The sequence below is a fragment of the Pseudoalteromonas sp. SR44-8 genome, from assembly GCF_014163635.1.
GTDB classification, from domain to species: Bacteria; Pseudomonadota; Gammaproteobacteria; order Enterobacterales; family Alteromonadaceae; genus Pseudoalteromonas; species Pseudoalteromonas rhizosphaerae.
On sequence record NZ_JACJDS010000026.1, the window covers coordinates 1 to 57,671 of the forward strand.

At 40.2% G+C, this 57,671-nt stretch carries 46 protein-coding genes and 1 pseudogene (1 of these 47 running past the window's edge); 26 read left to right on the plus strand and 21 right to left on the minus strand.

Going from position 1 to position 57,671, the window contains the following annotated elements; genetic code table 11:
- Positions 1-296 precede the first annotated feature (296 nt).
- The 3 genes from H5183_RS13855 to adk all read left to right on the plus strand — a co-directional run bounded on the left by H5183_RS13855 (position 297) and on the right by adk (position 3,884).
- The gene (locus H5183_RS13855; RefSeq protein WP_182731942.1) at positions 297-1,010 is read left to right on the plus strand and encodes an RluA family pseudouridine synthase; all 714 of its coding nucleotides are present in this window, start codon (positions 297-299) and stop codon (positions 1,008-1,010) included.
- A gap of 135 nt (positions 1,011-1,145) precedes the next feature.
- Positions 1,146-3,059: a molecular chaperone HtpG gene (gene htpG, locus H5183_RS13860; RefSeq protein ID WP_182731943.1), complete on the plus strand. Its 1,914-nt coding sequence runs from the start codon at positions 1,146-1,148 to the stop codon at positions 3,057-3,059.
- Positions 3,060-3,239: 180 nt separating this feature from the next.
- Entirely contained in the window at positions 3,240-3,884 is a 645-nt protein-coding gene (gene adk, locus H5183_RS13865) for an adenylate kinase (protein ID WP_064665952.1), read from the plus strand.
- 69 nt (positions 3,885-3,953) lie between these two features.
- Here adk and tpx read toward each other — a convergent pair whose 3' ends face one another.
- Positions 3,954-4,535, minus strand: coding sequence for a thiol peroxidase (tpx, locus tag H5183_RS13870; protein WP_145242161.1), 582 nt, complete (start codon positions 4,533-4,535; stop codon positions 3,954-3,956).
- 173 nt (positions 4,536-4,708) lie between these two features.
- Between tpx and H5183_RS13875 the strand changes: the two genes are divergently transcribed.
- Complete coding sequence (locus tag H5183_RS13875) at positions 4,709-5,713, plus strand: response regulator (protein ID WP_145242159.1); 1,005 nt, start codon at positions 4,709-4,711, stop codon at positions 5,711-5,713.
- 4 nt (positions 5,714-5,717) lie between these two features.
- The gene (locus H5183_RS13880) at positions 5,718-6,683 is read left to right on the plus strand and encodes a diguanylate cyclase (protein ID WP_182731944.1); all 966 of its coding nucleotides are present in this window, start codon (positions 5,718-5,720) and stop codon (positions 6,681-6,683) included.
- 118 nt (positions 6,684-6,801) lie between these two features.
- Here H5183_RS13880 and H5183_RS13885 read toward each other — a convergent pair whose 3' ends face one another.
- The 5 genes from H5183_RS13885 to H5183_RS13905 form a co-directional block, all read right to left on the minus strand.
- The gene (locus H5183_RS13885; protein ID WP_145242155.1) at positions 6,802-7,683 is read right to left on the minus strand and encodes a universal stress protein; all 882 of its coding nucleotides are present in this window, start codon (positions 7,681-7,683) and stop codon (positions 6,802-6,804) included.
- A 5-nt stretch (positions 7,684-7,688) separates the two neighbouring features.
- Positions 7,689-9,203 (minus strand): SpoVR family protein, encoded by a 1,515-nt coding sequence (locus H5183_RS13890; RefSeq protein ID WP_145242153.1) that lies wholly within the window; start codon positions 9,201-9,203, stop codon positions 7,689-7,691.
- A 21-nt stretch (positions 9,204-9,224) separates the two neighbouring features.
- Positions 9,225-10,508 carry a YeaH/YhbH family protein gene (locus H5183_RS13895; RefSeq protein WP_145242150.1) on the minus strand — a complete coding sequence of 428 codons (1,284 nt, stop codon included), beginning with the start codon at positions 10,506-10,508 and terminating at the stop codon, positions 9,225-9,227.
- 30 nt (positions 10,509-10,538) lie between these two features.
- Positions 10,539-12,461, minus strand: a complete 1,923-nt coding sequence (locus H5183_RS13900) for a PrkA family serine protein kinase (RefSeq protein WP_149982777.1) — start codon at positions 12,459-12,461, stop codon at positions 10,539-10,541.
- A gap of 179 nt (positions 12,462-12,640) precedes the next feature.
- Positions 12,641-13,222: a superoxide dismutase gene (locus H5183_RS13905; RefSeq protein ID WP_145242146.1), complete on the minus strand. Its 582-nt coding sequence runs from the start codon at positions 13,220-13,222 to the stop codon at positions 12,641-12,643.
- Between the two features lie 276 nt (positions 13,223-13,498).
- On the opposite strand from H5183_RS13905, the gene H5183_RS13910 reads away from it, so the two are divergent.
- Positions 13,499-13,837, plus strand: a complete 339-nt coding sequence (locus H5183_RS13910) for a Grx4 family monothiol glutaredoxin (protein WP_064665960.1) — start codon at positions 13,499-13,501, stop codon at positions 13,835-13,837.
- A 29-nt stretch (positions 13,838-13,866) separates the two neighbouring features.
- On the opposite strand, the gene H5183_RS13915 is transcribed toward H5183_RS13910, so the two are convergent.
- From H5183_RS13915 to H5183_RS13940, 6 genes are all read right to left on the minus strand, one after another.
- The gene (locus H5183_RS13915) at positions 13,867-15,207 is read right to left on the minus strand and encodes a PAS domain-containing sensor histidine kinase (RefSeq protein ID WP_149982776.1); all 1,341 of its coding nucleotides are present in this window, start codon (positions 15,205-15,207) and stop codon (positions 13,867-13,869) included.
- Positions 15,207-16,535, minus strand: a complete 1,329-nt coding sequence (locus tag H5183_RS13920; RefSeq protein ID WP_145242142.1) for a sigma-54 dependent transcriptional regulator — start codon at positions 16,533-16,535, stop codon at positions 15,207-15,209. The genes H5183_RS13915 and H5183_RS13920 overlap by 1 nt, the downstream gene beginning before the upstream one ends.
- Positions 16,536-16,618: 83 nt before the next feature.
- Positions 16,619-17,827 (minus strand): ABC transporter permease, encoded by a 1,209-nt coding sequence (locus H5183_RS13925; RefSeq protein ID WP_182731945.1) that lies wholly within the window; start codon positions 17,825-17,827, stop codon positions 16,619-16,621.
- Between the two features lie 11 nt (positions 17,828-17,838).
- Positions 17,839-19,152 (minus strand): ABC transporter permease, encoded by a 1,314-nt coding sequence (locus tag H5183_RS13930; protein ID WP_182731946.1) that lies wholly within the window; start codon positions 19,150-19,152, stop codon positions 17,839-17,841.
- A 3-nt stretch (positions 19,153-19,155) separates the two neighbouring features.
- Complete coding sequence (locus tag H5183_RS13935; RefSeq protein WP_182731947.1) at positions 19,156-19,866, minus strand: ABC transporter ATP-binding protein; 711 nt, start codon at positions 19,864-19,866, stop codon at positions 19,156-19,158.
- A gap of 27 nt (positions 19,867-19,893) precedes the next feature.
- The gene (locus H5183_RS13940) at positions 19,894-21,147 is read right to left on the minus strand and encodes an efflux RND transporter periplasmic adaptor subunit (protein ID WP_182731948.1); all 1,254 of its coding nucleotides are present in this window, start codon (positions 21,145-21,147) and stop codon (positions 19,894-19,896) included.
- 791 nt (positions 21,148-21,938) lie between these two features.
- Here H5183_RS13940 and gltB point away from each other — a divergent pair.
- The 7 genes and pseudogenes from gltB to H5183_RS13975 all read left to right on the plus strand — a co-directional run bounded on the left by gltB (position 21,939) and on the right by H5183_RS13975 (position 33,818).
- Positions 21,939-26,396 (plus strand): glutamate synthase large subunit, encoded by a 4,458-nt coding sequence (gene gltB / locus H5183_RS13945; RefSeq protein WP_145242134.1) that lies wholly within the window; start codon positions 21,939-21,941, stop codon positions 26,394-26,396.
- 9 nt (positions 26,397-26,405) lie between these two features.
- Positions 26,406-27,821, plus strand: coding sequence for an FAD-dependent oxidoreductase (locus H5183_RS13950; RefSeq protein WP_182731949.1), 1,416 nt, complete (start codon positions 26,406-26,408; stop codon positions 27,819-27,821).
- A 784-nt stretch (positions 27,822-28,605) separates the two neighbouring features.
- On the plus strand, positions 28,606-29,682 hold the full coding sequence (locus H5183_RS13955) for a GTP pyrophosphokinase family protein (protein ID WP_182731950.1): 1,077 nt from the start codon (positions 28,606-28,608) through the stop codon (positions 29,680-29,682).
- 103 nt (positions 29,683-29,785) lie between these two features.
- Positions 29,786-30,262 (plus strand): GNAT family N-acetyltransferase, encoded by a 477-nt coding sequence (locus H5183_RS13960; RefSeq protein WP_182731951.1) that lies wholly within the window; start codon positions 29,786-29,788, stop codon positions 30,260-30,262.
- A gap of 123 nt (positions 30,263-30,385) precedes the next feature.
- Positions 30,386-32,410 carry a phosphotransferase gene (locus tag H5183_RS13965; RefSeq protein WP_182731952.1) on the plus strand — a complete coding sequence of 675 codons (2,025 nt, stop codon included), beginning with the start codon at positions 30,386-30,388 and terminating at the stop codon, positions 32,408-32,410.
- Entirely contained in the window at positions 32,391-32,687 is a 297-nt protein-coding gene (locus H5183_RS13970) for a hypothetical protein (RefSeq protein ID WP_182731953.1), read from the plus strand. Before H5183_RS13965 ends, H5183_RS13970 begins: the two co-directional genes overlap by 20 nt.
- A 102-nt stretch (positions 32,688-32,789) precedes the next feature.
- Positions 32,790-33,818 (plus strand): annotated as a pseudogene (locus H5183_RS13975) (IS110 family transposase).
- Positions 33,819-34,270: 452 nt separating this feature from the next.
- Here H5183_RS13975 and H5183_RS13980 read toward each other — a convergent pair.
- From H5183_RS13980 to nadK, 5 genes are all read right to left on the minus strand, one after another.
- Complete coding sequence (locus H5183_RS13980) at positions 34,271-34,591, minus strand: hypothetical protein (RefSeq protein WP_145242196.1); 321 nt, start codon at positions 34,589-34,591, stop codon at positions 34,271-34,273.
- A gap of 103 nt (positions 34,592-34,694) precedes the next feature.
- A complete protein-coding gene (locus H5183_RS13985; protein ID WP_145242198.1) occupies positions 34,695-35,120 on the minus strand; it encodes a hypothetical protein in 426 nt (141 codons plus the stop codon).
- 109 nt (positions 35,121-35,229) lie between these two features.
- Entirely contained in the window at positions 35,230-36,903 is a 1,674-nt protein-coding gene (gene recN / locus H5183_RS13990; protein ID WP_182731954.1) for a DNA repair protein RecN, read from the minus strand.
- A 92-nt stretch (positions 36,904-36,995) separates the two neighbouring features.
- Positions 36,996-37,535, minus strand: a complete 540-nt coding sequence (locus tag H5183_RS13995; RefSeq protein ID WP_145242202.1) for a hypothetical protein — start codon at positions 37,533-37,535, stop codon at positions 36,996-36,998.
- A 78-nt stretch (positions 37,536-37,613) separates the two neighbouring features.
- Entirely contained in the window at positions 37,614-38,498 is an 885-nt protein-coding gene (gene nadK / locus H5183_RS14000) for an NAD(+) kinase (protein ID WP_145242288.1), read from the minus strand.
- A 100-nt stretch (positions 38,499-38,598) separates the two neighbouring features.
- Between nadK and H5183_RS14005 the strand changes: the two genes are divergently transcribed.
- Both H5183_RS14005 and grpE read left to right on the plus strand, forming a co-directional pair.
- Entirely contained in the window at positions 38,599-39,564 is a 966-nt protein-coding gene (locus H5183_RS14005) for an HrcA family transcriptional regulator (RefSeq protein ID WP_145242204.1), read from the plus strand.
- Positions 39,565-39,622: 58 nt separating this feature from the next.
- Positions 39,623-40,231 carry a nucleotide exchange factor GrpE gene (gene grpE, locus H5183_RS14010; protein WP_182731955.1) on the plus strand — a complete coding sequence of 203 codons (609 nt, stop codon included), beginning with the start codon at positions 39,623-39,625 and terminating at the stop codon, positions 40,229-40,231.
- A gap of 27 nt (positions 40,232-40,258) precedes the next feature.
- On the opposite strand, the gene H5183_RS14015 is transcribed toward grpE, so the two are convergent.
- Complete coding sequence (locus H5183_RS14015) at positions 40,259-41,458, minus strand: Bcr/CflA family efflux MFS transporter (protein WP_145242208.1); 1,200 nt, start codon at positions 41,456-41,458, stop codon at positions 40,259-40,261.
- Positions 41,459-41,650: 192 nt separating this feature from the next.
- Here H5183_RS14015 and H5183_RS14020 point away from each other — a divergent pair, with 192 nt between their 5' ends.
- The gene (locus H5183_RS14020; RefSeq protein ID WP_145242210.1) at positions 41,651-42,448 is read left to right on the plus strand and encodes a M48 family metallopeptidase; all 798 of its coding nucleotides are present in this window, start codon (positions 41,651-41,653) and stop codon (positions 42,446-42,448) included.
- A gap of 71 nt (positions 42,449-42,519) precedes the next feature.
- Here the strand turns inward: H5183_RS14020 and ald are convergent, their stop codons facing one another.
- Entirely contained in the window at positions 42,520-43,641 is a 1,122-nt protein-coding gene (gene ald / locus H5183_RS14025; RefSeq protein WP_149982720.1) for an alanine dehydrogenase, read from the minus strand.
- Positions 43,642-43,781: 140 nt separating this feature from the next.
- Between ald and lrp the strand changes: the two genes are divergently transcribed.
- From lrp to H5183_RS14060, 7 genes are all read left to right on the plus strand, one after another.
- On the plus strand, positions 43,782-44,261 hold the full coding sequence (lrp, locus tag H5183_RS14030; protein WP_145242214.1) for a leucine-responsive transcriptional regulator Lrp: 480 nt from the start codon (positions 43,782-43,784) through the stop codon (positions 44,259-44,261).
- Positions 44,262-44,447: 186 nt separating this feature from the next.
- On the plus strand, positions 44,448-46,916 hold the full coding sequence (locus H5183_RS14035) for a DNA translocase FtsK (protein WP_182731956.1): 2,469 nt from the start codon (positions 44,448-44,450) through the stop codon (positions 46,914-46,916).
- Positions 46,917-47,558, plus strand: a complete 642-nt coding sequence (lolA, locus tag H5183_RS14040; RefSeq protein WP_182731957.1) for an outer membrane lipoprotein chaperone LolA — start codon at positions 46,917-46,919, stop codon at positions 47,556-47,558.
- Positions 47,551-48,894 (plus strand): replication-associated recombination protein A, encoded by a 1,344-nt coding sequence (locus H5183_RS14045; protein WP_145242220.1) that lies wholly within the window; start codon positions 47,551-47,553, stop codon positions 48,892-48,894. Before lolA ends, H5183_RS14045 begins: the two co-directional genes overlap by 8 nt.
- Positions 48,895-48,904: 10 nt before the next feature.
- Positions 48,905-49,267 (plus strand): fluoride efflux transporter CrcB, encoded by a 363-nt coding sequence (gene crcB, locus H5183_RS14050; protein WP_392352509.1) that lies wholly within the window; start codon positions 48,905-48,907, stop codon positions 49,265-49,267.
- An 8-nt stretch (positions 49,268-49,275) separates the two neighbouring features.
- Positions 49,276-50,574, plus strand: a complete 1,299-nt coding sequence (serS, locus tag H5183_RS14055; protein WP_149982716.1) for a serine--tRNA ligase — start codon at positions 49,276-49,278, stop codon at positions 50,572-50,574.
- Between the two features lie 920 nt (positions 50,575-51,494).
- The gene (locus H5183_RS14060; protein WP_145242235.1) at positions 51,495-52,250 is read left to right on the plus strand and encodes a hypothetical protein; all 756 of its coding nucleotides are present in this window, start codon (positions 51,495-51,497) and stop codon (positions 52,248-52,250) included.
- Positions 52,251-52,415: 165 nt separating this feature from the next.
- On the opposite strand, the gene H5183_RS14065 is transcribed toward H5183_RS14060, so the two are convergent.
- Positions 52,416-53,597, minus strand: coding sequence for a PQQ-dependent sugar dehydrogenase (locus H5183_RS14065; protein WP_182731958.1), 1,182 nt, complete (start codon positions 53,595-53,597; stop codon positions 52,416-52,418).
- Here H5183_RS14065 and H5183_RS14070 point away from each other — a divergent pair.
- The gene (locus H5183_RS14070) at positions 53,582-54,037 is read left to right on the plus strand and encodes a hypothetical protein (RefSeq protein WP_182731959.1); all 456 of its coding nucleotides are present in this window, start codon (positions 53,582-53,584) and stop codon (positions 54,035-54,037) included. The two genes, H5183_RS14065 and H5183_RS14070, sit on opposite strands and share 16 nt — an antisense overlap.
- Positions 54,038-54,146: 109 nt before the next feature.
- On the opposite strand, the gene H5183_RS14075 is transcribed toward H5183_RS14070, so the two are convergent.
- Entirely contained in the window at positions 54,147-54,674 is a 528-nt protein-coding gene (locus H5183_RS14075; protein ID WP_182731960.1) for a LuxR C-terminal-related transcriptional regulator, read from the minus strand.
- A 183-nt stretch (positions 54,675-54,857) separates the two neighbouring features.
- On the opposite strand from H5183_RS14075, the gene H5183_RS14080 reads away from it, so the two are divergent.
- Both H5183_RS14080 and H5183_RS14085 read left to right on the plus strand, forming a co-directional pair.
- Entirely contained in the window at positions 54,858-55,910 is a 1,053-nt protein-coding gene (locus H5183_RS14080) for a hypothetical protein (protein WP_259397307.1), read from the plus strand.
- Positions 55,911-57,671, plus strand: partial view of an efflux RND transporter permease subunit gene (locus tag H5183_RS14085; RefSeq protein WP_182731962.1) — the 5' portion only. 1,314 nt of this gene lie beyond the right edge of the window; the window shows 1,761 of its 3,075 coding nt (coding positions 1-1,761); the start codon lies at positions 55,911-55,913; its stop codon lies off the right edge, out of view.

Below are 57,671 nucleotides of genomic sequence, written 5' to 3' on the forward strand. Positions count from 1 at the left end.
AAATAAAGCGCTAACTGCGTTATAATTTTTTCAAGTAGAACAACTACATGTCAAAATTTACGCCTTGTTATCACTGTATTTATCTGTCGCTATAAATGGTCAGTAACTTAACACGATTGGTATTAACCTTCGACATGCGTTCACTGCCATTTTCTAATCTTGAAAACTAGCGCCCTTTATAGTTAAAAGCCAAACTACAGCGCAGCATACCGACTTTTTTGTGTATGATAGAAATTTAACTAGTTTCAAGATACTAATGTCGCAACGTTTTTATAAAATCAATAATGAGAGAAATAATGTCTAATACAAATTTGCCACAGCATTCTATTGTCGATGACTTTATTGCATCGGTTTGTCATGAGCATGTGGAAATTTTATATAAAGACGATGATATTTTATTGATCAATAAACCCAGTGGCTTACTGAGTTTATCTGGTAAAAATCCGGCCAATTGGGATTCTGTGCATTATCGTTTAGTGAATGGGCAGCCAGGTCTGACTGCCGCATTTCCGACAGCTAAATTGCCGCATCGATTAGACTATGGTACTTCAGGTATTATGATTGTAGGCCTTAACCCTGAATCAACTAAGCTCCTTAATAAGCAGTTTCAATCAGGGACAATAAAAAAACACTATATAGCCATGTTGGATGGCTGGTTATTAAATGACGTAGGTCAAATAAACGCTGCAATAGTCAAAGATAAGTTACTCTTTCCATTAGTTAAAATTTGTAATGTGACGGGTAAGTCTGCCGTCAGTGACTATTTAGTATTACAGCGCTTAACATCACCGCCGCGTACTTTAGTGCAATTTACCCCTGTGACGGGGCGTACACATCAATTACGTATACACAGTCACAGCATTGGGCACCCAATTATTGGCTGTGATCTGTATAAAAACCAACATAGCCAACAACTGGCTGAGCGCTTACAATTACATGCCAGCGATCTGTTTTTTGTACACCCTCGAAGCTCCAAGCAAACGCACCTACATTGCCCACAGCCATTTTGATTGTAAGAAAAAACAACTTAACTTCCGTGTTTATCTTGCTATGGCTTACTTTTTTGCTCTTTTGACTTGAAGTTAACAAACCGCGCCCCATATTAAGTGCATAACGCAGACACTTTGCAAATTGGAGATATATAAATGACTGCAGCACAAAAAGAAACATTAGGCTTTCAAACAGAAGTTAAACAACTATTAAACTTAATGATTCACTCACTTTATTCTAATAAAGAAATTTTCTTACGTGAGCTTGTGTCAAATGCCTCAGACGCAGCTGATAAATTACGCTTTTTAGCACTTTCAAATGGTGAACTATACCAAGGTGACGCAGACTTACGTGTACGTATCAGTGCCGATAAAGAAAAAAATACCGTAACTATTTCTGATAACGGTATTGGTATGACTCGTGATGAAGTGATCAGCTCGTTAGGGACTATTGCTAAATCAGGCACTGCTGAGTTTTTCAAAAACTTAACTGGCGACCAAAGCAAAGATTCGCAACTAATTGGTCAGTTCGGTGTTGGTTTTTACTCTGCATTTATAGTTGCAGACTTAGTGACTGTTCGTACTCGCAAAGCCGGTGAAGAAAAAGGCGTTGAATGGCAATCACAAGGTGAGGGCGAATACACGCTAGAAGAAATTGAAAAAGCAGGCCGTGGTACTGAAATTACTTTACATCTTCGTGAAGATGAAAAAGAGTTTGCTGATGAATGGCGCCTACGTAGTATTGTAACTAAGTACTCGGATCATATTTCAACACCAGTACAAATGTACAAAGCCGAAGTACCTGAGTCAGAAGGTGAAGATGGCGAGAAAATTCCAGCCGTACCTGGTGAGTGGGAAAGCATTAACCGCGCCACAGCAATGTGGACGCGTGATAAATCAGAGCTATCTGATGAAGAATATAAAGAATTTTATAAGCATGTAAGCCATGATTGGGAAGATCCACTGAGCTGGGCTCACAACAAAGTTGAAGGTAAAACTGAATACACAAGCTTACTGTATATTCCTAAAAAAGCACCATTTGATTTATGGAATCGTGACCGTCAAAGTGGCTTAAAGCTATATGTACAACGTGTATTTGTAATGGATGATGCTGAGCAATTTATGCCTAGCTACTTACGCTTTGTAAAAGGTTTACTTGATTCAAACGATTTACCGTTAAACGTATCACGTGAAATTTTACAAGATAACAAAGTAACGCAAGCAATCCGCAAAGGTTGTACGTCACGTACCTTAAAACTGCTTGAGCGTATGGCGAAAAATAAAGCCGACGATTACCAAGTATTTTGGAATGAATTTGGTCAAGTGATCAAAGAAGGTCCAGCAGAAGATGCAGCGAATAAAGAAGCGATTGCTAAGTTACTGCGTTTCTCATCAACACATACTGATGAAGAAGCACAAAACGTTTCATTAGAGCAATACGTTGAGCGTATGAATGAAGGCCAAGACGCGATTTACTACGTTGTTGCGGATTCATTCACTGCGGCGAAAAGCTCTCCACATCTAGAGATCTTCCGTAAGAAAGGTATCGAAGTACTGTTGATGAGTGACCGTGTTGATGAGTGGATGATGAGCCACTTAACCGAGTTTGCTGAAAAACCATTTAAGTCAATTACCCGTGGTGACCTAGACTTAGGTAGCTTAGATGATGAAGAGACCAAAAAAGCGCAAGAAGAGTCTGAAAAAGAAGTTGCAGGCTTAGTTGAGCGCATCAAAACAGCACTTGGCGATAATGTTAAAGATGTACGCTTTACGCATCGTTTAACTGACTCACCAGCCTGTGTGGTCGCTGATGACAACGACATGAGCTCACAAATGCAAAAGCTAATGGAATCAGTAGGTCAAGCTGCTCCAGAAGCAAAACCAATTTTTGAGCTTAACCCTGAGCATCAACTTGTTAAGCATTTAAATGTTGAACAAGACGAAGACAAATTTGCACAGTGGTCACATGTACTGCTTGATCAAGCCTTGCTTGCAGAGCGCGGTACATTAAAAGATCCAGCAGGTTTTGTGACTCGCTTAAATAAATTAATGTTAGATTTGAGTAAGTAATTGCTCAAAAACTAACATTTTAATAAAAAGGGAACTTCGGTTCCCTTTTTTTATGATCTCAACGTAGTCAATTGGCATAAGTTGCTTGAGTATCTGCGGCGCTTATGGAAGAATTCAAGCTTTATAATAAATCATACTGATATGCTTTTTGTAAAATCAGTATCAAACGAGGACAATGATATGCGCATTATTCTTTTGGGCGCGCCGGGTGCAGGTAAAGGCACTCAAGCTCAGTTTTTGATGGATAAGTACGGTATTCCACAAATTTCAACTGGTGATATGTTACGTGCTGCAATTAAAGAAGGCACACCACTGGGTCTTGAAGCGAAAAAAGTAATGGATGCAGGTCAGTTAATTTCTGATGACATCATCATAGGTCTTGTTAAAGAGCGTATTACTAAAGCTGATTGTGAAAAAGGTTTTTTACTAGACGGTTTCCCACGTACCATCCCACAAGCTGATGCAATGAAAGAAAATGGCGTAGTTGTTGATCACGTTATTGAGTTTGATGTGGCTGATGAAATTATTGTTGACCGAATGGGTGGACGTCGCGTTCATCCTGGTTCCGGCCGTGTTTATCACGTAGTTTACAATCCGCCAAAAGTGGAAGGTAAAGACGACGTTACAGGTGAAGATCTGATCATCCGTGCTGATGACACAGAAGAAACAGTACGTAAACGTTTAGGTATTTACCATGAGCAAACAATGCCATTGGTTGATTATTACCAAGCGGAAGCGCAAGCGGGCAATACGCAATATCATAAACTAGATGGTACCCAAGCTGTTGAAGCTGTTAATCAGCAACTTGCTGAATTATTGGGTTGATAATTCAATCAATAAAAAACCGCCGATTGGCGGTTTTTTTATCATTGTAATGTACTCTAGCGCAATAAATTACAATGCGTTTAAAGCACTTATAACTGGGTCATACTTTGGCTCTGTTGATAAATCAGCTACTAACTGCTTGTAAACAACTTTATGACTTGCATCTAATACAAATACGGCTCGTGTAAGCAGACCCATATCTTTAATGATCAGACCATAGTTTTGACCAAAGTCACGCCATACTGAATCAGATAAAGCAGTAATTTTATCTATGTTCTCGGCTTTGCAAAAACGTTTTTGTGCAAACGGTAAATCAGCACTAATGGTGAGCATGGCTATATTTGGAAATTGCGATGCAACCTTTTCGTTAAAATGCTTGGTTTGAATGCTACAAACACCAGTATCCAGACTTGGAACAACGCTTATTAAAACGGCTTTACCTTGGTAATCGGCTAAAGTAATTGGCGTGAATGAGCCATCAACCACTTTAAAGTCTGGTGCTTTATCGCCTAGTTTTACACCTTGTCCTAATAAAGTGATTGGCTTAGATTGTGCTGATACTTTTCCCGCATCAAGGGTGTTTTCGGTCATATCGGCGGCAAAAGCCATTGAACAAAAGGCACTTAAAGCAAAAGTGAGTGATCGGAGCATAAGGTATTTCCTTTAGAGTTAACGCAATTAGGCTGAGTGTATTATAATCATCCATGGACACCAAGAGTTTAATGCAATTTAAAATTGTAATGTATGGTTACATTGATTAACATAAAGCAGTAATAAATGTTTACATTTTTACTAATAAAAATAAAAGCAATCAGAGAGAGACTATGTCAACATCGGTACTAATTTGTGATGATTCTAAGCTTGCGCGCCGTCAGTTAGCTCGTTCGTTGCCCGATGATTGGGATATTAAAGTTGAGTTTGCTGAAGATGGCGTGCATTGTATTAAGCAAATTAAAGCGTTAAACCCGGAAATCTTATTTCTCGATTTAAATATGCCGCAAATGGATGGCTACGAAGTACTGCAAGCGATTCAAGAGCAAAACTTGGATATATTAACCGTTGTTGTCTCTGGCGATATTCAGCCCAATGCGCATCAACGGGTAATCGAACTTGGCGCGATAGACTTTATCCAAAAACCATGTGATGCCCAAAAGCTTGCCGATATTATCGAACACCATGGAATTAAAGATAAAGCAATGCGTGAGCGGCTCTCACACCGCTTAGGTGAGCAAGTTGACCCAGATGTCAGAGACATATACCAAGAGCTGACTAACGTGGCAATGGGGCAGGCTGGAGACTTATTAGCACGGCTATTAAATGTATTTGTTGAATTGCCTATTCCTAATGTCAATATTCTCGAAGTTAATGAACTTGATATGGCACTGCGATCAATTGATGCCAATGCAACAACGTCAGGCGTGTGCCAAGGTTTTATTGGTGGTGGTGTATCCGGTGAGGCATTGTTACTTCTAAATGATTCTAGCTTTAAAGAAATTGCGTCCTTGATGAATTATGAAGGGGAGCTCACTAACAAAATTGAGCTGGAGTTATTAATGGATATTAGTAATATCCTGATTGGTGCAATCTTAACGGGATTATCTCGCCAATTAGATATGACTTTTAGCCAAGGACATCCGGTGGTGTTAGGCCAACATTGTGATGTATCTGATTTAGTTAAAGCAAACAAATCACGCTGGCAACGTACTCTGGCAATAGAAATTAGCTATGGTATTGAGAACCACAATATTAACTGTGACTTGATGCTATTATTTACCGAAGACTCACTAAAAACTTTGAAATACAAAGTTGCTTACCTATTAGAAGACTAACATTATGCCTGCTGCTGATTTTAATATGAATGAAATCCATTGGTTAATGGATATGTTTAATACCGTAGATGTTGGTTTAGTGGTGTTAGATAGGGACTATAAAGTGTGTATTTGGAATGGTTTTATGGAAAACCATTCAGGTATGTTACCCAGCGCTGTAAAAGATAAAGACTTGTTTGATTTATTTCCATCAATTGATGAAAAGTGGTTTCGTAGTAAGTCAGAATCAGTGTTTATTTTGAAAAACCGTTCATTCACTATTTGGGAACAGCAGCCATATATTTTCCGCTTTAAAAATTACCGTCCAATCACGGGTAAAGCAGACCATATGTTTCAAAACGCTACGTTTATTCCTCTATCAAATACGATGGGAGAAGTTGGCCATATTTGTATCATTCTTTATGATGTAACTGATATGGCAGTGAATAAAAAAGAACTTGAAGAAGTAAATCGTAAACTTGAACAAGTGAGTCAAACGGACGCACTAACAAAATTGACTAATCGAGGTCATTGGGAAGATACCCTACGAAAAGAATTTCTTAGGATCAAACGTAGTGGTGGCACAAGTACTTTATTGATGTTTGATATCGATCACTTTAAAAAAGTAAATGATGAACATGGGCACCGTTGTGGCGATGAAGCACTGCGTAACATTGCTGATTTACTGCGTAAAACATTACGTGAAACAGACATCGCAGGTCGTTATGGCGGCGAAGAATTTGCAGTAACGTTATTAGACACGGATCACAAAGGTGCTGAGATATTTGCTGAGCGTTTGCGTAGTTTAATTGAAAACTCATCCATTTACTTTGACGAACAGCAAATTAAAGTGACTGTTAGTGTTGGTTTTGCCTGTTTTCAAGATGAATTCGAACGTTATGAAAAATGGATTGAAGCGGCTGATAAGGCACTTTACTTTTCAAAAGAAAATGGCAGAAATTGTATTACTGCATATAAAGATTTGAGTTAACCTTGATGAGTATAAATACCCTCGCGACACAATAGCAAAAGTTTAAATTAAGTTGCTTTGAATAGGCATAAAAAATGACGCAAAATGCGTCATTTTTTATGCTATCGCCAGCAGGTATCTAGCATTCAGGTGGCAAAATAAGCAAGTCTGTTTTTAGTAACCGCATAACTTTTTCAGCGGTATTGCCAATTAACTTACCTTTTATACCTATGTTGCCTACTGAGCCCATGATCACGAGACCGGCACTAAGCTTAGCTGCAATACTTGGGATCACTTGCTCGGCTAGGCCCGCTTTTATATGAAGGTTATTTTTTATATCGTGCTCAATAATTAAATTACGTTGAATGACAGGTAGTTTGTCAAAAGCATTCAGTACTTGTTCGTCTGAAAATACAATGCCTAAGTCTCTTAAAATTGGGGATACATGAACGGTATAACAAGTATAAAACTGACAGTCATAATGCTTAGAATAAGCTAAACCAGTTTCAATTATATCTTTGTTTAGTTTGTATTTAGTGGCTTTTTCGCTACCTAAATCAAGCGCAGCTAACACATTGGTGTTATTGCGCCAGGTATTATCCGCAGCTAAATAAAGTGGTAGTGGGGTAAAGCGGATCAACTGCCAGTCAAGTTCACTAAATTGACAATGCTCGTCAATATGGCGCGTTTTTATCACCATCTCATAATTTTCAAAGTCACTCTCATTGGCTAACCATTGCTCAGGTGCCTCATGCCAAATAATATTTAATGAATAATCTGATTCTGACAATTCGCTTTCAAGTAGTGGTACTAATTCTTTTTTGAGAGTCGCCAACCTTGTTTCTTGAATGACTTGCAATTGTTCAGCTGGCGGCGAGAACAAAATATTACCAGCACTTTCATAGGCAAAGGCGACAATATCAATATGTTTTTGCTTACCAATTGCTTTGTGTTTCGCGTGCAAAATAGCAGTACGTGCAAATTCTACTGAATCAATTAGTACGAGAAGCTTTTTATCCATTCTATTCACTCTGTTGTATGGCGTGAATCATCTGATGGACATTGCCCGAGTATATTCAATTCGCCAGAGGTTGACTCTTGTTCCAGTTTTACCTTAAAGCCCCATAGTCTGTAAAGGTGTTTTAATACCTCATGGTGAGACTTTGCCAGTGGAATATCCTGATGTGGCACGTAGCGCAAGGTTAAAGAGCGATCACCTCTAATATCAACATCATAGATCTGAATGTTGGGTTCGTGATTACTGAGGTTATATTGTGCTGAGAGCGCAGTCCGTACCGCGTGATAGCCGCTTTCATCGTGGATCGCACCAACTTGTAGATTCGGATCTTTTTCATGATCGATAATAGTGAATAATTTAAAGTCACGAATAAGTTTGGGTGATAAAAATTGGCTAATAAAACTTTCGTCTTTAAAGTTTTCCATTGCAAAGTGCAGCGTATCTAACCAGTTGCTCCCGGCATATTCTGGAAACCACTGTTTATCTTCTTCGGTAGGGTTTTCACAAATACGGCGGATATCCACCATCATATTAAAACCCAGCGCATAAGGGTTAATACCCGAATAATAATTACTATTGTAAGGGGGCTGATACACAACATTAGTATGACTTTGTAAAAACTCTAACATGAATGAGTCAGTGAGTTTCCCTTCATCATATAAGTGATTCAAAATAGTATAATGCCAAAACGTTGCCCAGCCTTCATTCATTACTTGGGTTTGCTTTTGAGGATAAAAATATTGTGAGATTTTACGCACAATACGAATTATTTCTCGTTGCCAAGATTCCAGTAATGGCGCATTTTTTTCTATAAAATACAAAATATTTTCTTGTGGCTCTGAAGGAAAATGACGCTCGTGTTTTTTAGTTTCCTGTTGATGTGAAGGTATTGTGCGCCAAAGTTCGTTCACTTGTGATTGTAAGTAATCTTCGCGCTCTTGTTGGCGTTTTTGTTCTTCAAATAAAGATATTTGCTGTGGGCGTTTATAACGATCAACACCGTAATTCATAAGTGCATGGCATGAATCGATTAGGTTTTCGACTTCATCAATGCCATGTTTTTCTTCGCAACGAGCAATATAATTTTTTGCAAATAATAGGTAGTCAATAATAGAGCTGGCATCAGTCCATGTTTTAAATAAATAATTACCTTTAAAAAACGAGTTGTGCCCGTAGCAAGCGTGCGCCATCACTAAAGCCTGCATTGGAAGGGTATTTTCTTCCATTAAATAAGCAATACAAGGATTCGAGTTTATGACAATTTCATAAGCCAATCCCATTTGTCCGCGTTTGTAGTTTTGCTCAGTTTGAATAAATTTTTTACCATAAGACCAGTGACTATAGCCAATAGGCATACCAACACTGGAATAGGCATCCATCATTTGTTCTGCGGTGATCACTTCAATCTGATTAGGATAAGTATCGAGGCGATAATGTTCAGCAACCCGCGCAATTTCGTCTTGGTATTGTTGTAGTAATTCAAATGTCCAATCTGGCCCATCACTCATTCGTTTATTGGTCATATAAATACCTCGCTGTACAGCCTAGGCTGCCCCTTGGTGTTGACGACTCTTCTTGAATAACTCACGGAAAATAGGGTAAATATCTTCAACATTGCGTATATGTTGAATAGCAAAGTTATTATGAGTTTGACAAATATTTTGATACTCACGCCATAGGCTCTGATGGGCGCGGGTAGTGATCTCAATATAAGCGTAATAGCGAATGGTACTGAGCAACTTGTTGCGTAAGATCTCTGAGCATTGGGGAGAGTCATCTGCCCAATTGTCGCCATCAGAGGCTTGTGCTGCATACACATTCCACTCGCCAGCGTTATAACGCTCGGTAATTATCTCATTCATTAACTTCAGTGCGCTGGAGACAATTGTGCCGCCAGTTTCTTGGGAATAGAAAAACTCCTGTTCGTCGACCTCTTTGGCTTGGGTATGATGGCGAATATACACCACTTCAATGTCTTTATAACTGCGGGTCAAAAATTGATAAAGCAAAATATAAAAACGTTTTGCCATATCTTTGGTTGCTTGATCCATCGAGCCCGACACATCCATAATACAAAACATCACCGCTTTACTAGTTGGATGAGGCTGTTTTTCATAGTTACGAAAGCGCAAATCGTAATTATCAATAAAGGGCACTGCACTGATGCGTTTTTGTAATGCGGCGATTTCTTGCTCCATTAATGCAATAGCAGCTATATCAGGTTCAGGCTCAGCCATTAATAGGCAAAGCTGTGCTTCAAGCTCTGCTAATTGACGCTTTTTACCCGCGCTCATCGCAACACGCCTTGCAAGTGAGCCCTGAAGTGAACGCACAATATCAATATTACTCGGCATACCATCACTACAAAAACCAGCACGATGAGTTTTCATTTGCACGAGTTTGTCTAACTGGTTTTGCTGTAAATTTGGCAGTTCTAAGTCTTCAAACAGTAAGTCTAGATACTCATCTTTAGAAATCGAGAAGACAAAGTCATCTTCTCCTTCACCAGAGTCACTCGCTTCACCTTCGCCGGCTCCACCACCTTGGCCACCTTGCGGGCGTTTAATTTTATCACCGGTTGAGAACTGATCGTTACCAGGATGAATTTGTTCTCTATCGCCCCCTTTACCTTGATGGAAAGTAGGTTCACTTATATCCCGTTGCGGAATTGAAATACTCTCACCGCTACTGGAGTCAGTGACACTGCGTTTATTTATTGCATCTGACACCGCTTCTTTGATCTGTTTTTTATAGCGCCTGATAAAGCGTTGACGATTTAACGTGCTCTTATTCTTACCGTTCAGGCGACGGTCTATAAAATGCGCCATAAAGACCCCCTAAAAATACACAGCTGCGTGTTATTGCGATTTACGCACGCGTAAATACCACTCTGATAACAAACGAACTTGCTTTTGGGTATATCCTTTTTCCACCATACGATTGACAAAATCTTCATGTTTTTTCTGATCTTCTGCGGATGTTTTCGCATTGAAGGAAATAACGGGTAATAGTTCTTCAGTATTGGAGAACATTTTTTTCTCAATCACAGTGCGCAGTTTTTCATAGCTGGTCCACAATGGATTTTTACCATTGTTGTGCGCCCGTGCACGCAATACAAAATTAACGATTTCGTTACGGAAATCTTTTGGATTTGAAATGCCTGCTGGTTTTTCAATTTTTTCAAGTTCGGCATTTAATGCTTCGCGGTTGAATAGCTGGCCGGTATCAGGGTCGCGATACTCTTGGTCTTGGATCCAAAAATCAGCATAAGTGACATAGCGGTCAAAAATGTTTTGCCCGTACTCAGAGTAAGACTCTAAATAAGCTGTTTGCAGTTCTTTACCAATAAACTCAACATACTGCGGGATTAAATAGCCTTTCAAGTGGCTTAAGTAGCGTTCTTCAACGTCGGCAGAGAATTGCTCTCGTTCAATTTGTTGCTCTAATACATAAAATAAATGCACTGGGTTTGCCGCTACCTCAAGTGTGTCAAAGTTAAACACGCGCGATAAAATTTTAAATGCAAACCGAGTTGATAGTCCGGTCATGCCTTCATCTACACCGGCATAATCTCGATACTCTTGATACGATTTAGCTTTAGGATCGGTGTCTTTCAAGCTTTCGCCGTCATATACCCGCATTTTTGAGTAGATACTAGAGTTTTCTGGATCTTTTAACCGTGATAGCGTGGTAAATTTTGCCAATGTTTCCAGTGTGCCTGGCGCGCAAGGAGCATTATATAATTCACTATGTTCCAATAGCTTGTCGTAGATTTTTACCTCTTCAGATGCACGTAAACAATACGGCACTTTGACGATGTAAACACGGTCTAAAAAGGCTTCATTGTTCTTGTTGTTTTTAAAGGTCTGCCATTCTGATTCGTTTGAATGAGCCAAAATCATGCCATTAAAGGGCAGTGCACTAATACCTTCGGTGCCATTATAATTTCCCTCTTGCGTGGCTGTTAAAAGCGGATGCAATACTTTGATTGGCGCTTTAAACATCTCAACAAATTCCATTAAACCTTGATTTGCAAGACATAATGAACCGGAATAAGCATAAGCATCAGCATCGTTTTGAGCAAAATGTTCTAGTTTGCGAATATCAACTTTACCGACTAAAGCGGAAATATCTTGGTTGTTTTCATCCCCAGGTTCAGTTTTTGCAATAGCAATTTGATTTAAAATAGAGGGGTAGCGTTTTACCACTTTAAACTGGCTAATATCACCATTAAATTCAGATAAGCGCTTAGTGGCCCATGGTGACATAATAGTTTTTAAGTAACGGGGCTTAATCCCGTATTCTTTTGCCATCAGCTCAGCATCTTCATTAGGATCAAAAAGCGCCAACGGGTGGTCATTGACCGGTGAGCCTTTAATTGAGTAAATAGGCACTTGTTGCATTAAATATTTTAGCTTTTCGGCAATCGATGATTTACCACCGCCAACAGGTCCAAGTAGATAAAGCACTTGTTTACATTCTTCAAGGCCTTGCGCGGCATGTTTTAGGTAAGAAACGATTTGTTCAATCGCATCCTCCATACCGTAAAAATCATTAAAGGCAGGGTAACGTGCTACTACTCTGTTTGAAAATAATCGACTTAACCGTGCATCCTTTGAAGTATCGATCATTTTTGGCTCACCAATGGCCGCTAATAATCGCTCTGGTGCGCTGGCATAAGCCGATTTATCAGTTTTACAAATCTCTAAGAACTCAGCGATACTATACTCTTCTTCTTGTGCCGCTTCGTATCGTGCTTGGTAATGCTCAAAAATACTCATGGAAACCTCCGAAAAACCTGCTTAAACTAGGTGCTTACAAATTAAAAAAGAAGCAAAGGTTATTTAAAGCTTAGTCACGAATTTGATTTTTTGTGCAATAAAATTAAAAATTTATGTTAGAAAACAAAAAAGACGCCGGAGCGTCTTTTAAATTGGGCTTGCTCAGAACGAGCAATCAATTATGCGAAGTTAGCGTTCGCGAATTCCCAGTTAACAAGCGACCAGAATGCTTTTAAGTAGTCTGGACGAACGTTACGGAAATCAATGTAGTAAGCATGTTCCCACAGGTCCACAGTCAGGATCGGTGTTACACCGTCTTGAGTTAGTGGCGTTGCTGCGTTAGAAGTATTAACGATGTCTAAAGAACCATCAGCTAATTTAACTAACCATGTCCAGCTTGAACCAAAGTTGTTTACTGCTTTATCATCAAAAGCTGCTTGGAATGCTTCAAAAGAACCCCATTTAGCATTGATAGCATCTGCAACAGCGCCTGTTGCTTCGCCACCGCCATTTGGAGATAGGCTGTTCCAGTAAAAAGTATGGTTCCAGATCTGTGCTGCATTGTTAAATACGCCACCTTCAGAAGAACATACGATTTCTTCAAGTGATTTACCTTCAAATTCAGTACCTGGGATTAAACCGTTAAGTTTAGTCACATAAGTGTTGTGGTGCTTGCCGTGGTGAAACTCTAATGTTTCTTGTGAAATATGTGGCTCAAGTGCATTAATTGCATATGGTAGTGACGGTAGTTCAAATGCCATTTTTTATCTCCATCTTCTTTTGGTTGATAGTTCAAATAGTAATAGTTAATGCCTGTTCAAACAGGGTAGTTACCTATACCAAATGAGATTATAGTGTTACTATAATTGTTGAGTATTTTACTCAAGTTTTAGCAAACAGCAATGCCAAACAGCAGTGCAAATGCAAGACTATTTCGATTGCGGCTTTATTTGCCCACTTTAAGATACATATATGAGGCTTAATGAAAATTTTTCAAGCCTTAATATGTTCAGCTATCGTCACTTTTGAGGTTGTAGATGGAAACCATTGATAAAATTAAACAGCAGATTTCTGAAAATCCAATTATCCTTTATATGAAAGGATCGCCTAAATTACCAAATTGTGGTTTTTCTTCACAAGCATCTCAAGCATTAATGTCATGCGGTGAACCGTTTGCCTATGTTGATATTTTACTAAATCCTGATATCCGAGCTGAATTACCAGCATATGCCAATTGGCCAACATTTCCACAACTGTGGGTTGATGGCGAATTAATTGGTGGTTGTGACATTATCATTGAAATGTTTCAACGTGGTGAATTACAACCACTGATCACCGAAACAGCAGCTAAATATAAAGAAGCTGACGCTGAGTAACGTTTATCAGCAAATCAACAAAAAGCCGCTTAATTGCGGCTTTTTTGTGATTGTTTGTTAGGACCGTGGGGCAGAATGACATGAACACTAAGCCCACCGTGCTTACGATTGTGTAAGCTAATTTGACCATGATGCGCTTCGACTATTTCACGGCACAATGCTAACCCCAAACCACTACCAGCGACTTTAGTTGAATAAAATGGGATTAATGCATTGGCCATCACTTGCTCACTCATACCTTTACCTTGGTCGTTTACACTGATATGTGTGCCTTTAATATTCTGTGTAACAGTGACACTTATATGTTCGCTAGCAGAGCCTGATTCGTGAGCATTTTTTATTAAGTTGATCAGTAGCTGTTCGACTTGAGTCGGATCAGCCAGTGTATGCACGTCATTACTTATATCGAGCATAAAACACCATTGATTTTGCAGTTGTGTGAGCAACACTTGCCAATTAATTGCGCTTGGCTGAGGAGTGGGCAGTTTGGCAAATTTGCCATAGCCTTGTACAAAGTCGTTTAAATGTTTGATGCGTTCAGAAATGGTAGCAAACACGCGGCTAAGTCTGGGTTCGTCTACTTTTTCACTGAGTAACTGGCCGCTATGCAGCATTGACGACATGGGACCCAGAGAGTTATTAAGTTCGTGACTGATGATCCGAATGACCTTTTTCCACACCTCGACTTCTTGACGGCTAAGTTCGCGGGTGAGTTGTTTAAAGACATATAAGTAATGGTATTGATTGTTAAGTAATAACTTACCGGTTGATAAATGCCACGCTTGAGATTCTTGGTCTTCAGTATCTAGCGTAAATAAACCATCGCTACCGCGCGTTAAAGCATTGTTTAACTGTGGATGAGCATTTTCAAGCAGGTGTGCAAACTGACTTCCTTCAAGCGCTGTTTTGGCATTAAAAAGGTCTCGGGCACTGTAGTTACTATAAACAATAAAGCCTTTATCATTTTTTAAAATAACGGCTTGGGGAGAGCTTTGTAGCACTTTATCAAGCATCAGCTCGCGCTGATAGATCCATTGTTTCTCTTGGCGTAATTGCTTTGCAGTTTGATTATACAATTGACACAAGCGGCCTAATTCATCGTTGCCGTTATAAGCTAGTAAGGTGGCTAATTCACCGTCTTTAAAATTAAGCAAACCAGTTTCAAGTGAGTGTATGCCTTGCACCAGAGTGCGGCTGAGCCGAAAAGATAAATAACTTGCCAGCAGCGATGTGAGCAGCGTTGTTATTAATAGTGAAGGCCAGCTTAAATGGGTTAACCAGCAGATGAGCCAAACAGGAATAAGTGCAGAGATGTTACATATCAGCACTATTTTACGAGTGAGAGACAGTGCAGGTTTATTTTTTTCCATTAGTAATCAATCTCAAATTTCTGCAAACGGCGGTACAGTGCTTGACGACTTAAACCAAACTGTCTGGCAACTTTTGCGATCACTCCTTGGTGCTGACGCATAGCTTGTTCTAGTTCTACTCTACTGGGTTCTTGTTTAGCAAAGTTAGTGTGCAGCGGTTGCGATTGTAGAGCAAAATCATCGAGGGTAATGTCGCCATTAGGTTTGAGTACGGCTGCGCGTTTACAGGCATTTTCTAGCTCACGAACGTTGCCGGGCCAATTGTGCGCGAGTAATCCTTGCTCTGTTGTAAGCGATAATTCGCGCTCGCCTAAGAAGTGTTTAGCAAGCGCTAAAATGTCATCTGGTCTTTGCGCTAAACTGGGTAAATTTAGCTCAATCACGTTGAGGCGATAATATAAGTCTTCTCTAAATCGACCTGCATGAATGGCCGCTTTTAAATCTTCATTGGTAGCTGAAATAACCCGAACATTTACTTTTTGTGTTTTTGTTGAACCGAGTCGTTCAAACTCACCAGTTTGTAACACGCGCAGTAGTTTCATTTGCCCTGATAATGGCAGGTTACCAATTTCATCTAAAAACAGCGTACCACCATCAGCGGCCTCAAAGCGACCAATTCGCTGTTTGGTGATGCCAGTATAAGCACCCGCTTCAGCGCCAAATAATTCGGCTTCAATTAAATCATGGGGCAGGGCTCCGGCATTGATGGTCAAAAACGGGGCATGGTTTAAGTGAGAATTGGCTTGAATAATTTGTGCAATGCGTTCTTTACCACTGCCATTTGCACCTGTTATTAGCACAGAGACATCTGACTTAGCGACTTGTATTGCCATATTGAGAATTTTTTCCATGGCGGTACTTTGATACACTAAACCAACTAGGTTGGCATCGGCTAAACTTGATGTTCGCTCTTGCTGGTGGCGCGCATACATTACATTTTGTTGTTTTGCTTGGCCAAGTTCGATTAAGTTATTAACACAGGTGAGGAGCTTGCTATCGTCCCATGGTTTAGGTAAGTAATCAGCGGCACCGGCTTTGACTAGCTCTATGGCGCTGGCCAGTTCAGTCCACGCGGTGATCAAAATAATCGGTAAGTGCGGGTTGAGAGCTCTTAGTTGATAAAACAACGCTTTACCTTCTTCGCCAGAGGTGGTGTCATTACTAAAATTCATATCTTGAATAACCAGCGCGATACGTTGGTATTGCACTATTTGTAAGGCTTCAAGCTGCGTTTTTGCAGTCACAACCTGATAGTCATGAATTTCTAACAGTAATGACAAGGCTTCTAATATGGCAGGGTTGTCATCGACAATAAGTATTTTTTCCATGTGAATTTAATCGCTGTTTTTGTTATCTTTATTTCAAAATGCTACACGGTATTAAACCAGTGTAGCATAGGTTGGGAGCTGCTTTATATTGTTCGCGTGGCGATACTCGGTGATATGTTGGCGGCACGTTTTGCAGGGCCAAACACGGCAAGTAAGCTCATAACAAACACCATAATGGCAGTGCCTGCGATATAGCTCGGCGGCAGTGCGGCAATTGAAAAGTGCTGCATTAATAATTGACCAAGTAACAGCGCCGCAATAATGCCAAGGAGCAACCCCACGCAGCAGATCATCGCATTTTCAACTAAAAAGTAGTTAATAATGGCTGATTTTCTGGCTCCTAATGCACGGCGAGTGCCTATTTGCTTGGTGCGTTTGCTGATATTAAATAAGGTTAAGCCAAAAATCCCCAATGCAGTTACCAGTACTAATATCGTGATGAGCACAATCAGCATACGCATCATCAATTTGTCTGCTGCAACATATTCGTCTTTAAGTTGATCTAAGCCATTGATATTGTTGATTACCCGTTTATTGTAATTATTCAGCATCGCGGTTTCGATTTGCTTCATTACAGCTGCACGTTGACCGGGCTTGGTTCTGACTGCAAATTGTGCGTAAGTTTTGCCTTGAATATAAGGGATCAGCGCAACATTATTTGGGTGACTATCTTTAAGCCAAGGGCTCTTCATATGATCTGCCACACCGATAATCGTTAAAGGCAAATCGCCAAAATAAATTGTTTTGCCGAGGCCATCACCTTCAGGAAAAAGTTCATCGAGTAAAGCTTGCGTGACAACAGTAACATTGGTAGTTCTCTCAGTGGGTGAATTAGTGATTGTTACTTCATCCTCTGTAAAGTTGCGCCCTGCAATTAGTTTTACACCATAAGTGTCTAAACCATGCTCATCAATGAAAATATAAGAACTACGGATACTTTTACTTTCTTGAGGAGCCGGTTTCAAATTAAAGCTTGATGCACTGCCACTACCGGATAGGGGAATACTGCTGCTTTGCGCTGCATTTACAACCCCAGGTAGGGCTCTTAACATCGCTTCGTCTAATTCAAACTGTTGACTTAAATCGATATCTTTACCAAAGGTCATCACGTTGAATTTAAAAATATCGTGTTCAGGGTAGCCAGTGTCTTGATTTAAAAAAGCGACTCTATCTTGGATAATAAATGCCGCATTACTAACGATTGCGGTGGTTATGGCAATTTGAATTAAGAGTAATATTGCCCCGACTTTTGAGCGGCAAAGAGCATGAAATATAGGTTTGATCTCTAACATTAGTGTGCTCCTTATTGGCTTTTAAGATAAATAGCTGGGTTAGTACGGCAAACCAGCCATGCAGGATAAAGCCCGGCTACTATGCAGGTTGTAATAGCGATAACAGGCGCACTGAGTAACATAGTGATATCCATTGTGGCGATTGATGAATAGTAATCATAGCTTTGACGAACAGCCCACAAACCTAATTGCGCAAGTACGATACCGACTAGGCCGCCAAAACATCCAAGCATAGCCACTTCAACAAGGTGTTGTAAAAACACTTGTCGTTTACTGGCGCCTAGTGCTCGGCGCACACCTACCTCCGGTGCCCGACGCAAAAACTTAGCTAGCAATAAACCAAGAATATTTGCTAAACACACTGCTAAAAACATAAAACTTAAGCCGACCAATATTTTATTGTCTTCACTAACGACATTATTGTATTGCATCCATTGGTTAACATCACGTAGCTTATATTCGGGTTTTTCTCGGGCAAAGCGGCCGCGCTTTTTTTGCTCTTGAATGTAAGAATTAAGATAATTTTCGTAGTTTGTTTTTTGCTCCGCGTTATCTAGTTGCGCCCAAAATTGGATCCAAACTATTTCCGATTGCATTTTATCGGCGTAGCTATTGATATTCTCATGTTTCCAACCGTTGCTGTTGCCCCAAGTAGTTAGCTCTTTGGTTTTGACTAAGCTAAATGGTAAAAATAATTCTTCAGGTTCATTAAATGCACCATTATTTAAATCATAATACTTAAGGTTAAGTGACCAGTCAGCGATCACACCAACAACTTCGTAGCTGTAATCATCTAAGTAGATCAATTGGCCAATTGAGTTGTTTCCTGCAAACAGTTTATCGTTGAGTTCTTTTGAAATCACCACCACAGGGGCGGCAGATTGCTCTTGTTGTTCACTCCATTCACCGCCGTAAATAAACGATACATTAAACATATTAAAAAAATCAGGCGTAGTCATCCGTGCATTACTGGTAAACGGCTTTACTTTGTCTGAGTCTAGATACACTGAGAATCCAGTACGCATCATCGCGACCTTTTTTTCAGGAACAGGCGCATTCTGCAAATTGACTGCATCTTGATAAGTCAGTTGCATAGGAAGGTTATCCTCGGTCCACCACGTATGGCCTTCATCCATGGTTTGTAATTGCACAGTATAAAGTTGATTGCTTTTTTCGGGAATAGGATCCGCCGACATCATATGATAAACGCTTAAACTGGTCATGGTTACACCAATCCCAATAGCAATGGCTAGCACCATTAACATGCTTACCAGTGGTGTGCGCTTAAAACTACGCCAACTTAAATCGAGGTAATGTAATAGCATAAGTTACACTCCAGCCACATTTTTTAGGTTTTGCGCGCCTTGATACAAGGTAAAGTCGGCAAGTTGACCATCAACCACTTGAATATTACGAGGTGCTCTGCGGGCAAGTTCTGGGTCATGAGTCACCATAATGATGGTCGCGCCGTCACGGTTAATTTGCTCCAGCAACTCCATCACTTGACGTGCCATTAAGCTGTCTAGGTTACCTGTTGGTTCATCGGCTAATAAAAAGCGCGGCTCACCGGCGAGGGCGCGGGCAATCGCTACCCGTTGCTGTTGACCACCTGATAACTGCTGCGGCAAATGTTTAGCGCGTGAAGCTAGACCTACTTGTTCTAAGCACTGTTCAATACGACGTTTACGCTCGCTTGCTTTAATACCTCGGTAGCGCAGTGGCACTTCAATGTTTTCATATAAATTTAAATCAGGGATCAGGTTGAAGCCTTGGAAAATAAAACCAATTTTTTGATTGCGACAATCCGCCCGTTGATTGTCGTTCAATTTGCCAACATCAATACCATCGAGCAGATATTCACCACTGCTAAAAGGTTCTAACATGCCTGCGATATTTAAAAAGGTGGTTTTCCCGGAGCCACTAGGGCCAGTTACTGCAATAAACTCACCTTCATCTACGTGCAAATTAAAGTCGCGTAGTGCATGGGTTTGCACCATTTCTGTTTGATACAGTTTGCTAATATTATTCATTTTAAGCATGAGTTGATCCTTGTAATATGTTTGTTCTTATCTCAGTAATAATGTTGACGCTTGTTTAAAGTTATCGTAACTGGAGATGATCAGCTGATCGCCTGAGCTAACACCTTGTAGCAATTCTATTGCGTTGATGCTGCTTGCCCCGGTTGTGATATTTACCAGTTGTGCGGTGTCGCCGATAACTTTGTAAACCTGCGTACCACCTTGCTGCATAAACGCACCGCGTTTGATTTGTAAAACGTCATCACGATTTTCTAATAAAATGCGCGCTGTTAATCGCTGGTTTTGGCGAATGCCTTTTAGCTCTTCGTCAAAGCGTACTCGAGTAGTTACTTCACGATTGTTAACTTCCGGCGAAATTGCCGACAACACACCAGTCACTTTTTTTGCCCCGAGTGTGAGCTCAACTTCCATTCCTAAACCGAGTTCGTTGGCGTAACTTTCAGGTACTTGCAGTTGTGCTTCAAAATTACTTAAATCAACCAGCGTCATTAACGGCTGACTTTGGGTAACGGCTTCTTTTTGTTGTACAAGCAGGTTACCAACAATGCCGGTGACGCTGGCTTTAATAGTTAAGTTTCTGACTTGGCGATTTAAATCATCAACGATCAGTTGTTGGCGAGCGAGATCGCGCTCTGCAGCTTTGAGTTCAAATGCGAGTGTATCTTTAGCAAGTTCAACTTCTTGTTGAGCGTGTTTGTAAGAAAGCTTGGCACGGGCAAGATCATCTACTGCTTTTTCTAAATCAATTTGGCTGATCAAGTTTTTTTCGATAGAAAGCTTAGCACGGCGATTTTCCCTGTCTGCTGCATTGAGCTCTACTTGGGCGAGATCAAGCGTTTTGGTTAAGCTTAACTTTTGTCGGCGTGCTTCTAAGTGCTTACGTTGTAATTCACCATCAAGGCGGGCTAACACCGATTGTTGCTGTTTTAGTTCATTATTGAGTTCTGGGCTATCGACTAAAGCAATAATGTCATCTTTATTTACTTTATCACCGGCTTTAACTTGTAAATCCACATAGCCACGTTCTGGGCTATAAATCTTGGGAGCATTTGCAGCAACAATTTTACCGCTGGCGGCTACATCACGTACTAAACGACTAATATTAACGGTAGCAATCTGTAAAGAAGCCCGCTCAACAGAAATACTGCCTTGATTGTTACCCATAAATGCTTGTGCACATAAAGCAAGTACAGCAAGTGATAGCGCCAGTACTATTAATGGTTTTTTGTAACTACGTCTTTGCGTAATACTTACATCTTGTCCGCTGGTATCTTTTATCATGAGTGATCCTTAGCTATGTCTATTCTCGCAGTAAGTGATCATCAAGCTCACTACTAAGACAGTGATTGGTGAAACTAAAAATAAACTGAGAATAAACATAAGTTGTGTCCTGTAATTATCTTTTAATGTTTATTCGAATATCATGCCACTATTTAATGTCATGATTTTAATGAAATAATTATTTATTTTTAAATTATTTGGTGTCCGCGGACATAAATTGTGTCCGCTGCGGACACTTTACTATGGCGGCTAAGAAGCTGCCGCAGGCGTCAACAGGGTGAGCAAGCTAAAAACTTACTAACTAGCGTAAATTATGCAAAATGTGACTGTTGTGATGATAATTATGCATTAATTAGTGGCTTTAAATTTACCCATAAAAAGACACTGGAAAGAGTATTTACTCTAATGTGCACTGTGGTATCGACCTTGAACGACAGCAAAGAGATTCAATAAAAAAGAAAGCATTTATTTTCGCTACATAACTAAGTGAATATTTATTCATTTTTACTCTGGTTTACGTTAACGTAAACTGCAGGTTTGTAGAGCGGTTATTTTACAACTTGTTAAATATGACACCAGTGTCATAAAAAAATAACGGGTAAAATATCGCTAAATGTTAAAAATAGGCATGAAATAAAAAGATTGTGTTGTGGTGAGAAATATTCAAGAATGTGAATATGTATTCAAAGCGCTATTGACTCAATGTACAATTGGCGATAGTTTTGACTGTCTGCTAGCAAACCGTCGAGAAGGTCATTCATAGCTAGCTGTTGTAGCAAGGGGAGGGGTCTATGTTATACGACTCAAAATTAGAAAAAGATAATTGTGGCTTTGGCTTAATAGCCCAAGTTAATGGTCAGGCAAGTCATCGTTTAATTCGAACAGCGATCACTGGCTTAGACCGTATGGAACACCGTGGTGGTATTTCTGCCGATGGTAAAACAGGCGATGGCTGTGGCTTATTATTACAAAAGCCAGATAGCTTTTTTCGTGCTATTGCCGCTGAAAAAAATTGGCACTTGGGTAAAAATTATGCCGTTGGCATGATTTTCCTAAACTCAGATCCAGTACTTGCGCAAGCTGCAAAAGATATATTGAGTGAAGAACTCGAAAAAGAAACCCTCAATATTCAAGGTTGGCGAATTGTGCCAACAGATGAATCATGTTTAGGGCCAATTGCAATAAAGCAGTTACCTAAATTTGAACAGATTTTTGTTAATGCACCAGAAGGCTGGCGCCCAAAAGATTTAGAGCGTCGTTTATACGTTGCGCGCCGTCGTGCTGAAAAGCGTTTAAGCGAAGATGAAGGCTTTTACATTGCCAGCTTGTCAGGGTTAGTAACTATCTACAAAGGCTTAATGATGCCGGTGGATTTGCCTAACTTCTATTTAGATTTAGCTGATATCCGCATGACCAGCGCAATTTGTGTATTTCACCAACGTTTTTCAACTAATACACAACCGCGTTGGCCTTTGGCTCAGCCGTTCCGCTATTTAGCGCACAATGGTGAAATCAACACCATACAAGGTAACCGCCAGTGGGCTCGTGCTCGTTCATATAAGTTTGCATCGCCGCTTATTCCAGATTTGCAATCAGCAGCACCATTTGTCAATGAAACCGGCTCAGATTCATCAAGCCTAGATAATATGCTTGAGTTGTTTTTAGCTGGTGGCATGGATTTATTCCGTGCTATGCGAATGCTAGTGCCACCTGCATGGCAGAAAAACCGTGCGATGGATGATGACTTACGTGCATTTTACGACTTTAACTCTATGCACATGGAACCATGGGATGGCCCTGCTGGTATTGTGATGTCTGATGGGCGTTTTGCAGCGTGTAACTTGGACCGTAATGGTCTGCGTCCTGCACGTTATGTGATCACTCAAGATGGCTTTATTACCCTAGCTTCTGAAGTGGGTATTTGGGATTACACTGCGGATGAAGTGGTTGAGAAAGGCCGCGTTGGCCCTGGTGAGCTATTAGTTATTGATACTCAGTTAGGTAAAATTTGGCACTCAGACGAAATTGATCGCGATCTTAAATCTCGCCATCCATATAAAGCATGGCTTGAGGCCAATGTTAAGCGCTTAACGCCGTTTGAGCAGCTATCAGAGCAAGATGCGGGCAACCGTTCATTTGATGATGAAACATTACTGAAATATCAAAAAATGTTTGGTTACACCAATGAAGAACTTGATAGCGTTATTCGCGTAATGGGTGAAATTGGTCAAGAAGCAACCGGTTCTATGGGGGATGACACGCCATTTGCAGTGCTTTCTGAAGGTAACCGTTCATTGTTTGATTACTTCCGTCAAAAGTTTGCGCAAGTAACTAACCCGCCAATCGATCCACTGCGTGAAAACCATGTAATGTCGCTGGCGACCTGTATCGGTAGTGAGCAAAACGTGTTTAACGAGACCACCGGCCACGCTAAGCGCCTACAGTTTGATACGCCAATCCTAATGTATGCAGACATGCAACAATTATTGAGCGCTGATCAGGCTCATTACAGCTATTGCAAAATCGATATCACCTACAGCAAAGAAGAAGGCCTTGGTGATGCAGTAATCCGTATTTGTGACGAAGCGCAAGAAAAAGCAGCTGGTGGCTGTGTCATGTTGTTTTTGAGTGACCGTAATTTTGATGAGAATAAATTACCAATTCCTGCCGCTATGGCTGTTGGAGCGGTACAAAAGCGTTTAGTTGATAACAATTTACGTTGTGAATCAAATATCATCATTGAAACAGGTAGTGTCCGTGACGCGCATCAATTTGCGGTATTAATTGGTTTTGGTGCAACGGCAATTTACCCGTACTTAGCATATGAATCACTGGTTGCGATGAGCGACTCTAAAGTGATCAACAAGAGCTATTGCCAAGTTACGCTTGCTTATCGTAATGCAATCAACAAAGGCTTGTACAAGATCATGTCAAAAATGGGCATTAGTACCGTGGCATCGTATCGTTGTTCAATGTTGTTTGAAGCAGTTGGTTTGTCGGATGCAATTGTTGATACCTGTTTTAATGGTGTGGCAAGTCGCATTAAAGGCGCGTGTTTTACTGATTTTGATGATGACCAACGCAAGTTACATACTTTGGCATTAAGTAAACGTAAATTACTCAGCCATGGCGGCTTATTAAAGTATGTGCATGACGGCGAGTATCACGCGTACAACCCAGATGTTATTCAAACGCTACAAAAAGCGGTGCGCTCAGGTGAATATTCTGATTACAGCGTATACGCAGATCTTGTTAATAAGCGCCCAATTGCCACATTACGTGACATGCTTGCACTGAAACTGCCAGCAGAAGGGATCAGTATTGATGATGTTGAGCCAGCAACTGAGCTATATAAGCGTTTTGACTCGGCGGCAATGAGTATCGGTGCATTATCGCCAGAGGCGCATGAAGCGCTTGCAATTGCGATGAACCGCTTAGGTGGCTGTTCAAATTCAGGTGAAGGCGGCGAAGACAAACTACGCTATGGTACCGAGAAAAATTCACGTATCAAGCAAGTTGCGTCAGGTCGTTTTGGGGTAACACCACATTATTTACGCAGTGCTGACGTTATTCAAATTAAAGTAGCGCAAGGTGCAAAACCAGGTGAAGGCGGGCAATTGCCGGGCGAAAAAGTAACCCCGTATATTGCTAAGCTTCGTTACTCGGTACCGGGTGTGACCTTAATTTCGCCACCACCGCATCACGATATTTATTCGATTGAAGATTTAGCTCAGCTTATTTTCGATTTAAAACAAGTAAACCCTAAAGCGTTGATCTCAGTAAAACTAGTATCAGAGCCAGGTGTGGGCACAATCGCCACTGGTGTTGCTAAAGCATATGCTGATTTAATTACTATTTCAGGCTATGACGGCGGTACTGGCGCAAGTCCGCTAACGTCGGTTAAATATGCGGGTAGCCCGTGGGAGCTTGGTCTTGCTGAAACACAACAAGCGCTGGTTGAAAACGGTTTACGTCATCGTATTCGTTTGCAAACTGATGGTGGTTTAAAAACCGGCCTTGATATCATCAAAGCAGCTATTTTAGGTGCAGAGAGCTTTGGTTTTGGTACGGGTCCTATGGTTGCGCTTGGTTGTAAGTACCTGCGTATTTGCCACCTAAATAACTGTGCAACCGGTGTAGCAACGCAAGACGAAACATTGCGTCAAAAACATTTCCATGGCCTACCAGAAATGGCGATGAACTACTTTAAGTTTATTGCTCAAGAAGCCCGTGAAATTATGGCAAGCCTAGGGGTTGCCAAACTAACAGACTTAATCGGTCGTCTTGATTTACTCGAAGCGATTGAAGGTAAAACGGCAAAGCAGCAAAAAATTGACTTATCGTCAGTGATTGCACAGCCGAATAACCCAACTGGTGAAACCTTATACTGCAGCGCACCTAATACGTCACATTATTTAGGTAAGTTGAATGAAACCTTACTTGCTAAAGCTCAACAAGCAATTGATGAGAGCAGCGGTATTTCACTGGTCAGCCGTATTTGTAACACTGACCGTTCAGTGGGCGCGATGTTATCGGGTTATATAGCCGATAAGCATGGCAATCAAGGCATGGCAGCTGATCCTGTCTCGATTGAGTTACACGGAACCGCTGGTCAATCATTTGGTGTATGGAATGCTGGTGGCCTAGAAATGACCCTAGTCGGCGATGCTAACGATTACGTAGGCAAAGGCATGGCGGGCGGTAAGCTGGTTATTCGCCCACCACTGGGTTCGTCATTTGAAAGTCACAAAGCGACCATCGCAGGTAATACCTGTTTATATGGTGCAACGGGTGGCAAGCTGTTTGCTGCAGGTTGTGCTGGAGAGCGTTTTGCGGTTCGTAACTCAGGCGTGCAAGCGGTTGTTGAAGGCGTAGGTGATAATGGCTGTGAGTACATGACCGGTGGCGTAGTTTGCGTGTTGGGCAATGTAGGCGTGAACTTTGGTGCAGGTATGACCGGTGGCTTTGCCTATATTTTGGATGAGCGTAATGACTTTGAAAAACGCATTAATCCAGAGCTAGTCGAAGTGGTGCTGTTAGATGAGCTAGCGTCACACCAAGAGCATTTGCGTGGTCTAATTGCTGAGCATTTAGAACTAACAGGCTCAAGTCGTGCAGAAACTATTTTAGCCAGTTTTGAAACGTATTTACCAAAATTCAAACTAGTTAAGCCAAAATCAAGTGATGTGAAAAGTTTACTCGGGCATCGCGCTCGTAGTAGTGCTGAACTTCGTGTTCAAGCACAGTAAGGGGGTAGTATGAGCGAGAATGTATATCAATTTATAGACGTGCAGCGGGTTGATCCCCGCAAAAAGCCAATTTCGTCACGTAAAAAATCATTTGTTGAAATTTACGAACCCTTTTCAGAGAAGCAAGTAAACTCACAAGCGGACCGCTGCCTAGATTGTGGTAACCCGTATTGTGAATGGAAATGCCCAGTGCATAACTATATCCCACAGTGGTTAAAGTTAATTCGTACTGGCCGTATTCTTGAAGCTGCGGAGCTATCACACCGCACAAATAGTTTACCAGAAGTGTGTGGCCGGGTGTGCCCGCAAGATCGTTTGTGTGAAGGTTCATGTACATTAGACGAAGAGTTTGGTGCAGTAACAATCGGTAATATTGAAAAATATATTACTGATACTGCATTTAAAATGGGCTGGAAGCCTGATATGTCGTACGTGGTATGGACCGATAAAAAAGTAGCTATCATCGGTGCCGGCCCTGCAGGCCTAGGTTGCGCTGATATTCTAGTGCGTAATGGTGTAAAACCAGTGGTATTTGACCGTCATCCAGAAATTGGTGGCTTGCTTACTTTTGGTATTCCATCGTTCAAACTTGAAAAACAAGTCATGCAAAAACGTCGTGAAATTTTCACCGAAATGGGGGTTGAGTTTAAACTTAATACTGAAGTCGGTGTTGATATCACAATGGATGAAATATTGGCCGAATACGACGCAGTATTTTTGGGAGTGGGGACTTATCAAAGCATGCGTGCTGGCCTTGAAAACGAAGATGCACCAGGTGTACATGATGCATTACCGTTCTTAATTGGTAATACCAACCGCGTAATGGGCTATGATGAGTCTAACCAAGCTTATCTTGATATGGCTAACCAAAAGGTTGTGGTACTTGGTGGTGGTGATACCGCGATGGACTGTGTACGTACTTCAATTCGTCAAGGTGCGGAAAAAGTAATCTGTGCTTATCGTCGTGATGAAGAAAACATGCCAGGTTCAAGACGTGAAGTGAAAAACGCCAAAGAAGAGGGCGTTGAATTTACTTTTAACGTGCAACCAATCGGTATCGTACTAAACGACAACGGCCATGTTGCAGGCGTACAAATGGTGAAAACCCAAATGGGTGAACCAGATGAAAAAGGCCGAAGCAGAGCTGAAGTGATCCCGGGTTCTGAGCATGTGATTGAAGCCGACCAAGTACTCATGGCGTTTGGTTTCAAACCACACAAAATGGATTGGTTAGAAAAGTACGATGTAGAAATAAACCACTGGGGCGGCATTAACGCACCAGAACAAGGTGAATTTACCCATCAAACAACTAACCCTAAAATCTTTGCTGGCGGCGATATAGTGCGCGGCTCAGATTTAGTAGTCACAGCAATCTTCGAAGGGCGTAACGCCGCCGAAGGGATCATGGACTACTTGAAAGTGTAAGACTTTTACGGGTCAAAGAGTAAAGAGCAAGCCGATTGGCTTGCTTTTTTTATGGCTTGGATAATTGCTTTAAGTTGTAAGTTGTAAGTTGTAAGTTTGCTCGGTGTTAAATTAAGCGATGTAGGTTGATTTGAGTAGAACGAAACCCAACGAAAAAATATCTTTTCAGTCTGCATCAAGGTTTTGTATTATCAGATGTTTTATATCGCTGTTCTAAATTTTTGAAAAGCCATTTAAATAATGATTCACAAAGAGGTTAAGAGGCGCTGCGCTTAAGATGATAGATTATAAATAAACATCTGCGTATATCTAATTAATAAACGGGAGCTAACTTGGCTAATAAAACTGCACCTATAAATATGCGAGTAGAGCCGTCTGTTCATAATCTAATTGATGCTGCTGCCCAAAAAGCATAAATTGTCAGGATGCGAAGCTTTTCTAAAAGCTATTCACAGAGCACTAATAAGTGCGACAAGCTAAAGTAAGCAGCGATTTCACACAATCAGTCTCATAAATACTCTAAAGGTGAGCTTTGAGCGAATTGCAGACATTAAAAAATTAAATTTATTCCTATGTTTTGAGCAGAAACCTAATTTTGTCCAATAACATTATTAAACGCTGTTTTGGTGAAAAATAATAAGCGTAATCCTCAGCCATTTTAATTACTTGTTTACAAAAGTAATTATTGGTGGAATTATCAAGGTCTGTAATATACGCCGTTTTGGTGTGTTATAAACCACCACAATGGTGTTCAATAAGCTGTTAGCCATCAAAAGGAGTTCCAGTGGCATCTTTAGATTACGATTTCGAAAAAAACCATTTTAGAGAGTTTTATAGTGATAACTTGAAAATTCTTGATGATGCAAAGACTTCGTTCTGTGCATTAATAAATGCTTTGGTTTCACATTCTGGGGATATCGCAATTTCCAAAATAGAAGGCAGAGTCAAAGATAAAGAAGAATGCCTTGGTAAGTTTAATCTAAAGTATCGTAAAGAGCTTGAAGCGAATGAAACTGAATATGAAATTAAAGACCATATTTCAGATTTAATTGGCCTCAGAGTCGTTTGCTTATATGAGGATGACATCGAAAAAATTAAGGCGGTATTAGATCAGCATTTTTCAGTCATTGACGTGACAGACAAAATTGCTCTAATGGAGAAAACTGAAGGTTCATTCGGTTATAAGGGGTTGCACTTAGACTTAAAACTAGGAGACGATCGCATTGAGATGCCTGAATATAAAGCATTTGTGGATTTTAACTTTGAAATTCAAATACGAACTATCGTTCAAGATTCATGGAGCGTTTTGGATCATAAAATCAAATACAAGAAAAAAATCCCAAATAAATTAAAAAGAAGAATAAATACATTGGCTGCATTATTTGAATTGGCTGATAGGGAATTCCTTGCAATAAGAACTGAGACTGAACTTGAAATACAAAAAGCCGAAGATGATGATACGGATGAAGTATTAGACTCTAACGTTGCAGGCCCACAAAAATTAATATCATCTAATGGGAATGGATTATTAACTGCATTCGGACTTCTAAAAATAGCTAATCACTTCTTCTCTGATTTTGATGCTGAAGCACATAAAGTTGATGGGTTTACAGATGAAATTGTTTCTTTGGAACCTGATATAACAAGAACTAAGTTGAATACCTATATGAAGGAAGGTATTGCAAAAGTAAAACGCTATAAAGCTGACTTTGAAGCCAATGGAAACTCAAAAGATACTTTAAATCCATATACCATGATAAGACACTGTTTGTACTATGGTGATAAAGATGTATTCAGTTCAGTTCTCACCAATGCTTCTAAAGAAAAATTTGAAAAATGGCTTGGTGAAAATGATGGCTAACAAGCGCTTTAAAAGTAACAAAAACAGTTGGTTAGGTTTAGCTTCGCTCCACATTATAACCAACAGCTTTTGTCCGCTTAAGCGGGCGTTATGACATATGAGCATGGAAAAAATAGCCAAAAGTCCTAAAAATTGCACTGACGCTGAGCTTGAGTCATTTGAAAAATTGGTGACCGAAGGCGGGGAAGTTTCGTTGGCTGGGCTTCGACAGAGAATTAAGCGTGCAGAGAAGCTTGTCTTTATCAATGATGGCGAATGCGTCGCTGTTGGAGCCATCAAAAACCCTAATGCTGGATACAAAGCAGGTGTTTTTGAAAAGGCAGGAGTTCCTAAGTACAGTAGATATGAATATGAACTGGGCTGGCTGTATGTTGCGAAAGCGGCGAGAGGCAGAGGCTATGGACGCGTCTTAATGGAGACTATTCTCGACTCGCTATCTGGAAACGCATGCTTTGCCACGACCCGTGAAGATAATGCTTCAATGCACTACTTGTTCGATCAGTTTAGCTTTTCGAAACTTGGTCTGCCATACGAAAGCCTAAATGGGGACTATTCTCTTATGCTTTATGCGAAGTCATAACAAGGCCAAGCACAGCGACAGCTATTTCTTTGCGCCTTCTCCTTACGTGTGTTGGCAGCGTTATACGGTAATTCGAGCATTGCTCTGCATTGGTACGTATTTTAATTATAAAGGGAATATTCGTTGAAAAAAATTGATCTTCATTTGCATACAGTCCCTACATTTAGTGATGCACACTTTGAGTTTTCATTGGATAAGCTAAATGAATACGTTACGGTGACAGAACTTGATGCTATTGCTATAACAAACCACGATATTTTCGATCTCGCTCAATTTCAAGAGATTGAAAAATCCTTGGATTGCATAGTATTTCCAGGCATTGAAATTTATGTTGATAATGGTCATATCCTTCTCATTTCAGAGAACGAAAACTTAGATGATTTTCAGCTTAAAGCTAATAAAGTATCTGAAAAAATAAAGAAGGCAGGAGATAAAATAAATGTCGAAGAATTAGTTCAGATATTTGGAAATCTTAATGATTATTTAATTATTCCTCACTACCAGAAAAAACCATCCATATCAAAAGACACCTTTGAACAACTACGCACCTTCATAGATGCAGGCGAAGTTGACAGCCCAAAGAAATTTGTTCGAATGGCAAAGGATGAGAATGAAATAACCCCTGTTTTATTTAGTGATGTAAGGATTAAGGATTGTTTACGTAAGTTCCCCCCAAGGCAAACCTATATTGATTGTGGTGAATTAACAATAAGCGCAATCAAGCATAGCCTGAGTGATAGAAGCAAAGTTGCTTTATCAAAATCTGATGGAAATAAACTGTTCCAGATATTTGATGATGGTCAACAACTTTCTACTGGTTTGAATATTGTTCTAGGGGCAAGATCTTCTGGTAAAACAGTGACTTTAAATCGGATCAATGAGGAATGTAAAAACGTAAAGTATATTCCTCAGTTTTCACTAGTGCAGAGAGATGATTCAAACTATGAAAAAGAATTCAATGAAGGTGTGGCTCGAAAGAAAAGCAATTTTGTTGATAAGCACTTGGCTCCTTTTAAAGCAGTATTAGATGATGTAACTACCGTTGACCTTGTTACGAATCGCCGTAAGGTAGATGAGTACCTTGAAACTCTTTTGAAACAGGCAGAAGAGGTAAGTAAACGAGACGCTTTCTCTAAAGTTACTCTATTTAACGAGTCACAATTTGAAATAAGCGAAGAGAAAGGACTTACTGACCTCATAATCTCTGTTCGACTATTAATTGAAAATATTGAGTACAGAGATGTAATTGATAAACATATAGATGTAGAAGGTTTGAAGGCTCTAGCATGTGAGTTAATAGAGTCTCTTTGGAAAAAAATACTTAGCACAAAGAAGAAGAATGTTGTTAATGAGGTAGTACGGGACGTAAAAAGTAAACTCAAGCTACGGTCTTCTAGCACACAAGTGAAAGATGTTGATTTGTATAAAATAATGATTGAACATCAAAAGGTTTTGAAATTTAATCTAATTGCCAAACAACTTCAGACTGAAAAAATTATTCATGAAGAAAATATTCAAGGCTTTAAAGTTGTTTGTAAGCAACGAGCTTTTAACGGGGCTGGCGAAGTTAAAAGTGTAAGTGGTAAGAAAGTTGCCTTTACCAGTGCCTACAAAGAATACTCCTCCCCATATAAATATCTTCTTGAATTGAAAAATAATGATGCGTTAACTCCTTCAGAGTTCTATAAATATTTTGCATGTATTGAATATGAAATTCTTAACAAAGATGGTTTTAAAGTTTCAGGTGGTGAAAGATCAGAATTCAGATTGCTTCAAGAAATTAAGGATGCTCAAAATTATGACTATTTATTAATTGATGAGCCCGAATCTTCTTTTGACAACGTTTTTTTGAAAGGTGAAGTGAATCAAATATTGAAAGAGCTATCACAAACTATGCCTATAGTTGTAGTAACACACAACAGTACCGTTGGAGCATCTATTAAGGCTGATTATGTAGTTTATACATCCAAAGAAGTTGAAAATGGTGAAATTGTATATCGAAGATATTCTGGGCACCCGTCTGTTAAAGAGTTAAGTACTGTGGATGGAATAAAAATGAATAACTTCAAGGTGACTATAGACTCATTAGAAGCTGGTGAAACAGCATATACAGAAAGAAAGAGTGGTTATGAAAGCATTAAAAATTGAAAATTCTCAGGGATTCTTTTTGAAAGAAGACGGTAATTATGAATATTTAGATAAATTAGATAAAACGATATTGCTTCAACTAGTTAACATCGCTTTGGGAGATGATTACGTAATTGATGAATATGATGAATCTAAACTTAAGAACCAAGCTCATCAAATCATTTACAAAAGTATTAGCGAAAAGCTTAACGATTTACATCTAAGGCGGCAACAGTTTCGTGACACTTCAGAAAACTTATACCTAGAAGAATATGAGAAATATAAGACTCATGGATGAATATATGGGTGTAACGGTCAACAATGAATTTAAAACCGTATAAAAAGATAATTGGACTCCCAACCTCTACACTGAAGTAGAAATTATTTTCGGAGTTCAAGTATGAATAAGTTAAGAATAGGTGTCGATTTAGCTCATAAATTAATACAAGTTTGTAGTTCTACAAATAATAAAGTGCACTCAAATAATGAGATGACACTGCAACAATTTAGTGAGTACTTGGCGTCGCTTAGTCCTTCAACGATTATTTTTGAAGCCTGTGCGAGTGCCAATTATTGGCATCAATTTGCAACTTTACTTGGTCATAATTCCTTATTAATATCTGCACGATTAGTCATGTCTGTTCGTCAAAGTCAAAAAACAGATAAAAATGATGCTTTGGCTGTTTTACAGGCATCGTTGTTACCAGATGTTCACTTTATTACTGCAAAATCAATTAATGAACAGCAAGCGCAATCAATGCTTAAATTGAGAGAGCACAGTGTTAAACAAAAAGTAGCGCTTAAAAATCAACTCACTGGTTTACTACGTGAATTTAATATAAGCAGTGGTCGCTCAATATGTTAGTTTGTCGGTACTATTCAAGATGCATTAGAAAATGCCGAAAATGGGTTTTGTGATGCATTTAGAAAAATGCTTAAAGTATCATTGGATTTATATTTAACGTTAACTGAAGCAATTGCTGCCTATGATTTAGCATTGGCTAAATGGATTGACGAAACACCAAGCTGTAAAAAATTAATGCGACTAGAAGGGGTTGGGATCTTAAATGCTATTCATCTTTTTATTAATTTGTCGTCGGGTGAATTAGCCAGGTTTAAAGCAGGCAAAGATGCCGCTGCTTGTATCGGTTTGACACCGACTCAACATAGCTCAGGTGGTAAAGTAAGTTTAGGTAAAATAAGTCGACGTCGAAATACAACATTACGTAGTTTACTCATTACAGGTGCAATGGCTGTGATCCAACAAGTTATTAAACGAGAGCCAAAAACAAGTAAAGAACGCTGGCTGAAAGCGTTAATAGGACGACGAGGGAAAAAGTGTGCAGCTGTCGCATTAGCCAATAAAACGGTTAGAACCGCTTTTTCTTTAATCAATAATAAAACAGAATATAAAGCTGTTTTATTATAAAAAATCAATCATCATTTTTAGCTGAATTAATAACATGTTAGATGACACAGTATAGTCACAAGAGCGAAAAGCTCGTTAACAAGAAGAGTGCTCTAACACGCGAAATTATCTTGGAGTCGAGGTAGCGCCTCATTTAGAACTCGTACATAAGAAAGCGAATATATTTAGTTAAAATAGTTGTTGATAAATGGGAGTCCACATAAGTGACTATGGTGCCTCTCCGCTGTTGGCACAAAGCCGTCCTTAAGCCCTAAACCATGGTGTCCAAGCGAGAGAAATAGCTCTCGTTTGCTTCACGGCTTCAGCCGCAACTATAATTTTAATATATATTGTTGGGTTTCGTTGCACTCAACCCAACCTTGTATCTACAGTGTTTAATTATACACTGAGCTAAATGTGGCTTCCTAGCTTCTAGAACCTTTAACCTAGCCCCTAGTATTTTTAACCTTTTTTCAATGACTCGCTTGCAGGCAATTAAGCCACTCATCGGGTTCAGCTAAAATAAACTCTAGATGATAATTTTCTTTGGTGGTTATTTTGATTCCAGCGGTGGTGATAGGGATTAAACCGCCGGCTTTAGCTGCGCATTTTTCGACATGGGAAATATTATTAAGTTTGATGGCATAACAACCTAAGTTAAGTTGTTTATTGAGGGCTTCAAAATGCAGCAGGTTATCAGTAAGAGTAAGGCGGCCATCAGCTTTAGCAACACCCAGTTGTAATGTTGCATAACAACGTTTTAGCTGGGTGATTTTAGATTGTGTAGCGCTCATTATTCATTCCATCGATTTTTTTATTTTATTGAGTGTATGTTGCTAAATTAAATGTGTCAATTATGTAAAATAAATGTTTTTAATTGTTATTTTAAACAGTGCGTTACAGAAAGTTTTTAGCGCGGTGGTGCATTTTTTGTTGTTTATTAACAAGTACAAAAGCAGCCACGACTAATACCATTTGAGTGGCTAGCGCGCACAGCGTTAACATCAAATCCATACGGTTATCAGCGCGTTGCACTAAGCTTAATTCGATAAACCATGCTATGGCGAGCATTAAAACAAGTGAGCCATGTAAATAACGTTGCAGAGTTATTTTAAACTGAAGGTGCTTCCATTGACTAAATATAAGCAGCGCTAAGCTAATTAACGGGATCAAAAATAGGCTAATAAATGCAATGACTAAAAGTGGTTGCCATGTGCTATTCGTCAGTTGCGTGGTATTTATAAAGTAATCGTTACAACCCGTTAAAAGTGTAAAACAAAAAAGTAGGCTAATTAATTTTATTGGCAATGTTGTTATCGTCATGATTTATATGTGTTCTATTGTTAGTTATTAAGCCTTGCTTTATATAAGTAAGGCTTAATGGATGGTTGTATTTAAAAATAGTCTAAACGTAGGTGTTGTTTTAGCTTAATTAAGCATGCGCCATAATTAACTCTTTTGCGTTAGCTTTGGCTGTTTTACTGATGTTATCACCACCAAGTAAACGGGCAATTTCATCAATACGGCCATGTTTACTGAGTGGCAACATTTGTGTAAAGGTTTCGCCATTGGCAATTTCTTTGGCCACAAAAAACTGCTGATGCCCCGAGCTGGCAACTTGCGGTAAATGGGTTACGCAGATAACTTGAGTTGATTTGCCTAATTGACGTAAAAGCTTGCCTACAGCTGCTGCAGTTGGTCCAGAAATACCTACATCCACTTCATCAAAAATAAGCGTTGGCGTAGTGACTTTTTGCGCAATAATAACTTGTATCGCTAAACTTATACGCGACAGCTCACCGCCAGAGGCGACTTTAGACAGTGGTTGTAATGGCTGCCCGGGGTTGGTTGATACTAAAAACGCTACATTATCAAAACCTAGGCTGTTTGGTGCTTTTTCAGGTTGTGGTGTAAGGGCGATTTCAAACACACCATTTTCCATTGATAAATGCGCCATGCTTGCACTGATCAATGTATTTAATGTCTGCGCGGCCTCATGGCGGCTTTCGCTTAGGGTTTGCGCAGCTTGCTGATAAGCTGCTAATGCTTGGTTAATTTCACCTTCAAGTTGCGTTAAACGGGTAGAATTATTACTAATCGACTCAAGCTCTTGTGTGATACTTTGGTGAAACTCAACTAAGTCCTCTGGTTTAATATGGTGTTTACGTGATAAATCCATCGCACCACTTAATCGTGTTTCAACGTCGATTAGTCGGCTCGGATCAAGTTCAGCTTGCTCTGCATAATTACGAATTTCACGACTCGCTTCCTCAACTTGCACAGCCGCTTCTTCGAGTAAAGCAGCCACACTAGCTAGGCTTTCATCAAACCCCGCAAGCTCAGCAAACTGCTGCGCGCTATGTTGTAATAGGGAGCAGGCATTTTGCTCGTCATTTTCGTATAAGCTTTGTAACTCACGTTGGCATGCTTCAATAATAGTTTGGCTGTGGCTGAGCTTATAATGCTCGGCTTCAATTTGCGAAAATTCATCTGGTTGTAAAGCAAACTCATCAAGCTCAGCTACTTGGTACTCTAATAATTGCTTTTGTGCTGCTTGTTGCAACTGGGCTTGTTCGAGCGCGGTAAATTCTTTTTGTAAGTTTTGGCAATTACGATAATGCTGGCGCACTGCTTCAACCAGAGGTTGATGACCTGCATAAGCGTCTAATAGCTGGAGTTGATGTTCGCTTTTAAGCAAATATTGGTGAGCATGTTGACCATGAATAGAGATCAAGTACTGACCGATTTCTTTTAGTTGGGCTGCAGTGACTGGGGTGCCATTAATATAACTTTTGCTGCGGCCATTTTTACACACCACACGACGAAGTAAGCACTCTTGCTCATCATTCGATAGCAAATGCTGTTCTAAAAACTGCTTAGCCAAGGGGAGGTTGGTTAAATCGAAGGTGGCGCATATTTCAGCGCGCTCAGTGCCTGGGCGAACAGCTGAGGCTTCGGCACGTTCACCCAAACATAAAGATAAGGCGTCAATAGCAATAGATTTACCGGCACCTGTTTCACCCGTAATGGCTGTCATACCGCTTTGCCACTCGGTGCTTAAATTGCTTACAATTGCAAAATTTTTAATCTCTAACCCAGTTAACATACTGTTCATCCATCCAGTCAATTAACTGTTAATTTATACAGTGTTTTGGGTTTTTGCAAATTAATTTTTAATGTCGCTATCTAGTTTATTACTTACTCACTGGTTGATTTCTCAAAATTAGTTTCAGGATCAACAGGTTTGACATAATCTTCAGGATTCGCAGATAAATCATCAGTGCGTAAAACTTTAATCATGGATGGTAAAAGTTCATGGTAAAACGTTTTATTGTAAGCAACGCCGGCTATGGGTAACTCAGCGACAAAAAAATCTAAGCGTTCAGCTAGTGCATCTCGCTCACCTGTTACATAAGTTTTTGCCAACTCACTACTAATCGTGCTGATCAATGACTCGTTTATGCGTTCAAGATACAATAAGTTTTCGTCAGTATGAGGTTGTACGACAAAGAAATTACTGGCAATAACTTGTATTCTTGGGATGTATTTAGGACGAATTATTTTTGCGTCGCAGTACTCATTTAATTTTATTTTTAACTGTTGAGTTACTTCTTTAACGCGATTATTGAATAGCTTTTTTTGCGCTTCAAGCGCTTTTCGGCGATTATTTTCAATCACCAAATAGCTGCCAAGCAGCGTTATCAATAATAATAAAGCAAAGAAAACAACATACGTCATTTCGGTTTGATTTCCCTTGAAAAGGTAATAAATGAATTCAGCTTATTTTGCTCTAAAGTCTGAATGAGCGCAATAGAATTAATATAAACGACTACCCCAGTTGAGCTTAGTGCGAAGTACATGATAGTAAGAGTAGTCTTTGGGGTGGATCAGGCGCAGTTTCTTATCTGCTTTTTTAATTATCACTTCATCGCCAGGCAATACAGCAAGCACCACATGACTATCGCAGCTGACTTGTAAGCTGTCGGTATTCTCTAAGCTGAGCTTTAAGCGTACTTCGTTATCGGCATCAACCACTAATGGTCGGCTTGATAATGTATGCGGAAACATCGGTACTAATGAGATTGCATTTAGTTCTGGGGTCAAAATGGGCCCGCCACCCGACAGCGAATAGGCTGTTGAGCCCGTAGGGGTTGAGACAATTAAACCATCAGAGCGCTGAGAAAAAACAAAATCGTTATTAATGAAGGCTTCAAATTCAATCATGTGAGCGACTTTATCGGCATGTAAAACGGCTTCATTCACTGCTGAGTTAGCACTTTTTAATTCGCCATGGCGATAAACTGCAACTTCTAATAAAAAGCGTTTTTCTTCAAGATATTGACCACTTAATACTTGTTCTAAACTAGCTTCAAAGCCTTCTGGGTTTAAATCTGTTAGAAAGCCTAAATTGCCTCTGTTTACGCCTATAACAGCAACATCAAATCGGGCTAATACCCTTGCTGCGCCAAGCATATTACCATCACCTCCGACCACAATAGCGAGATCGGCACGTTCGCCAAGCTCAACCAGTTTGACTAACTTTTCCTTGGGGACATTGGTTAATTGATGACCTGTTCTCTGCTCTAATAACACGTCAAATCCTAACGCATTTAAAAAAGTGTATAAGCGCTGTAAAGTTGCAGCTGCACCACTGTGATTTGGTTTGCCAATTAAACCTATGGTTTTAAACGGTGATTCCATGATAAACGCATCAATAGTATTAATATCAGTAGAGTAACTCAAAAGTGACAAGTTTGAAAATAACCTTGAAATAAACTCACTACGCCCCGATATCCCCAGTATGCAGCAAGATGTAGATACTATGAATTTAAACCCTCGAGATCAGCAAATATTTTCCGCCGTGATGAGCCTGTACTGTAATGGTGAAGGTCAACCTGTCGCGTCAAGCCGTATTGCCAAGCAAAAAGGTATGGCTGTGTGTTCTGCAACAGTTAGAAATGCGATGTCGCGCCTAGAAAAAATAGGCCTGCTGTATTCACCGCATACTTCTGCTGGACGGGTACCTACTAATGCCGGATTTGATTATTGGCTAAGTGAATTTTTCCCTCTGTCGCAGATTGCGCAATATTGGCAGCCTGCACAAGCGCAATTAGTCGAGATGGCGCATGGTATAAGCCAGCGTTATCAGGTATGTTGCTGCGTTGGTCTGCCACAAGTAAGTTCTCAACATGTTTTTAGAGTTGAAGTATTAGATTTTGACAGCAATGATTGGCTTATTTTACTGTTAGATAGAGCAGGGCAAAGCCATAACATTTGTATTCATAAGCCGGATGATGCGTCTGACACCGTACGTTATCAATTCGCTACTTGGCTTAATACTGTATTCAGTCAGCAAACTTTAATGGAAGGCTTGTACCGTATGCAAGCAATGGCAAATACAGCACCACGAAATTGTCATGATTCGTTAAATCAATGGACCCGTGAGCTGAGCCATAAATTAGGCTCAGATAACAGTATCGTGGTCGGCGAAAATTATTTATATCGGCAAATTGATTGTGAACAAAGCTTAAATATTGGTGTCTCATTTTTGAACTTTGTAGAAGATAAGTTAGCTTTTAAAAATGGTGTGTCGGTTTTAAATACGTCACAATTGCCATTTACTGATTGTGACGAACTGATGGTGATCAGCGTGCCGTATTTTCAAAATCAAGAATATCAAAGTCGTTTTTGTGTAATTTGTCCTAAATCGGCGCAAATTGAAGCAATCATTCAAGAATTTAAATTAATCGAGTCATCTGGCTCTTGAATCTTTTGATTCAATCCCCATAATTACCGCAATTGAAAAGTATTGGAGCACTTAAATTATGTCTGAGCAGACAAAATCACCAGAGCAAGAAGTTGAATTAAACGAAGAATTAGAGCAAATGCAAGCAGAGGTTGAAGCGGCTGTAGAAGCTGCTGACGCGCACGAAGGCGAAGAAGTTAGCCCTGAAGCTGAAATTGCTATGCTTTATGCTGAGCTTGAAGATGCGAAACAAACTATCGCAAACCAAAAAGATAGCGTAGTACGTGCCGCTGCAGACGTTGATAATATTCGTCGCCGTGCTGCACAAGATGTAGAAAAAGCGCATAAATTTGCACTTGAAAAGTTCGCTAACGAATTATTACCTGTTATTGATAATCTAGAACGTGCTATTGAGTTCTCAGACAAAGAAAACGAAACCTTAAAGCCATTGCTTGAAGGGATTGATATGACAGTTAAAAGCTTCAACGATGCGGTTGCAAAATTTGGTGTTGAAATTGTTAACCCACAAGGTGAGCAGTTTAATCCTGAATTCCACCAAGCAATGTCGATTCAACCAAGCAATGATGTAACACCTAACACTGTATTAGCAGTGATGCAAAAAGGGTATACATTAAATGGTCGTTTATTACGCCCTGCAATGGTGATGGTATCTAAAGCAGCTGAATAAATAAGTCGCTTAGTAAAAAAATGCCCGTTAACTACGGGCATTTTTTTTGTTTCTAGCTCGGTGCCAAAGCTGGGCTATTAGTGTTAATACTAATGCGCTGAACATTAAGCTTGAAAATGGTACCGCACTTTGTGCATGCATTAAGGCTAAAATTGGACCGACTAATGCACCGCTGCCAAAGCGCAATGTACCAATAACCGCCGTAGCGGTGCCAGAACGCTCTTCAAACTGCATTAAGATCAATGCATCAGCATTACTAGCGGTAACCCCTAAACTCATCATCAGAGGAGCAATAGCTGCAACAATAAAATACAGCGATAGGTGTAATATGCTAAATGTGAGTAGGGCACTGCCAGCTACAAAGCCGACCGCTAATCCATAATACAGCATTTTTCGTGAACCAATACGTGGTACTAGGCGGGTATTTAAAAAGTTACCAAACATTAGCGCCATGACATTGAAAGCAAATAAAACACCAAATAATTGTTCTGATACTTTAAAGTAATCAAGGTATACAAAGGGCACTGCGGTTAAAAAGCAAAAAAAGCCGAATGAGACAAACATTGAGCTGGCTATATCTGCTCGGGTATCTTTATTTTTAAATACGGTTTTATAGCTATCGAAAAATAGTGCAAAGCCTTTCATCGGGCTTTTGAAAATAGGGATATCGATTAAGTATATTTGTACCAAGGCTAAAATAACAAAGCTGTAACTAGCCAGTACTAAAAAGATTGTTTGCCAGTGAGATAAGCCCATGATCATTGATCCAACCGTTGGTGCGACTAAGGGCGCTACCATCATGATCATCGATACATACGACATTCCTTTAGCAGTATCTTGTTTATAAATATGACGAATTATCCCTGGCACCACAACGGTTGCTGCAGCACCTGTGAATGCTTGTACGCCCCGCAAAGCCCAAAATAGATGAATGTCATTACAAAAGGCCAATGCGACAGAGCTTAAGCCAAACAATGCTAAGCCGACCTTCGTTAACACGCGACGACCAATTTGATCTGCGATTGGGCCAAAAAATAGCATTCCCAGCGCATAGCCAGCTAAATATATGCTTAACGATATTTGTACATTGGGCATTGTGGTATTAAGGTCGTTAGCAATGACTAACATTGCCGGAAGATACATATCGATTGCCAGTGGCGTAATTGCAACAATACTGGCGAGTAAAGGTAATAGAATGCGTTTATTTAAAGAAACCGAGTCCTGCATGACTAACCCATTAAACAAAAAGAGGCTGCTATTGTAACAGCGACAATTAGTCTTGGGTACTTAGTTTGCATGCTAACTATCGCCTTTAACTGAAATATAACGCAACAGATGTTTTTACTGGCAGTCGATATATTCAATTGCAGGCTGGTTTGCTATTCTAAGAACAATTAAATTGTTAGTTAAGAGAATACAATGAAAAAATTAGTTTTGGCTGTGCTTGCCACCGCTGTATTAGCGGGTTGTAAAACATCACCAACAGGGCGTACGCAAATTGCGCTTTATTCTGATCAACAAATGAGTCAGATGGGTCAGCAAAGCTTTGCTGATATGAAAAAGAATCAAAAAATTAATAATAATCCTCAAGTAAATGCGTATGTAAAGTGTATTGCTGACGATGTGATTGCAGTATTACCGCAACAGTATGCAACTCAGGCGTGGGAAGTGGTGGTATTTGAAGACGATTCAGCTAACGCGTTTGCATTACCCGGTGGCTACATTGGTGTGCATACAGGGTTGTTGAAAGTGGCTGAAAATCAAGATCAGCTAGCAACCGTTATCGGGCACGAAGTAGGGCATGTAATTGCTGAGCACTCTAATGAACGCGTATCACAAAGTTCCTTGCTACAAACAGGTATGCAAGCGGGCAGTGCCGCACTTGAAATGGGCAATGTACAATATCGTAACGAAATTATGCAAGGTCTTGGTTTAGGTGCGCAGTACGGCGTTATTTTACCATTTAGTCGCTCTCATGAATCTGAGGCCGACCAAGTGGGTTTAGATTTAATGGCAAAAGCCGGATTTAATCCAAAAGAATCCGTAACACTTTGGCAGAATATGAGTAAAGCAGGCAGTGGTAATACACCTGAATTTATGTCTACTCACCCAGCACCTGCTAACCGCATTAAAGAGCTACAAGCAAAATTGCCACAAGCATTAAATGAGCAAAAAGCAGCAAAAGCGGCGGGTAAAAACCCACAATGTAAGCTGTAATAAACTTTTTTGGTGATATAAAAAAAGCCTGTGAACTGATGTTCACAGGCTTTTATTATTCTAAACGCTAGTTATGCGTTTTCAACAGCAGTACGTGGATCTACGTATGGCATGTTGAAGGCTTCAGCAACTTCTTTGTAAGTTACTTGGCCTTTGATCACGTTAAGACCTTTAAGGAAATTAGCGTCATCTAGTAATGCTTTCTTATAACCTTTGTTTGCAAGGTTAATGATGAAAGGCAATGTTGCATTGTTAAGTGCGAAAGTAGATGTACGTGGTACAGCACCTGGCATGTTAGCAACACAGTAGTGAACAACGTCATCAACGATGAAGGTCGGATCAGCGTGAGTTGTTGCTTTAGACGTTGCGATACAACCACCTTGGTCAATTGCAACATCAACAATTGCAGAGCCAGGCTTCATTGCTTTAATGTGTTCAGCAGTAACTAGTTTAGGTGCAGCAGCACCTGGGATAAGTACGCCACCAATTACTAGGTCAGCTTCAAGTACATGCTTTTCAAGTGCATCAGCTGTTGAGTAAATCGCTTTAACTTTATTACCAAACTGAGCGTCAAGTGCGCGTAGTACGTCAATGTTACGATCAAGTACGACAACTTCAGCACCAAGGCCAACAGCCATTTGTGCTGCGCTACGACCAACCATGCCGCCGCCAATAACAACAACTTTAGCTGGCTCAACACCCGGTACGCCGCCAAGTAGCATGCCACGACCATGGTTTGATTTTTCAAGCGCTTGTGCACCAGCTTGAATAGACATACGGCCAGCAACTTCACTCATAGGTGCAAGTAGTGGCAAACCACCGCGTGAATCAGTTACTGTTTCGTATGCGATACAAATTGCTTTGCTTTTGATTAGGTCTTCAGTTTGTGGAAGATCTGGTGCAAGGTGTAAGTAAGTGAAAAGAATTTGGTCTTCACGTAGCATTGCACGTTCAACGGCTTGTGGCTCTTTTACTTTTATAATCATCTCTGCTGTTGCGAAAACCTCAGCAGCAGTTGCTAGAATTTCTGCACCTGCCAGTGTGTAATCTTCGTTAGTGAAGCCAATGCCCATACCTGCATCAGATTCAACAAAAACTTGGTGGCCGTGGTTTACTAACTCACGAACACTAGCAGGGACCATACCTACACGGTATTCATGGTTTTTTATTTCTTTAGGTACACCGATAATCATAATATTGCCTTAATAGAACGGGATAAAATTTTTCACTATTATATTCATGTACTGGCAGTGTGTCTCACCTTTTTTAATCGGTATTCTAGTGATATAATCTGAAAACACCGTTTAAACAGTACAAAAAACTAGTCGTTATTATGCATGAGTTATTAGACCGTATTGACCGTAAGATTTTAATAGAGCTACAGCACGATGGCCGAGTGTCTAATGTTGAATTAGCTCGACGTGTGGGGCTCAGTGCAACGCCTTGTTTAGAGCGTGTAAAAAAGCTCGAACGCGAAGGTTACATCGTCGGTTATAAAGCCGTGGTTGACCCTGCTAAACTTGGGCAAGGTTTGTCGGTGTACGTCGAAGTGACAATCACTAAAACATCACCTGATGTGTTTGATGAATTTAGTGCTGCAGTTAAAAAGCATGATGAAATTATCGAATGCCATTTAGTCTCGGGTAACTTTGACTTTTTACTAAAAACCCGCGTAAATGATATGTCTGAATATCGTGGTGTATTAGGGGATATTCTGCTCAAGCTACCGAACGTTAGTGAAAGCCGTACCTATGTTGTTATGGAAGAAGTAAAAGGCGAGCAAGGGGTGATTATTCGCCCATATATCGGCTGAACTATGCGCTATTTTTTAGTAACGACTTAAGTTGTATTATTGATACATGCGCGATTAATAAAAACCTGTTCATAATCAGGCCATCATGGTTAAGATAAAGTGCAACAAAAAGTATTTCCTGCTAAGGTATTCCATTGCTAAGAATGAGTACAAAGAAGTACAAAGAAAAATGAGGAATAGCGAGTTATGCGCCTAAATGGTGTACAAAGACTATTAGAAACCGGTTTAATAATTAGCACCTTTGCCGCAATATTTATATTGTGTGCGCTGGTAAGCTTTGATCCTGCTGATCCGAGTTGGTCGCAAACAGGTTATGACAATGTAAGAAACATAACTGGAGCTGCAGGTGCGTGGATCGCCGATATTTTATTGCTGACATTTGGCTGGTTAGCTTATTTTGTGCCAGCTGCACTACAAATATTCGGCTACTTATTATTTAAGCAACCTCATAGAATATTTCAACTCGACTATACAACGTTATCGCTTAGAGTGATTGGTTTTGCATTATTTATCACTTCAGCAACGGCTATCAGTAGTATTAATTTTGATGATATTTATAATTTTTCATCCGGTGGGGTAGTCGGTGATGTGATAGCTTCAGCGATGATGCCTGCATTTAACTTTACCGGTACCTCGATTTTATTATTATGTTTCTTTTTTGCTGGATTAACATTATTAACAGGTGTGTCGTGGGTGCAATGTGTCGATTTTATTGGCGATTTGATCATGCGAGGTTATCGTTTTATTGCCCATCACTTAAAAGCATGGTTACAACGCGAACGCACTGCAAATACTGAAGTTGTAATTGAACAAGACCCTGTTAATGAGCAACAGACACGTAAAGAAACACCCGCCATTCGCTTTTCAGAACCAAAAGTGGATAGTGATAGTGCGGTGTCAAATCAAGACTCTCATCCTGCATTTGATGATTTGGATGATATTCTGGATCAAGAAATTAATTTTAGCGCCATTGATGATGAACCAATGGACACTGCGGCTGCCTTAAATGCGCTTGATCAAAGCCATGTTACTGAGCCTGAAAAACCAGTTACTACTGTGGTTTCGCCAGCAAGACCAATGCCAAAACCAAAGAGTACCTATCAGCCTCCACCTACCGCAAAAGAAAAGTTTGAGCAGCTACTCGAAGAAAAGCCGCCAAGTACGCCATTGCCTACGCTTGATTTGTTAGATAGACCTGATAAAGCCAAAAACCCAATTTCACCAGAAGAGCTTGAAGCTGTATCGAGGTTAGTTGAAACTAAACTCCTTGATTTTAACGTTCAAGCTACGGTTGTTGCCGTATACCCTGGACCTGTTGTAACCCGTTTTGAGCTTGATTTAGCGCCGGGTATTAAAGTTTCTAAAATTACTGGTCTTGCTAAAGATTTAGCCCGCTCGCTATCAGCGGTTAGTGTCCGAGTGGTTGAAGTTATTCCGGGTAAAACCTATGTAGGGATTGAATTACCGAATAAACACCGTGAAATAGTGCGGTTATCAGAAGTAATCGACGCACCAAAATTTGAGCAAAATCCATCGCCACTGACTATGGTCTTAGGTAAAGATATTGCCGGTGAACCAATCTGTGCTGATTTGGGTAAAATGCCGCATTTACTGGTGGCAGGTACCACAGGTTCAGGTAAGTCAGTGGGCGTTAATGTAATGATATTAAGCTTACTGTACAAATCAGGCCCTGATGATGTGCGTATGATCATGATTGACCCGAAAATGTTGGAACTTTCTGTTTACGAAGGTATCCCACATTTACTGTGTGAAGTGGTCACCGATATGAAAGAAGCTGCCAATGCGCTGCGTTGGTGTGTAGGTGAGATGGAACGTCGTTATAAGTTAATGTCGGCGTTAGGTGTTCGTAACTTAAAAGGTTACAACCAAAAGGTATTGGATGCGAAAGAGGCGGGTTACCCGATTCTCGATCCATTATTTAAAGATACTGATGGTATGAAAGAAGGACCAGACGAGTTAGGTAAGTTACCGAGTATCGTGGTGGTGATTGACGAATTTGCTGACATGATGATGATTGTTGGTAAAAAAGTTGAAGAGCTAATTGCCCGTATTGCGCAAAAAGCCCGAGCGGCAGGTATTCATTTAATACTAGCAACACAGCGCCCATCGGTTGATGTAATTACTGGTTTAATTAAAGCGAATATCCCAACGCGAATGGCGTTTCAGGTATCAAGTAAAATTGACTCGCGTACCATCTTAGATCAACAAGGCGCAGAAAACCTGCTAGGTATGGGTGATATGCTCTATTTACCGCCGGGCACCAGCGTACCGATACGTGTACATGGCGCGTTTGTTGATGACCATGAAGTACATGCGGTGGTGAATGACTGGAAAGCACGTGCAAAACCAAATTATATAGACGAAATTTTAAATGGTGACGCCACTGAGGATATTTTATTGCCGGGCGAAGCCAGTGAAAACGCGGATGAAGAATCAGATCCGCTTTATGATGAAGCCGTGTCATTTGTTGTTGAAACAGGCAAAGTGTCAGTTTCAAGTGTGCAGCGAAAATTACGTGTTGGTTACAACCGTGCCGCACGTTTAGTTGAACAAATGGAAACATCGGGTATTGTAAGCGCACCAGGTCATAACGGTGCCCGAGATGTATTAGTGCCCAATGGTGGAGCAAATTAAATGAAACAAATTAAATATTTAGCCTTAGCAATTAGCTGTTTTTTATCAGCATCAGTATTTGCAAGTGACAGTGCAACGGATGACAGCCAAGCATTACAAGATAAACTGGCCGGTTTAAAGAGTTTTCAAGCGCAATTTGCGCAGCAAGTTAATGACGACCAAGGTCAATCAATTATGCAAGGTGAAGGTACTATCGCCTTACAACAGCCAATGATGATCCGTTGGCAACAAGCGAGCCCTGATGACACGTTATTTGTATCAAATGGCGATAAAACCTATTACTTCGACAGCTTTGCTGAGCAAGTAACGATTATGAATACTCACAGTTTGATTGATTCAACACCGTTTGTATTACTGACCTCCAAAAATCCGGCGCAATGGCAAAAGTACCAAGTACACGCCACGGATACTGGGTTCAGTGTTACACCTAATAAAGGCGTTGAAAGCCAAGTTGAACAGCTGGATATTGTGTTTGCAGCAGATAAAGTAGGCTTAGCGTCATTATTGGTTAAAGACAGCTCAGGGCAATCATCTACATTTACTTTTAGCGACACTAAAGTAAATCAAAGCCTTGCTACTTCAACCTTTGAGTTTAGTATTCCTGAAGGCGTTGAAATAGACGATCAAAGTCAAGGTGAGTAATTTAGGCTTTAATTTTGGCCCGGATGTGCGCCCACTTGCGGCGCGCATGCGACCAACCAGTTTAGATCAGTATATTGGCCAGCAACATCTATTAAGCCAAGATAAGCCTCTCTATCAAGCTATTTTAGCAGGGCGTTGCCACAGTCTTATTTTGTGGGGGCCGCCGGGCGTTGGTAAAACTACCTTAGCGCAAATTATTGCCAACCATGCCGATGCGGCGCTGATTCAAATGTCGGCGGTAACGGCAGGCATTAAAGATATTCGTGATGCGGTGAGTGAAGCGCGTACTAACCTTGAAGGTCGTGGCCAACGTACCTTACTGTTTGTTGACGAAGTACATCGTTTTAATAAATCTCAGCAAGATGCGTTTTTACCACATATAGAGGATGGTACCTTTATTTTTGTTGGTGCCACCACCGAGAATCCCTCGTTTGCACTAAACAATGCGATTTTATCGCGAGCACGAGTATATGTCCTTAAATCGCTGCAAGACACTGATTTGCATCTTGTTATTGAGCGAGCGCTTGCAAGCGATGATGAACTGAAAAATAAAACGGTGGTACTTGCACAAAATGCTAAACAAGCGTTGTGCCAAGCCAGTGATGGCGATGCTCGTAAAGTGCTTAATTTACTTGAGCAGGCGATTGATTTAACCGTAGAGCAAAACGGCCAATACCTAGTTGATGAGCACGTACTCAGTCAAGTATTGCCAACGCATTTAGCCAAGTATGACAAAGGGGGGGATGAATTTTACGATTTGATCTCAGCCTTTCATAAGTCAGTTCGAGGTAGCTCCCCAGATGGTGCTTTGTATTGGTATTGTCGTATTTTAGCCGGTGGCGGCGATCCGCTGTATGTTGCAAGGCGGTTACTCGCCATCGCCACTGAAGATATTGGTAATGCTGATCCGCGTGCCATGGAAGTGGCCCTCAATGCATGGGATATATTTCAGCGAGTTGGACCAAGTGAAGGCGAGCGTGCAATTGCACAAGCTACGATTTACCTAGCTAGCGCACCGAAGAGTAATGCGGTGTACGCGGCGTTTAATCAAGCCAAAGCGGATGCGCAGAACGAGCCAAGTTACCCGGTGCCAGAGCATTTACGTAATGCACCAACCAACTTAATGAAAGACTTAGGCTATGGTGCTGAATATCGCTATGCGCACAATGAAGAAGGCGCCTATGCTGCAGGAGAAAAGTACTTTCCAGAGCAGATAGCCGATAAGCAATATTACTTTCCAACGGATCGTGGCTTAGAACAAAAAATAAAGCAAAAGCTCGACTATTTAAAAGAGCGCGATCATCACAGTGACATAAAACGCTATGACAAGCCTTAAGATATATCTCATGATTGCCGCAGGAGGAGCCTCAGGCGCCTGTTTACGGTTTTTTATTAGTGAAACCATGCTAAAACTACTTGGTAGGGGATTCCCTTTTGGCACGTTGACGGTTAATATTCTTGGTTCATTGTTGATGGGCGTATTATACGGTTTGATAGAGCGAGAAATTATCACCGTTAGCCCCGCTAAAACCCTTATAGGGATTGGCTTTCTAGGTGCTTTGACCACCTTCTCGACATTTTCAATGGATTCGTTGTTGTTATTACAACAAGGTCACTTTTTTAAAATGGCCCTCAATATCACCTTAAATGTGGTGGTGTGTATTTTTATGGCTTGGCTGGGCCTTCAGCTGGTAATGCAAAAAGGTTAAAAACTAACATGTTAGATTCTAAATTATTACGTCAAGATCTCGAGCAAACAGCTGCGCGTCTAGCAGCACGTGGTTACGAGCTAGATACTGCGACTGTCAGCGCACTTGAAGAAAAACGCAAAACATTACAAGTAAAAACACAAGAATTACAAAGTGAGCGTAACAGTAGCTCCAAAGCGATTGGCCAAGCTAAAGCTAAAGGCGAAGATGCACAACCATTGTTAGATGCAGTAAGCAACTTAGGCGCGCAACTTGATAGTGTTAAAGCTGAGCAAGACGCTATTTTAGAAGAGCTTAAGCAAATTTCTTTAGCTATCCCAAATTTACCTGATGAATCAGTACCAGCGGGCGCTGATGAATCTGACAACGTTGAGATTTCAACCTGGGGCGAGCCTAAAAAGTATGATTTTGCAGTAAAAGATCATGTAGACTTAGGACAAGATTTAAACGGCCTTGATTTTGAAATGGGCGTTAAAATTACCGGTTCACGCTTTACTGTAATGCGCGGCGCAATGGCCCGCATGCACCGTGCACTAGTGCAATTTATGCTAGACACGCATACAGATAAAAACGGTTATACAGAAATGTACGTACCGTATTTAGTAAACCGCGACAGTTTATACGGTACAGGTCAATTACCTAAGTTTGCAGAAGACTTATTCCACACTAAAGGTCTTGTAAATGATGACGGTGAAGAGCAAGAAGGTTTTAGCTTAATTCCTACTGCAGAAGTACCACTGACAAACAGCGCGCGTGACGAAATTTACGACGAAAAAGATTTACCAATTCGTTTAACTGCCCACACTCCGTGTTTTAGAAGTGAAGCTGGCAGTTATGGCCGTGATACTCGTGGCCTTATTCGTCAGCACCAGTTCGATAAAGTTGAGCTAGTACAGCTGGTAAAACCAGAAGATTCAATGCAAGCATTGGAAGAGCTAACAGGTCACGCAGAGCAAATATTACAAGCACTAGAGCTACCATACCGTAAAGTAATTTTATGTATGGGTGACATGGGCTTTGGCTCAGCAAAAACCTACGATTTAGAAGTATGGTTACCAGCGCAAGATACCTACCGTGAAATCTCATCATGTTCAAACATGGTTGATTTCCAAGCGCGCCGTATGCAAGCACGTTTTCGTCGCAATGGTGAGAAAAAGCCAGAGTTATTGCATACACTAAACGGTTCGGGTTTAGCGGTTGGCCGTACTCTAGTAGCAATACTTGAAAACTACCAACAAGCGGATGGTTCAGTAGTCGTGCCTGAAGTACTTCGTTCATATATGAACGGCCTTGAAGTAATTAAATAAGCTTTAGAGCTGTAAGTTTTAAGCCGTAAGCTTTAAGAAGAGAAGCCGCTGTTTGTAATGAACAGCGGCTTTTTTGTTAATCAGGGTTCAGTTAGCAAGTTAGCGAGAGTAAAGTTAGCGAGCTGTGAGATTAACTCGGTGTGAAACTCACCGCGTAGGAATCGGCTTTAGCCATCATAGTTTAAACCCCATAAATTAGCTTTTCGAATAACATTATTAAATGCTGTTTTGGGGTTTTATAAACCGCTTACTTGGCACATGGTAAGTTGTTAAGTACATAAGGAAGTTTCATGAAATCACTAATAGGTTTAGTGATTTTTGTATTATCGATGTTTGTAGTTGGAAAGGAGCGAGATTAGATAGTTCGAGCTGAAATCGAGACGATGAGAGCTACGGAACGAGTATGGGTAAATAGTAAAGGTGATATTTACTGGGCTTCTTCGTTTTATATGAACGCTATGCCTTGTAATACAAAGCTTGAACAACAAGAGGTAAAAATATTATCAGAATTGGTTCAAAAATTACCTCGTCAACCATATGAACGAGGAGTAAATAGCAACTGCAAAGATAGGCTTAACTTTTTTATTATTGTAGCCACTGAGGTTGCAGATGACTCTTTTTGATGAAATAAGTAAAAAGTTTGCTTATTCAACAAGTTGTAGGAAGTTTGAAATAGATATAGCATGGGGGTAACTTATCACAAGTTACACCAGCAAACCTTAGATAAATTTATACAATGTAGGTTGGCTATGTGGAAATAGGCACACAACAAATCAATCAAGTGGATTAACAATGCCATTTATTTGATTGCGTTAGTGTTCATCATTCAGCACGGAAAACTTTAACTAGTGCGCAGAGTTAAATAAGGGTGTTATAGTTTACTTTTGATTAATCGAGTTTTTAACAAGGATTGTTTTATAATGTATAAGCACCTATTTATATTCACTTTTATTTTTTTAGTTTCAGCGTGCCAATCGGTTCAAAGGGGAGGTGCTGTTCCTTTAGGTTCAAATGAAAAAATTAAACTAGATGTATTAAATATCGATTGGAATGATTGGAGTTTAGCTATAGGGGATCGAAGAATTGAAGGTTCAGGTTTTGTTATTACTAATTGGGTTAATACGTCGGATGATGTAGGGCTGCGTTATGGGGTTCTTGGCGTTATAGCATCTGATTTGTCTAATGAAAAGCACATGAAAGGCAGTTTAGAGCTCGACTTAAAAGAGAACTTTGATTTAGCGAGCACTTTGTTGAATTCGCTAAATAGCATTCAAATTTTAAAAGAATCAGTAAAGTCTATTCACTTAAATGAAAATCTTCATAAACAAGTTATAACACTTGAGCCATGGTGCGTCATTTTTACCGACGAAAAAAGCACAAGGTTTTTACCTCAGCTCAAAGCCGTCCTTAAGTCTAAAACAGGTAAAGTAATTTGGGAAGGCAACTATGGGCCAATGAATCCAAGTAAGCCTTTTATTTTAGGCAACTCGATGACTCACGACGATATTAAAACATTACAGACTCAATTAGATGTTGCCTATGAGGAGATTGCAAACCAGTTACTTGCAAATATTCAAGGCAAAGGAAGTTATGTCAGTAAAGAAGAAAGTGAAAAGTTCACTAACGATTTATTAAATAGCATAACCATTGAAATAGACGAAAGCCAATTTAACTAACTCACCTTGATTGTATTTAATCAGAAATATGCATCGCAAAAACCAATAAAGTCAGGTCTTTCTTTTTGACTTTCGCTCAAACAGCAAAAAATAAGACCTGATAATCATATAAAAAGCTCGTCGAGTATTTAGATACAGTTGTGTTGAACGATCTAGTCAAGCTAATCACTTTGGCGTTATCAGCAGCAATTTTGCATCTTTTCCATCGGTTAACACCGCGATATTACCCTCGGTTGTAACAAATACATCCCGCAAACGCCCAGTTACCTCTGGTAAAACATGAGTCTGGGTAAGTTCACCATTCGCTAAATTAACACTGTAGAGCTTTTTATCGACCAGCGTAGTGATTAGCACATGCTGTTGTAGTGAGGGAAAAGCTAAATGCTTTGAGCCATAATAAGCCATGCCAGAAGGGGCGATTGAGGGCGTCCAATCAACCGTTGGTTTAGCCATTCCAGGGTATTCTCTAAACGGTGAAATACGTGCTTGTGAGTAATCATCTCCGTTGGTGATCACCGGCCAGCCGTAATTGGTGCTTGGGGTTAAATAGTTTAGTTCGTCGCCGCCTGCGGGGCCGTGTTCGTGGCTAACAATTTGCTGTGTATCGTAATCATAAACCAAGCCTTGCAAGTTACGGTGCCCGAGTGAGTACACAGCATGAGCTGCAGGATTTTTGTGATTAATAAATGGGTTATCGTTTGGTATCGTGCCGTTTAAGTTTATGCGTAATGTTTTGCCAAGTTGACTGGTCATAACCTGTGCTTGCTCACGGTAGTCAAAGCCATCGCCACTTGAAAATAATAAGGTATTATCGGGTAGGACAAGGGCGCGGCCTGAGTAATGTTGTGGTGTGTCTTTATCAGTGGCAACTTTATAAATAATTTTTGGCGTTGAAAATTGCGCACCATCAAACGTAGCTTTGGCAATAACGAGCCTGTTTGCATCAAGCTCACCTTGAGCGTAAGTGAATATAATTTCTTTTGATTCACTGTAATTTGGCGAAAGCACTATATCGAGTAGGCCGCCTTGGCCTGCAACGTATAAGCCCTCGAAATCTAGTTTAACTCGGGTTTGTTGGTTGTTTTTAATGATAACAATATGGCCATCACGTTCTGTGACTAACCAGGTATTGTTTGGGAGTTTAACCATGCTCCACGGTGAATTGAGTCCCGTTGCTAAGGTATCAGCAGTGTATTGCTGTTTTGGTAGCTCGGCACTGGCGTTACAAGAAAACGCTAAAAGCGAGAGTAGAGTAATACAACGTAGAGATTGTTTACCCTGCAAGCCTTTGCTACTGTAAGAAAAAAGTTTCATTTTAAGTTGAGATAACCATGTCGTTTTTAACACGTATACTCCCTTCATTTTTAGTTTCTTGGTTACTTACATTTACACTCGCTAGCTTGTTTCATAGTCAATACGTTGTCAATCAATTAGTTAATGTGGGTGTTGTGGTGGGCTTTAATGACCGTGTTAACTTAACCCTTGAAGATTGGCTCGGCTTGCTACCGACCTATGGCGCTATTATTGCTATTGCACTTGCCATCGCGTTTTTGGTTACCTGGCTTATTGCTAAAAAAGTTAAAAAACAAGGTGCGCAATTATTTGTAATTGCGGGTATTGTGGCGTTTGCTTCGGCTTTAATTGCTATCGAGTCAATTATGAATATCACTATTATAGCGGGCGCAAGAGGCTGGGGTTTTTATATGCAGCTGCTTGCAGGGGCTGTAGGGGGTTATGTTTTTGCTAAGTTGAGCAATGGTTGTCATAGTAAAAATGAATTCATCTAGTTTTACACAGAGATAATCATTAAGGTTTTTAATTATTCCTTAAGATTTAATGCACAGCGGATGCAAAGCTATAGAAATAACCAGAGGCCTCACCTTTGTAGCTTGTCAATTAATTGAGGCTTGAACTTGTTGGTTGGTATTGTCCTTGTTGCATAAAGTCTTCTAAAAACCATGCAGCAAACTCATGTCGGCCTTCTACATCGGCTTTGCTGTAAATATCGGACGCTTGTTGACGAACGGTTTTTTCTTTTGTGCTTCTTAGTGAGCTTATTTCTTTAAAGCTTAAGCCTTTAAGTAACAACATTGCGACTTCTTGCTCACTGCGGGTCAATGTCCACTGTGAGAATTGGGTTTGAATAACACCACTGTATTCATGGCGCGCATCCATCATTGCCTGTGATATGTTTTTAAGTTCTTTTTTTGAATGCACTAATTCTTGTTTCAGCGCATTAATATTGGCAGTACGCGCACGAATATCGCTAATTAAGTAAATAGCACAGGCTGCAGAAATGACGACGATTAAGCCCTCAGAAAAAATATGCCACTGCGGCACCCCTAAATGTATATCCGTTAGTACATCAAAAAAGTTTAGCACCATTATTATTAACAAGGTGGCTGCTATTAACTTGTCTCTCATTAAAACCTCTATTATCAATGATTTATAAATACAATGGACAAATGTACCATAGCGTAAATTTCGCTTTTTTTGGGTACGTTAAGGCGTTTGCCTGATGATTTAACAGTCTAAAAAAGTCATGGTTGATTCTATTAAATTAATCAAATGTGAACAAACTAAATGCTGTTAAATTTTACAAAAAAAATGCGTCATTTTTTGCGTATTCAATATACGTTATTTTTCTTCTTTACGGTGACTTTATTAACATTTAATCCTGTGTTTGCTTCGCAAAATTTAGCACCTGTAGGGCTTTCTTCACTCAGTGGTTTTGATGTTGAATTTGCGCCGATTCAAAAAACAGAGTTTATTAACGGGCAAAGTTTAATTGGTGAAGTTAATTTCAAACCTGGGGTCAATTATACGGTGCTGTTTGCGTTTGATGTACAGCAGGTTCGTTACTTATACCCTAACGGCAGCATGGTTGAAAAGGGCGCCACGATTGCAAGCGTTGAGGGCAGTGATGTACACCATTTTTTAGATGCCCATCAATCAGCAAAAGACATGCTCGCTATTGCTAAAAGCCATTACGATATAAATCAACAACACTTAAAAAACAAAATAATAAGAAGTTCTGAATGGGTTGAAATCACAAAAAGCTATTTTGAAGCCAAGCTAAATTTTGAACATATGCAACATCAAATGGCATTTTTAAACATTGATGATAATGAAAACGTGACCTTAGTGAGTCCAAAAACAGGCATTTTAAAACTCACTAATGAGTCGGGAAACCGTATGATGGGTGACACCGCGTTTGATATTATCGATGCAAGTAGTATTCGCGTTAAGATTAAAGTCCCTCTTAGTTTTTCCAACACGTTAGCGCATTTCAAGCTGTCACAAAGTTGCAGCTTAAATATTGAGAGCTATGACAGTATTGCAGATAAATACCATCAAATTGTGTGGGCGTCACCAAGTTCGAATGAATGCCAGCTGACACTGGGGCAAACTATCAAAGTCACACCGGTAAATAAATTAACGGGCTTTAAAATAGCAAAGTCAGCGGTGTTTGAATTTGAAGATGTTAATTACATTGCTTTAAAGTCTGGCGATAACCTTGAGTTACTGCCGATTGAGCTCAAAGGTACACAAGGCAAAGACTATGTATTTACTGCCAATAAAAACCTAGATGATCAGCAGGTACTAATAAGCTCGGTAAGTGCGCTACAAGGTATGTTGCTTCACTTAGGGAGAGAGTAAATGTTAAACCAGCTTATTAAGTTTTCACTTACTCAGCGTTTGTTTGTTAGTATTTTTGTTATTGTTGCTATGGCCATTGGTGCTAAATCTTGGTTAAGTATTCCGGTGGATGCTTTTCCAGAAATATCGCCCACCCAAGTTAAAATAGTTTACAAATTACCCGGCATGAACGCCCTTGAAATAGAATCGCAAGTAACACGGGTGATTGAAACCGAATTACTGGGTATTCCGTCACAGCAAATGCTGCGCTCTACCACTAAGTATTCTATTACCGATATTACCATTGACTTTGAAGAGGGCACCGACATTTATTGGGCCCGTCAGCAAGTTAATGAGCGTTTATTAAATATTTTGCCCACCTTGCCCAGTAATATTAGTGGCGGCATGGCGCCAATGAGCACGCCTTTGAGCGAGGTGTTCATGTTTACTATAGAAAGTACTCACTTATCGCTGATTGAAAAAAGAGAGCTTTTAGATTGGCAAATTCGTCCATTACTGCGCACTGTAACCGGCGTTGCAGATGTAAATAGCCTTGGCGGCTTTTCAAAAACCTATGAAATACTTCCCAATACTTTATTGATGCAACAGCATCAAGTCAGCTTTGATGAAATGAAGTTAGCAATCACGCAAACGAATCAAAACGGTGGCATAGGGCGCTTAGAAAAAGGCAACGACACCTTAATTTTGCGCACTGAGGGCAAATACACCGATATAACCGCCATTGAAAATACCGTGATTAAGTCGACTCAAAATAAGGTTATTCGGTTAAGTGATATTGCCACGGTACATGTTGGCAGTTTAACCCGTTATGGCGCAGTCACTAAAAACAGTGAAGAGGCGGTACAAGGGCTTATAATTGCGCTTAAAAATAGTAATACAGCGCAAGTTGTTGAAGATGTAAAAGATAAACTTCGCACCATTGAAGCTTCATTACCGCAAGGCACAAAAATTAATGTGTTTTACGACCGCTCTAACTTAATAAATACCGCAATTAGCACCATTACCAGCGCATTAGGTCAAGCGATTATTTTAGTGATAGTGCTACTTGCCTTGTTTTTAGGTGATATTCGCTCTTCATTGGTGGTGTCTTTGTCTTTACCTATGTCGGCATTGCTGACATTTATAATGATGAAACAGTTTGATTTATCGGCTAATTTAATGAGTTTAGGTGGCTTAGTGATTGCCATTGGTATGCTGGTGGACTCATCGGTAGTTATTGTTGAAAATATAGTGAATCGGCTGGCTAACAATCAGCACCTCCCTCGGCTGCATGTTATTTATCGCGCATGTAAAGAAGTCGCGGCGCCAGTGTTCTCAGGCACAATTATTATTATTATCGTGTTTTCACCGCTATTAATGTTAACAGGGTTAGAAGGCAAGTTATTTACCCCAGTGGCGCTCACTATCGTGTTTGCCATGCTAAGTGCGCTGTTGTTGTCGTTAACGGTTATTCCAATTTTAGCCTCGTTGTTATTAAAAAATGAACCCGTAACCCAGCCTAAAATGGTCACGCTATTACAAGGTTTTTATACTAAAACACTTGCCCGTGCAATTAAAAAGCCAGTGGCAATAAGTGTTATATCGGTTGCTGTTTTAGTGCTCAGTGGGGTGTTATTTCAGGGGCTTGGTAAAAGTTTTATGCCCGTTTTAGATGAAGGCGACATTATTGTACAACTGGAAAAATCGCCGAGTATTTCTTTGCAAGCCTCGCTGGATATCGATAAACAAATTGAAGCCGCACTGTTAAAAAACACCCCAGAA

What these genes read in the sequence shown, in the direction of transcription:
- H5183_RS13855 (WP_182731942.1), top strand. Translation starts at nt 297, where the DNA reads ATGTCTAATACAAATTTGCCACAGCATTCTATTGTCGATGACTTTATT.
- htpG (WP_182731943.1), top strand. Translation starts at nt 1,146, where the DNA reads ATGACTGCAGCACAAAAAGAAACATTAGGCTTTCAAACAGAAGTTAAA.
- adk (WP_064665952.1), top strand. Translation starts at nt 3,240, where the DNA reads ATGCGCATTATTCTTTTGGGCGCGCCGGGTGCAGGTAAAGGCACTCAA.
- tpx (WP_145242161.1), bottom strand. Translation starts at nt 4,535, where the DNA reads ATGCTCCGATCACTCACTTTTGCTTTAAGTGCCTTTTGTTCAATGGCT.
- H5183_RS13875 (WP_145242159.1), top strand. Translation starts at nt 4,709, where the DNA reads ATGTCAACATCGGTACTAATTTGTGATGATTCTAAGCTTGCGCGCCGT.
- H5183_RS13880 (WP_182731944.1), top strand. Translation starts at nt 5,718, where the DNA reads ATGCCTGCTGCTGATTTTAATATGAATGAAATCCATTGGTTAATGGAT.
- H5183_RS13885 (WP_145242155.1), bottom strand. Translation starts at nt 7,683, where the DNA reads ATGGATAAAAAGCTTCTCGTACTAATTGATTCAGTAGAATTTGCACGT.
- H5183_RS13890 (WP_145242153.1), bottom strand. Translation starts at nt 9,203, where the DNA reads ATGACCAATAAACGAATGAGTGATGGGCCAGATTGGACATTTGAATTA.
- H5183_RS13895 (WP_145242150.1), bottom strand. Translation starts at nt 10,508, where the DNA reads ATGGCGCATTTTATAGACCGTCGCCTGAACGGTAAGAATAAGAGCACG.
- H5183_RS13900 (WP_149982777.1), bottom strand. Translation starts at nt 12,461, where the DNA reads ATGAGTATTTTTGAGCATTACCAAGCACGATACGAAGCGGCACAAGAA.
- H5183_RS13905 (WP_145242146.1), bottom strand. Translation starts at nt 13,222, where the DNA reads ATGGCATTTGAACTACCGTCACTACCATATGCAATTAATGCACTTGAG.
- H5183_RS13910 (WP_064665960.1), top strand. Translation starts at nt 13,499, where the DNA reads ATGGAAACCATTGATAAAATTAAACAGCAGATTTCTGAAAATCCAATT.
- H5183_RS13915 (WP_149982776.1), bottom strand. Translation starts at nt 15,207, where the DNA reads ATGGAAAAAAATAAACCTGCACTGTCTCTCACTCGTAAAATAGTGCTG.
- H5183_RS13920 (WP_145242142.1), bottom strand. Translation starts at nt 16,535, where the DNA reads ATGGAAAAAATACTTATTGTCGATGACAACCCTGCCATATTAGAAGCC.
- H5183_RS13925 (WP_182731945.1), bottom strand. Translation starts at nt 17,827, where the DNA reads ATGTTAGAGATCAAACCTATATTTCATGCTCTTTGCCGCTCAAAAGTC.
- H5183_RS13930 (WP_182731946.1), bottom strand. Translation starts at nt 19,152, where the DNA reads ATGCTATTACATTACCTCGATTTAAGTTGGCGTAGTTTTAAGCGCACA.
- H5183_RS13935 (WP_182731947.1), bottom strand. Translation starts at nt 19,866, where the DNA reads ATGCTTAAAATGAATAATATTAGCAAACTGTATCAAACAGAAATGGTG.
- H5183_RS13940 (WP_182731948.1), bottom strand. Translation starts at nt 21,147, where the DNA reads ATGATAAAAGATACCAGCGGACAAGATGTAAGTATTACGCAAAGACGT.
- gltB (WP_145242134.1), top strand. Translation starts at nt 21,939, where the DNA reads ATGTTATACGACTCAAAATTAGAAAAAGATAATTGTGGCTTTGGCTTA.
- H5183_RS13950 (WP_182731949.1), top strand. Translation starts at nt 26,406, where the DNA reads ATGAGCGAGAATGTATATCAATTTATAGACGTGCAGCGGGTTGATCCC.
- H5183_RS13960 (WP_182731951.1), top strand. Translation starts at nt 29,786, where the DNA reads ATGGAAAAAATAGCCAAAAGTCCTAAAAATTGCACTGACGCTGAGCTT.
- H5183_RS13970 (WP_182731953.1), top strand. Translation starts at nt 32,391, where the DNA reads ATGAAAGCATTAAAAATTGAAAATTCTCAGGGATTCTTTTTGAAAGAA.
- H5183_RS13980 (WP_145242196.1), bottom strand. Translation starts at nt 34,591, where the DNA reads ATGAGCGCTACACAATCTAAAATCACCCAGCTAAAACGTTGTTATGCA.
- H5183_RS13985 (WP_145242198.1), bottom strand. Translation starts at nt 35,120, where the DNA reads ATGACGATAACAACATTGCCAATAAAATTAATTAGCCTACTTTTTTGT.
- recN (WP_182731954.1), bottom strand. Translation starts at nt 36,903, where the DNA reads ATGTTAACTGGGTTAGAGATTAAAAATTTTGCAATTGTAAGCAATTTA.
- H5183_RS13995 (WP_145242202.1), bottom strand. Translation starts at nt 37,535, where the DNA reads ATGACGTATGTTGTTTTCTTTGCTTTATTATTATTGATAACGCTGCTT.
- nadK (WP_145242288.1), bottom strand. Translation starts at nt 38,498, where the DNA reads ATGGAATCACCGTTTAAAACCATAGGTTTAATTGGCAAACCAAATCAC.
- H5183_RS14005 (WP_145242204.1), top strand. Translation starts at nt 38,599, where the DNA reads ATGCAGCAAGATGTAGATACTATGAATTTAAACCCTCGAGATCAGCAA.
- grpE (WP_182731955.1), top strand. Translation starts at nt 39,623, where the DNA reads ATGTCTGAGCAGACAAAATCACCAGAGCAAGAAGTTGAATTAAACGAA.
- H5183_RS14015 (WP_145242208.1), bottom strand. Translation starts at nt 41,458, where the DNA reads ATGCAGGACTCGGTTTCTTTAAATAAACGCATTCTATTACCTTTACTC.
- H5183_RS14020 (WP_145242210.1), top strand. Translation starts at nt 41,651, where the DNA reads ATGAAAAAATTAGTTTTGGCTGTGCTTGCCACCGCTGTATTAGCGGGT.
- ald (WP_149982720.1), bottom strand. Translation starts at nt 43,641, where the DNA reads ATGATTATCGGTGTACCTAAAGAAATAAAAAACCATGAATACCGTGTA.
- lrp (WP_145242214.1), top strand. Translation starts at nt 43,782, where the DNA reads ATGCATGAGTTATTAGACCGTATTGACCGTAAGATTTTAATAGAGCTA.
- H5183_RS14035 (WP_182731956.1), top strand. Translation starts at nt 44,448, where the DNA reads ATGCGCCTAAATGGTGTACAAAGACTATTAGAAACCGGTTTAATAATT.
- lolA (WP_182731957.1), top strand. Translation starts at nt 46,917, where the DNA reads ATGAAACAAATTAAATATTTAGCCTTAGCAATTAGCTGTTTTTTATCA.
- crcB (WP_392352509.1), top strand. Translation starts at nt 48,905, where the DNA reads ATGATTGCCGCAGGAGGAGCCTCAGGCGCCTGTTTACGGTTTTTTATT.
- serS (WP_149982716.1), top strand. Translation starts at nt 49,276, where the DNA reads ATGTTAGATTCTAAATTATTACGTCAAGATCTCGAGCAAACAGCTGCG.
- H5183_RS14060 (WP_145242235.1), top strand. Translation starts at nt 51,495, where the DNA reads ATGTATAAGCACCTATTTATATTCACTTTTATTTTTTTAGTTTCAGCG.
- H5183_RS14070 (WP_182731959.1), top strand. Translation starts at nt 53,582, where the DNA reads ATGTCGTTTTTAACACGTATACTCCCTTCATTTTTAGTTTCTTGGTTA.
- H5183_RS14075 (WP_182731960.1), bottom strand. Translation starts at nt 54,674, where the DNA reads ATGAGAGACAAGTTAATAGCAGCCACCTTGTTAATAATAATGGTGCTA.
- H5183_RS14080 (WP_259397307.1), top strand. Translation starts at nt 54,858, where the DNA reads ATGCGTCATTTTTTGCGTATTCAATATACGTTATTTTTCTTCTTTACG.